At 70.4% G+C, this 57,671-nt stretch carries 45 protein-coding genes and 8 pseudogenes (1 of these 53 cut by a window edge); 20 read left to right on the forward strand and 33 right to left on the reverse strand.

Going from position 1 to position 57,671, the window contains the following annotated elements:
- The 3 genes and pseudogenes from OG841_RS01105 to OG841_RS01115 all read left to right on the forward strand — a co-directional run.
- Positions 1-125, forward strand: the final stretch of a protein-coding gene (locus OG841_RS01105) for a TetR/AcrR family transcriptional regulator (RefSeq protein WP_328643258.1). It extends 484 nt beyond the left edge of the window; the window shows 125 of its 609 coding nt (coding positions 485-609); the start codon falls outside the window, past its left edge; the stop codon is at positions 123-125.
- A 182-nt stretch (positions 126-307) separates the two neighbouring features.
- Positions 308-915 (forward strand): annotated as a pseudogene (locus tag OG841_RS01110) (transposase); the annotation flags it as partial.
- Positions 916-1,141: 226 nt separating this feature from the next.
- Positions 1,142-2,317: a PP2C family protein-serine/threonine phosphatase gene (locus tag OG841_RS01115; protein ID WP_328643256.1), complete on the forward strand. Its 1,176-nt coding sequence runs from the start codon at positions 1,142-1,144 to the stop codon at positions 2,315-2,317.
- Positions 2,318-2,328: 11 nt separating this feature from the next.
- Here OG841_RS01115 and OG841_RS01120 read toward each other — a convergent pair whose 3' ends face one another.
- Entirely contained in the window at positions 2,329-2,604 is a 276-nt protein-coding gene (locus OG841_RS01120; protein ID WP_328643255.1) for a hypothetical protein, read from the reverse strand.
- A gap of 90 nt (positions 2,605-2,694) precedes the next feature.
- Positions 2,695-3,315, reverse strand: a complete 621-nt coding sequence (locus tag OG841_RS01125) for a hypothetical protein (RefSeq protein ID WP_371562636.1) — start codon at positions 3,313-3,315, stop codon at positions 2,695-2,697.
- Positions 3,316-3,958: 643 nt separating this feature from the next.
- Between OG841_RS01125 and OG841_RS01130 the strand changes: the two are divergent.
- The 4 genes and pseudogenes from OG841_RS01130 to OG841_RS01145 all read left to right on the forward strand — a co-directional run.
- A pseudogene (locus OG841_RS01130) lies at positions 3,959-4,504 on the forward strand (serine hydrolase domain-containing protein); the annotation flags it as partial.
- Positions 4,505-4,637: 133 nt separating this feature from the next.
- On the forward strand, positions 4,638-4,784 hold the full coding sequence (locus tag OG841_RS01135) for a hypothetical protein (protein ID WP_371562639.1): 147 nt from the start codon (positions 4,638-4,640) through the stop codon (positions 4,782-4,784).
- A gap of 575 nt (positions 4,785-5,359) precedes the next feature.
- Positions 5,360-6,250 carry an NAD-dependent protein deacetylase gene (locus OG841_RS01140; RefSeq protein ID WP_328643252.1) on the forward strand — a complete coding sequence of 297 codons (891 nt, stop codon included), beginning with the start codon at positions 5,360-5,362 and terminating at the stop codon, positions 6,248-6,250.
- A gap of 624 nt (positions 6,251-6,874) precedes the next feature.
- A complete protein-coding gene (locus tag OG841_RS01145) occupies positions 6,875-7,522 on the forward strand; it encodes a hypothetical protein (protein WP_371562642.1) in 648 nt (215 codons plus the stop codon).
- Between the two features lie 377 nt (positions 7,523-7,899).
- Here OG841_RS01145 and OG841_RS01150 read toward each other — a convergent pair whose 3' ends face one another.
- From OG841_RS01150 to OG841_RS01185, 8 genes are all read right to left on the reverse strand, one after another.
- Positions 7,900-10,161: a M4 family metallopeptidase gene (locus OG841_RS01150; protein WP_442759704.1), complete on the reverse strand. Its 2,262-nt coding sequence runs from the start codon at positions 10,159-10,161 to the stop codon at positions 7,900-7,902.
- Positions 10,162-11,146: 985 nt separating this feature from the next.
- On the reverse strand, positions 11,147-11,524 hold the full coding sequence (locus tag OG841_RS01155; protein ID WP_328643249.1) for a toxin Doc: 378 nt from the start codon (positions 11,522-11,524) through the stop codon (positions 11,147-11,149).
- Complete coding sequence (locus tag OG841_RS01160) at positions 11,524-11,763, reverse strand: hypothetical protein (protein ID WP_280860177.1); 240 nt, start codon at positions 11,761-11,763, stop codon at positions 11,524-11,526. Before OG841_RS01160 ends, OG841_RS01155 begins: the two co-directional genes overlap by 1 nt.
- Before the next feature lie 361 nt (positions 11,764-12,124).
- On the reverse strand, positions 12,125-13,897 hold the full coding sequence (locus OG841_RS01165; RefSeq protein ID WP_328643248.1) for an RICIN domain-containing protein: 1,773 nt from the start codon (positions 13,895-13,897) through the stop codon (positions 12,125-12,127).
- Between the two features lie 52 nt (positions 13,898-13,949).
- Positions 13,950-14,771 carry a carbohydrate ABC transporter permease gene (locus OG841_RS01170; RefSeq protein ID WP_328643247.1) on the reverse strand — a complete coding sequence of 274 codons (822 nt, stop codon included), beginning with the start codon at positions 14,769-14,771 and terminating at the stop codon, positions 13,950-13,952.
- Positions 14,768-15,751 carry a carbohydrate ABC transporter permease gene (locus OG841_RS01175; protein WP_328643246.1) on the reverse strand — a complete coding sequence of 328 codons (984 nt, stop codon included), beginning with the start codon at positions 15,749-15,751 and terminating at the stop codon, positions 14,768-14,770. Before OG841_RS01175 ends, OG841_RS01170 begins: the two co-directional genes overlap by 4 nt.
- An 8-nt stretch (positions 15,752-15,759) precedes the next feature.
- Positions 15,760-17,007 (reverse strand): sugar ABC transporter substrate-binding protein, encoded by a 1,248-nt coding sequence (locus tag OG841_RS01180; RefSeq protein WP_328643245.1) that lies wholly within the window; start codon positions 17,005-17,007, stop codon positions 15,760-15,762.
- Between the two features lie 43 nt (positions 17,008-17,050).
- Complete coding sequence (locus OG841_RS01185) at positions 17,051-19,024, reverse strand: glycoside hydrolase family 127 protein (RefSeq protein ID WP_365115777.1); 1,974 nt, start codon at positions 19,022-19,024, stop codon at positions 17,051-17,053.
- Positions 19,025-19,304: 280 nt separating this feature from the next.
- On the opposite strand from OG841_RS01185, the gene OG841_RS01190 reads away from it, so the two are divergent.
- On the forward strand, positions 19,305-20,327 hold the full coding sequence (locus OG841_RS01190; RefSeq protein WP_328643243.1) for a LacI family DNA-binding transcriptional regulator: 1,023 nt from the start codon (positions 19,305-19,307) through the stop codon (positions 20,325-20,327).
- A 265-nt stretch (positions 20,328-20,592) separates the two neighbouring features.
- Here the strand turns inward: OG841_RS01190 and OG841_RS01195 are convergent, their stop codons facing one another.
- The gene (locus OG841_RS01195; protein ID WP_371562654.1) at positions 20,593-20,889 is read right to left on the reverse strand and encodes a hypothetical protein; all 297 of its coding nucleotides are present in this window, start codon (positions 20,887-20,889) and stop codon (positions 20,593-20,595) included.
- A 252-nt stretch (positions 20,890-21,141) separates the two neighbouring features.
- Here OG841_RS01195 and OG841_RS01200 point away from each other — a divergent pair, with 252 nt between their 5' ends.
- Entirely contained in the window at positions 21,142-21,891 is a 750-nt protein-coding gene (locus OG841_RS01200; RefSeq protein ID WP_365115780.1) for a GNAT family N-acetyltransferase, read from the forward strand.
- 312 nt (positions 21,892-22,203) lie between these two features.
- Here OG841_RS01200 and OG841_RS01205 read toward each other — a convergent pair whose 3' ends face one another.
- The 5 genes and pseudogenes from OG841_RS01205 to OG841_RS01225 all read right to left on the reverse strand — a co-directional run.
- Complete coding sequence (locus tag OG841_RS01205; protein ID WP_365115782.1) at positions 22,204-23,409, reverse strand: globin domain-containing protein; 1,206 nt, start codon at positions 23,407-23,409, stop codon at positions 22,204-22,206.
- A 464-nt stretch (positions 23,410-23,873) separates the two neighbouring features.
- On the reverse strand, positions 23,874-24,866 hold the full coding sequence (locus tag OG841_RS01210; protein WP_365115784.1) for an Acg family FMN-binding oxidoreductase: 993 nt from the start codon (positions 24,864-24,866) through the stop codon (positions 23,874-23,876).
- 442 nt (positions 24,867-25,308) lie between these two features.
- Entirely contained in the window at positions 25,309-26,322 is a 1,014-nt protein-coding gene (locus OG841_RS01215) for a 2-hydroxyacid dehydrogenase (protein ID WP_365115786.1), read from the reverse strand.
- 79 nt (positions 26,323-26,401) lie between these two features.
- The gene (locus OG841_RS01220; RefSeq protein WP_365115788.1) at positions 26,402-26,941 is read right to left on the reverse strand and encodes a DUF1003 domain-containing protein; all 540 of its coding nucleotides are present in this window, start codon (positions 26,939-26,941) and stop codon (positions 26,402-26,404) included.
- A 239-nt stretch (positions 26,942-27,180) separates the two neighbouring features.
- A pseudogene (locus OG841_RS01225) lies at positions 27,181-27,326 on the reverse strand (LuxR C-terminal-related transcriptional regulator); the annotation flags it as partial.
- 309 nt (positions 27,327-27,635) lie between these two features.
- Here OG841_RS01225 and OG841_RS01230 point away from each other — a divergent pair.
- Entirely contained in the window at positions 27,636-28,349 is a 714-nt protein-coding gene (locus tag OG841_RS01230; protein ID WP_328643236.1) for a CBS domain-containing protein, read from the forward strand.
- A gap of 343 nt (positions 28,350-28,692) precedes the next feature.
- Here OG841_RS01230 and OG841_RS01235 read toward each other — a convergent pair whose 3' ends face one another.
- Both OG841_RS01235 and OG841_RS01240 read right to left on the reverse strand, forming a co-directional pair.
- Positions 28,693-29,145 (reverse strand): Rv1733c family protein, encoded by a 453-nt coding sequence (locus tag OG841_RS01235; protein ID WP_365115790.1) that lies wholly within the window; start codon positions 29,143-29,145, stop codon positions 28,693-28,695.
- A 160-nt stretch (positions 29,146-29,305) separates the two neighbouring features.
- Positions 29,306-30,532 (reverse strand): amidohydrolase family protein, encoded by a 1,227-nt coding sequence (locus OG841_RS01240; RefSeq protein ID WP_371562661.1) that lies wholly within the window; start codon positions 30,530-30,532, stop codon positions 29,306-29,308.
- Between the two features lie 110 nt (positions 30,533-30,642).
- Here OG841_RS01240 and OG841_RS01245 point away from each other — a divergent pair, with 110 nt between their 5' ends.
- Entirely contained in the window at positions 30,643-31,134 is a 492-nt protein-coding gene (locus OG841_RS01245) for a MarR family winged helix-turn-helix transcriptional regulator (RefSeq protein ID WP_328643233.1), read from the forward strand.
- Between the two features lie 418 nt (positions 31,135-31,552).
- On the opposite strand, the pseudogene OG841_RS01250 reads toward OG841_RS01245, so the two are convergent.
- A pseudogene (locus OG841_RS01250) lies at positions 31,553-31,693 on the reverse strand (zinc-dependent alcohol dehydrogenase); the annotation flags it as partial.
- Between the two features lie 478 nt (positions 31,694-32,171).
- On the opposite strand from OG841_RS01250, the gene OG841_RS01255 reads away from it, so the two are divergent.
- Together OG841_RS01255 and OG841_RS01260 are read left to right on the forward strand one after the other, a co-directional pair.
- Positions 32,172-32,864, forward strand: coding sequence for a response regulator transcription factor (locus OG841_RS01255; RefSeq protein ID WP_328643232.1), 693 nt, complete (start codon positions 32,172-32,174; stop codon positions 32,862-32,864).
- Between the two features lie 126 nt (positions 32,865-32,990).
- A pseudogene (locus tag OG841_RS01260) lies at positions 32,991-33,830 on the forward strand (type I glyceraldehyde-3-phosphate dehydrogenase); the annotation flags it as partial.
- A gap of 10 nt (positions 33,831-33,840) precedes the next feature.
- Here the strand turns inward: OG841_RS01260 and OG841_RS01265 are convergent.
- Positions 33,841-35,079, reverse strand: a complete 1,239-nt coding sequence (locus tag OG841_RS01265) for an IS110 family transposase (protein WP_328638283.1) — start codon at positions 35,077-35,079, stop codon at positions 33,841-33,843.
- A 397-nt stretch (positions 35,080-35,476) separates the two neighbouring features.
- Here OG841_RS01265 and OG841_RS01270 point away from each other — a divergent pair.
- The 3 genes and pseudogenes from OG841_RS01270 to OG841_RS01280 form a co-directional block, all read left to right on the forward strand.
- Positions 35,477-35,677: pseudogene (locus OG841_RS01270) on the forward strand (type I glyceraldehyde-3-phosphate dehydrogenase); the annotation flags it as partial.
- 218 nt (positions 35,678-35,895) lie between these two features.
- On the forward strand, positions 35,896-38,565 hold the full coding sequence (gene adhE, locus OG841_RS01275) for a bifunctional acetaldehyde-CoA/alcohol dehydrogenase (RefSeq protein ID WP_371562668.1): 2,670 nt from the start codon (positions 35,896-35,898) through the stop codon (positions 38,563-38,565).
- 171 nt (positions 38,566-38,736) lie between these two features.
- Positions 38,737-39,402, forward strand: a complete 666-nt coding sequence (locus tag OG841_RS01280; RefSeq protein WP_328643229.1) for a DUF4389 domain-containing protein — start codon at positions 38,737-38,739, stop codon at positions 39,400-39,402.
- Between the two features lie 190 nt (positions 39,403-39,592).
- Here the strand turns inward: OG841_RS01280 and pflA are convergent, their stop codons facing one another.
- The 8 genes and pseudogenes from pflA to OG841_RS01320 form a co-directional block, all read right to left on the reverse strand.
- A complete protein-coding gene (gene pflA / locus OG841_RS01285; RefSeq protein ID WP_328643228.1) occupies positions 39,593-40,339 on the reverse strand; it encodes a pyruvate formate-lyase-activating protein in 747 nt (248 codons plus the stop codon).
- Positions 40,336-42,597, reverse strand: a complete 2,262-nt coding sequence (gene pflB / locus OG841_RS01290) for a formate C-acetyltransferase (RefSeq protein ID WP_371562673.1) — start codon at positions 42,595-42,597, stop codon at positions 40,336-40,338. Before pflB ends, pflA begins: the two co-directional genes overlap by 4 nt.
- Before the next feature lie 197 nt (positions 42,598-42,794).
- Positions 42,795-43,155, reverse strand: a pseudogene (locus OG841_RS01295) (hypothetical protein); the annotation flags it as partial.
- A gap of 146 nt (positions 43,156-43,301) precedes the next feature.
- Complete coding sequence (locus OG841_RS01300; protein ID WP_328643226.1) at positions 43,302-44,132, reverse strand: universal stress protein; 831 nt, start codon at positions 44,130-44,132, stop codon at positions 43,302-43,304.
- Between the two features lie 153 nt (positions 44,133-44,285).
- Positions 44,286-44,726: a pyridoxamine 5'-phosphate oxidase family protein gene (locus OG841_RS01305; RefSeq protein WP_328643225.1), complete on the reverse strand. Its 441-nt coding sequence runs from the start codon at positions 44,724-44,726 to the stop codon at positions 44,286-44,288.
- A 624-nt stretch (positions 44,727-45,350) separates the two neighbouring features.
- Positions 45,351-46,274, reverse strand: coding sequence for a carbamate kinase (locus OG841_RS01310; RefSeq protein WP_365115800.1), 924 nt, complete (start codon positions 46,272-46,274; stop codon positions 45,351-45,353).
- Positions 46,275-46,439: 165 nt separating this feature from the next.
- Positions 46,440-47,348: a universal stress protein gene (locus OG841_RS01315; protein ID WP_365115802.1), complete on the reverse strand. Its 909-nt coding sequence runs from the start codon at positions 47,346-47,348 to the stop codon at positions 46,440-46,442.
- Between the two features lie 160 nt (positions 47,349-47,508).
- The gene (locus tag OG841_RS01320) at positions 47,509-47,709 is read right to left on the reverse strand and encodes a hypothetical protein (RefSeq protein WP_328643222.1); all 201 of its coding nucleotides are present in this window, start codon (positions 47,707-47,709) and stop codon (positions 47,509-47,511) included.
- 193 nt (positions 47,710-47,902) lie between these two features.
- Between OG841_RS01320 and OG841_RS01325 the strand changes: the two genes are divergently transcribed.
- Together OG841_RS01325 and OG841_RS01330 are read left to right on the forward strand one after the other, a co-directional pair.
- Positions 47,903-48,367, forward strand: a complete 465-nt coding sequence (locus OG841_RS01325; RefSeq protein ID WP_328643221.1) for a Crp/Fnr family transcriptional regulator — start codon at positions 47,903-47,905, stop codon at positions 48,365-48,367.
- 38 nt (positions 48,368-48,405) lie between these two features.
- Positions 48,406-49,062: a CBS domain-containing protein gene (locus OG841_RS01330; RefSeq protein ID WP_365115806.1), complete on the forward strand. Its 657-nt coding sequence runs from the start codon at positions 48,406-48,408 to the stop codon at positions 49,060-49,062.
- A gap of 380 nt (positions 49,063-49,442) precedes the next feature.
- On the opposite strand, the gene OG841_RS01335 is transcribed toward OG841_RS01330, so the two are convergent.
- From OG841_RS01335 to OG841_RS01345, 3 genes are read right to left on the reverse strand one after another with little or no spacing between them, the layout of a single operon-like run.
- A complete protein-coding gene (locus tag OG841_RS01335) occupies positions 49,443-49,940 on the reverse strand; it encodes a flavodoxin domain-containing protein (RefSeq protein ID WP_328643219.1) in 498 nt (165 codons plus the stop codon).
- A gap of 16 nt (positions 49,941-49,956) precedes the next feature.
- Positions 49,957-50,688 (reverse strand): CBS domain-containing protein, encoded by a 732-nt coding sequence (locus OG841_RS01340; RefSeq protein ID WP_328643218.1) that lies wholly within the window; start codon positions 50,686-50,688, stop codon positions 49,957-49,959.
- 13 nt (positions 50,689-50,701) lie between these two features.
- Positions 50,702-53,404 carry a bifunctional acetate--CoA ligase family protein/GNAT family N-acetyltransferase gene (locus tag OG841_RS01345; protein WP_371562683.1) on the reverse strand — a complete coding sequence of 901 codons (2,703 nt, stop codon included), beginning with the start codon at positions 53,402-53,404 and terminating at the stop codon, positions 50,702-50,704.
- 121 nt (positions 53,405-53,525) lie between these two features.
- On the opposite strand from OG841_RS01345, the pseudogene OG841_RS01350 reads away from it, so the two are divergent.
- A pseudogene (locus tag OG841_RS01350) lies at positions 53,526-53,636 on the forward strand (polyphosphate kinase 2); the annotation flags it as partial.
- Positions 53,637-53,650: 14 nt separating this feature from the next.
- Here OG841_RS01350 and OG841_RS01355 read toward each other — a convergent pair.
- Both OG841_RS01355 and OG841_RS01360 read right to left on the reverse strand, forming a co-directional pair.
- Positions 53,651-54,547 carry a universal stress protein gene (locus OG841_RS01355; protein WP_328643216.1) on the reverse strand — a complete coding sequence of 299 codons (897 nt, stop codon included), beginning with the start codon at positions 54,545-54,547 and terminating at the stop codon, positions 53,651-53,653.
- Between the two features lie 25 nt (positions 54,548-54,572).
- Positions 54,573-55,478: a universal stress protein gene (locus tag OG841_RS01360; RefSeq protein WP_371562686.1), complete on the reverse strand. Its 906-nt coding sequence runs from the start codon at positions 55,476-55,478 to the stop codon at positions 54,573-54,575.
- A 193-nt stretch (positions 55,479-55,671) separates the two neighbouring features.
- Here OG841_RS01360 and OG841_RS01365 point away from each other — a divergent pair, with 193 nt between their 5' ends.
- A complete protein-coding gene (locus OG841_RS01365) occupies positions 55,672-57,384 on the forward strand; it encodes a SulP family inorganic anion transporter (protein ID WP_371562689.1) in 1,713 nt (570 codons plus the stop codon).
- Positions 57,385-57,671 lie beyond the last annotated feature (287 nt).

Here is a 57,671-nt window from a genome sequence, read left to right on the forward strand (position 1 = left end):
TCACGTCAATGATCCACGGCTTCTTGCTCGGTATTTCGACACAGGTATGTGACGGCACATCAGCACGGCACCTGCACGCCGCGGCAGACGCCGTGCTCGCGAACTGGGACACACGGGGACGCTGACGCTCACGCGCATCACACGTCGACATCGGTCCACGCACAGCCCCCGGAACCGCACGACTTCAGGTGACATGAATCGCGTGCACAACCGGCGGCGCACCTGGCCGCCCCGGCCCGCCGGCTGCCGGGCAACCCGTCGATCACCCGGCCAACGATGCGAGACGAGCCACTAGCCTCGCGCTTTCATGAAGCGGGCTGTCCGACAGGCGGTCAGGCCTATCGGGTCCCACCCCCGTGTCCGTATCCGGGAAGACGGCCGGGCCGTGGTCTCGCAGGCCGGTTCGGTCCTGCTGATCGAAACTGTCCGCAAGACCGGCCTTGACCAGGCCATATCCGCAGCCCTGACCCCGTGGCGGAAGCCGCGGGCCATCCACGACCCCGGCAAGATACTCGTGGACCTCGCGCTGGCGGTCGCGCTGGGCGGGGACTGCCTCGCCGATATCACCCTGCTGCGGTCTGAGCCTGCCGTGTTCGGGCCGGTCGCCTCCGACCCCACGGTCTCCCGGCTGATCGACACCCTTGCCACCTCGGGCGAGAAGGCGCTGACCGCCATCCGCGCCGCACGTTCCGAAGTCCGCCGACGAGTCTGCGAGTTGGCCGGCAACCAGGCTCCGGACACCGGCGGACAAGTGACCGTGGACTTGGACGGGGTTCTGGTCGTCGCGCACTCGGACAAGCAGAACGCGGTCCCGACCTGGAAGAAGTCCTACGGTCATCACCCGCTCATGGGATTCGTCGACCACGGTCCGGGAGGGACCGGTGAACCCGTCGCCGCCTGCTGAGACCCGGGAACGAAGATGGGGCTGTTGACGTGTCCGTGTCGTTGTCTGGGTCATGTGCTTCCTCGGTCCGCCGCTGCGTGGCGCCACCGTCTTGGCTCAGCGTGACGGATCGCGGATTGACGTACTCCGTGGCGGCTCCGATGCTGGTAGGTGGGGGTGGTGGAAGGGGCTGCGGCCGTGCATCGTGGGCAGAGTGGTCTTCCTCGGGTGTTGACGGCGGCGGAGACGGCGGCGCCGGTGGACGCTGTTGACGTGGTCGCGGAGGACCTGCGGCGGCGTTTCAGGGCAACGGAGGTGTCTTTCCTCATTGTGGATCTGACGGGGAAGGCAGTGGCGCGGCTGTCCACCGTCCCCGCGGACGATGGCCGGGAGGCGGAGCGGATCCCCCTGTTCGGCAGTGTCTACGAGGAAGTGGTGCGTACCCAGATGCTGCATCACGAGGCGACCGTCCACGGACACCGGGTGATCATGCCGGTCACCAACCGGGGGGATGCGATCGGGCTGCTGGAACTGCTCCTGCCGACCGACCCCCGCGACGACGTCCTTGACGCGGTCGGGGAAGCCGCCCACCTCCTGGCCTACATCGTGATCGCCAACGGGCGCTTCACCGACCTCTACACCTGGGGCAAACGCTCCGTACCCCCCACCCTGGCGGCAGAGATCCAGTACCAGCTGCTGCCCCCGTCGCTGTCGTGCGAGGCGGCGCAGTTCACGCTCAGCGGGAGCCTGGAGCCCTCCGAAGGCCTCAGCGGTGACACCTTCGACTACGCCTTGGACCGCGACACCCTGCATGTGTCGGTGACCGACCCCATGGGCCACGACATTGCTGCCGCCCTGGCCGCCACGGTCCTGGTGAGCGCCCTGCGCGGCGCCCGCCGCGCAGGGGCGGGCCTGGCCGAGCAGGCCCGCCGGGCCGATCACGCACTGATCGCCCACGGCCAGGGTCACGCCACCGGGCAGCTGCTGCGCGTCCATCTCCGTACCGGTCAGGCCCAGCTCGTCAATGCCGGCCATCCCTGGCCACTGCGCATGCGCGAAGGGACTGCGGAGGTGATCACCTGCGAGGTGGACCATCCCTTCGGACTGTCCGAGTTCACACCCCACCCCTACCGTGTGCAGGACCTCGACCTGCGTCCTGGTGACCGCCTGCTCCTCATCACCGACGGCATGCTCGAACGTCACGGCGAGAAGGTCGACCTGGCCGCCCTGCTGGAGGACACCCGCCGCCTTCACCCGCGGGAGGCCGCAATGGCGCTGACATCCGCCGTTCGGGCTGCCGCCGACGGCCGGCTCGAAGACGATGCCACCGTAATGTGCCTGGACTGGCACGGCCCTCAGGAAACCCAGCGGCACGTCAGCTCCGGCGCGGACACAAGGCAAGCCTCGGCCGTCCGCACCCCGCAGCAGCCATGACCAGGGCGTTCTCAGAAGGGGCTGTGATGCATTCGTGCCGTCGGCCCCGCTGTGTTCGTTGAACAGGTGACGCGCCGTGACCGTTCGACGACCGCTTCATTCCAGTCCTGCTCGTCGGCGAAGTCCTTGCCGAGCCCGGCCATCGCGGCCGGATGGCAGATCGCGTCCACGACGCCCTGTGCGTCGGTGGCGGCCGCCGCGGCGCGGACGTCCGCGTGCCGCCAGTCCGGCTCCTCGGGACCGGCGGTGCGGTGGGCTGCGGGCAGCAGCGTGTCGAGGACGCTCACCTCGTGGCCGGTACCGCTGACGGCGGTCTCGATGTGCGAGCCGATGACACGCGGCCGTAGACCGTTCGGCGCGGGTACGTCAGCGGTTCGTCAGCGGTTCGTCAGCGTTTGGGATCGTGCCCTGTCGTCTCCGCTCGAGAACGTCGCAGCCGTCAACAGCGCGAAGGCGAGGGCGAAGGCGAGCATGGTGAGCACACCCCGCGGCCAGAAGATGTGGCTGTCGACGAACGACCAGCAGGCGGCGAGCAGCACCACGGCACCCGGTAGCATCCGTGCTCCGTGCCGCCGATACAGCACCGCGCACGTCGCGAGACAGGCCACGGCGAGCGCGTACACCCCCACGCGACCCAGTTGGTCGCCGGTCGCGAACAGCCGGCCGGCCGCCCCGTGGATTCCGTGGTCCACCACCGTGCCCGCGGAGATCCCCGCGACGGCGTCGAGTCCGGAGTAGTACGCCGCGTAACCGAGGGATCCGGCCCAGGCGAGCACCGTCAGAGCTCCCTCGGCGTCGCGGCGCGGCCTGCCCCACAACGGGACCACCAGACCGAGCACCAGAAAGGGGAACACCGGCAGGAGCGCGACGTGCAGCCCGGCCCAGTCGCCCGCCGTCGCCGGCGTCAGGTGCCGGGGATGAACGAGACCGGCGACAGCCAGCAGCAGTGGGGCCGCCGTCACCAGCGCCGTCGTACGCAGAACTCGCGAGGATCGCATCCCGTCACCGTAGGAGGCTGCGCCGGCTCCGCCGTGCCCCTGCGCGGAACGCGTAAGACATCCGTAACACCGGAGAAGCCCTCCACACCGGCGATCGGCAGGTCCACCCCGAACTGCGGCAGATCATGCACCACCTCGGCGTAGGGGTGTACGGCCACGGCAACGACCGCCGGAGCGTGTCCGCCCACGCGGTCCGCAGTACGAGCATGTTCCCCGGGCCGTGCTCGGCGCGGATTTCGGCGACGCCCTTGGCGGTGCGGGCGACCGGCGGTACTCCGTGGTCCGGTCACCAGGGTGTCGCATCACTCCTCCTCCCGCACCGCACCCTCCTCGCACCGACCAAGTCGGCCCGGACGACGGTGCTGCGGCAGCGCCCGGCACCCTTCACGGATCCGCGCAGCGCCGCTCCCCAGGACGGGTCCTGCTGTCTTGAAAGCCCGGGGCGACGAGCGGGCACCCGCAGCTACGCTCACCGCGTGATGCATCGGTGGAAAGGACACGTAGGCCGCCAACCCCTGTGGGGGGCCGTCGAGTTCACACTCGCCTGGCATGTGGTCCTGGTGCTTGCTCGCCAAGGTGATCCTTCCACCCATGGCCCCGTCCTGGTTCCCCGGCCTGGGCGCCACCGTGGTCAACGCGGTCGAAGGTCAGCGGGCACCGCCTCGCCGACTTCTTCGAGAAGCGGGCGTTGCGCCCCGCCCACCTCTCCCACACGCTGCTCCCGAACCGTTCCGAATTTCCTCAGCCGCACCCGCGCGGCTACACCAACCAGACCCTGACCGGTGAGGTCGCCGACAGCACGGACTGGAAGCCCAGTTGGGCCTGGGCGGCCGGAGGGATGATCTCCGACCTGCACGACCTGCACCGCTGGGCGAGGGTCGTGGCCACCGGCACACTGCTGCGGCCCCAGACCCAGGCGCAGCGGCTCAAAACGCTTCCCACCGGCCACCCGGGCACGAGCTACGGCCTCGGCATCTTCGACAGCGGTGGCTGGATCGGGCACAACGGCTCCATCCCCGGCTACCAGACCGTGACCGTATACCTGCCCTCGCAGAGGGCCACCCTGGTACTGATGATCAACACCGACATCACGTACCAGGGCCAGGAGCCGTCCTCCCTGCTCGCGCGGGCGATCACTGAGATCGTGACGCCGGACAACGTCTACGACCGGGCAGCCCCCACGCAGTAGACCGGCTCAGCACTCCGGCCGTACACCGTGAGCTTCGTGTCCGGGATCCAGTCCGACCGGCCGTGTCGCGGGTACGGTCGGCGCGAGAGCGATCGCCGAGATCGGTATCGACACCGCGCGACTGCACGGGGACATGACCAGCGGGTCCGTCCGTGGCGCCTACCCCGAGCAGGACCAGGACGAGAGGTGCCCGATCATCGGCTACGGACATCCCAAGGACCGGCGATTCGACCTGCAGCGGGACGCCGATGGGGCGCGGCCGAACGGGGCGGGCCGGTGACCGACAAGCCGCTGGAACGGGCGGCATCGAACCGGGTCCGTCTGCTCTGGTGGGGCCTCGGGGGCGGATGTGTGCTGGTGCTCGACCTGCTGGTGAACTACTGGTCACGAGGGCACCGGGGTGGTCTCGGGGGTCTTCTGGCCCGTAGCCCCCTGCGCAGCGCCGGCGGGTGGAAGGCGTGCGGGCCGGATGTCAGGTGTTCCGGGAGCCCTGGGTGCTTCGGGCCCCGAGGGGATCACGCTTGAGGGAGAGTTACAGGGGAACCACTGTCACGAGGGCGGCAAGCAGTACTACTACTCCTACGTCGACAGGGACGGCGTACGGCGTGAGTGCAAGAGCTCGGCCGGAGGTGCCGAGTGGGCCGAGATCACGTACGACCCGGTGAAGCCCGATACCGCCCCGGGATGGCTCGTGGCCGGTGCGGTACTCATCCTGCTGACGGGCTCCGTGCTGCCGCCCGGCGTCGCGTTCGCGGTGGCGCGCCGGCCATCTGATCTTCTGCCGGGAGCCCGCAGCGTGCCCTCCGGACTCTCCGCTGTGGGGTCAGGCGGGACCGGTTTCGTACCCTTGCACGCATGCGGACGCGCCCCACACTTCACTGGACCCCTCCCCCGGACCTGCCGCCGGGCACCTCCGACCTCCGGCCGGTGGTCGATGCGCTGAGCGCCGGCAGGGTGCTGGTGCTCAGTGGGGCTGGCGTGTCCACGGAGTCGGGCATCCCCGCCTATCGGGGCGAAGGCGGCAGTCTGAGTCGGCACACGCCGATGACGTACCAGGACTTCACCGCCGGGGCGCAGGCACGGCGAAGATACTGGGCTCGCAGCCATCTCGGGTGGCGTACCTTCGGCCGCGCCCGTCCCAATGCCGGGCACCAGGCCGTCGCCGCGTTCGCTCAGCACGGTCTTCTCTCGGGAGTGATCACCCAGAACGTCGACGGTTTGCATCAGGCCGCCGGCACCGAGGAGGTCGTGGAGCTGCATGGGAGCCTGGCAAGAGTGCGGTGCCTGGCCTGCGACGCCATCACCTCACGCCAGGACCTCTCCGTACGGTTGGAAGAGGCCAATGCGGCCTTCGAGCCGGTGGCCGCCGGAATCAACCCCGACGGTGACGCCGACCTGTCCGACGAACAGGTCGCCGGCTTTCGCGTCCTGCCTTGCGTGGACTGTGGCGGCATCCTGAAGCCCGATGTGGTGTTTTTCGGCGAGACCGTGCCCGCGCAACGGATCGAGTACTGCCGCCAGTTGGTTCGTGAGGCGAGCACGCTGCTGGTCCTGGGCTCCTCGCTCACGGTGATGTCCGGACTCAGGTTCGTCCGCCAAGCCGCTCAGGCGGGCAAGCGTGTCCTCATCATCAACCGCGATCCCACGCGCGGTGACCAGCTCGCCCATACCCGCGTCAGCCTCCCGCTGGGAACCACCCTGCGCTCTGTCGCGGATGCTCTGGACCTTCCCCTCGACGGCGTATAGCCCGGCCCCGGGGGGGCTCGGTCACCGGGTTTCCGCGGCAGGACTCGGGGCGGCGCATCTCGTGACGTTGGCCAGAACTTGATTTGCCTGTCATGACCACGGCCTGTGATGATCATTACTTGCCCGCGGCCAAGACACGAGTCGCCAAGTCCGGCGACCGCCGGCCCCGCCGCAGCTGCGGATGGCACCCGGCGTGCAAACGGCAACACAAATCCGATCACCTCCAGCACCAACACATGGACCTGCGTACCTCCTCCGCCGGCCTGGGCACTTGGTCGTGCGCGTCATCGGGGGTCGGGGCGAACTCCTGGTCGGTGTGCTTCATCACGGACGAGACGGTCGCCGATGTCGCGGGCCGTCGGGTCGCCCGGCGGCTTGCTCGGCTGAGAGTCGGTGAGACAGTCCACCAGCCCGAGCGCTGCGTGAGACGCATCTGACCGCTGGGACGAGGCCATCGTGCGCTGCTCCTGTTGAACTGCCCGTTCACCAGGGAGACTTGCTCGATGGCTTGTCTTGGTTCAGGAGCGCACTGGTGAGAGCGGATGCAATCCCGGGCAACCACGCTCCGGTTCACGAATCCTGACCGGGTGCACCACTCGGCGGGGCACGGTTTAGCGTCTTGGGATGAGCAGCTTCAACACGCACCGGAGACGGGTCTACGACGAGAGCTTGCCGACTCGCTTCCGGCATACGAATTTGCGGTCGTGCCTCGTCCACTTCGCCCCGTACGGCTTCCGGGCCACGTATCACCATCTCTGCCTCAGCGCGGGGATCCCCAAGGATCTGGAAAAGGATCCGAGCTCGCTCATCCGCGCCGTCGAGGAGTTGCGCCACGCCCGACAGCTCTGGCTCGCTGACGAGCGCGCCTATGCCAACAGTCGCCGAGCGGACAAAGCGCGTGGCTTTCGGCAGGTGAAACGAGACGAGTTCTGGCGAGGCTGGCAGCGTGGGTGGGGGAACATTGCCTACTGTCCCGAGCCGACGTTTCATCCCCACGAGCCGCTGCCGGCGGTGGTCGAACGGGTGCTCCGCTCCTCAGTGCCGCCGGATGAAGCTCCTGCGCTCACGTGCCGTGTCTGCGGAAACCGGGGCAACACCTTCGCCTGGTACGACGGCGCCTACCGGATCCATCAGCTGTGCAGGGAATGCGGGATCAGTCTCGCGGTGCAACGGGCCGACGGGCCCGACCCGCGGTTGGCGGCCGACCATGCCCGGCGGTGGAAGGAGATCTGGAGGCTGCGCGACGAATCTCCGCGCAGCCACCCCAGCTGAGTTTCCGGCCGTGGGTCGGCATCACGTCGGGGTTCGCGGCCCTCGACGACACGGGCGGTGGGAGAGGGTTGTGCCGGTGGTGACGGCGTCGATGTCCTGCGGAGGACCGGCGAAGCAACGGAGCGGCCAGGTCGCAGCGTTCGGTCTGCCGGATGCATTCACCCGACACGTGACCGCGGGTGACGAACCAGGTCGGTGAAGGCGCGGACACGGTCGCAGGCGTTGGTGATGCCCGGGCAGGCCAGGCCGACTTGCTCCGGAGCATCGGTTACTCGCGGTGGGAGGTTCTCCCGTGGTCACATGATCGACCCAGTGATCTTGCGGGGAGCCGCCCGGGTCCCGAGGGGCCCGGGCGGCGGGGTGCCGGTGGCGCCGGGTCAGGGTGTCAGCTGCCAGCGGGCGATGTATCCGACGTCGATGGACGCCCGGTCCTGAACGCGCAGCTTCCATGTGCCGTTGAGGGGTTGCGTGGAGGCGTCGACCGTGAAGGTCTGGTCGACGTTGTCGGCGGAGCCTCCGCTGCGGTTGAGCAGGGAGTAGACGGTGCCGTCGGGGCCGACGAGGTCGACGGTCAGGTCACCGCGGTAGGTGTGGACGATGTTGACGTAGACCTGGGTGGTCGCGGAGGCGTTGCCGTCGCGGCCTGTGATGGTCACAGGGGACTCCACGGCGGCCCCGTTGTCGGGGATGTCCACGCGGGAGGCGTTGGCGTAGACGTAGGCGATCTGCCAGCTGAAGGTGACCGTGGCGGTCGCGCCCGTGCTGTCGGTCACCTTGATCGTGACGTCGCCGGTGCCGAGCGTGGTCGGGGTGCCGCTGATCAGACCGTTCGGGCTGATGGTCAGACCGTCCGGCAGGCCGGTGGCCTCGTAGGTCAGCGAGGCTGCGGTGTTGGTGGTGTAGGCGTCCAACTGCAGGCTGACGACCTGGTTGACGCCGCTGATCTGGTCTGCCACCGGCGCGAGGTTGACGCCGAGGGCGATGCGGTTGCCGACGTTGATCGCGGCCCAGGAGTCGGCGACGGCGAGGTAGGTCGGGCTGTAGGTGCCGAACAGGTCGGCGGCGGCCGCCAGGGTGGCGGTGCGGGCGCCCGCATAGTTCGTTGTCGAGGTCATGTACGTCGTCAGCGCCCGGTACCAGATCGCGGCCGCGTTCTCGATGCCGATGCCGCTGACGGCCCGACCGTCGTAGGTCGGGCTGTCGTACGAGACACCGTTGACGGTCTTGGCGCCGCTGCCCTCGGAGAGCAGGTAGAAGAAGTGGTTGGCCGGCCCCGAGGAGTAGTGGACGTCGACATCGCCCAGGGTGGAGCTCCAACTGTCGCGGGAGGAGCCGTCCTTGGAGGGCTTGTCCATGTAACGCAGGGGGGTGCCGTCGCCGTTGATGTCGATCTTCTCGCCGACGAGGTAGTCACCGGGGTCGGCTGCGAGGTTCGCGTGGAACTCGACGGCCGCCGCGAAGATGTCGGAGGTCGCCTCGTTCAGGCCGCCGGACTCGCCCGAGTAGACCAGGCCCGCGGTGGCGGCGGTGACGCCGTGGCTCATCTCGTGGGCGGCCACGTCGAGCGCCGTCAGCGGGTGGGTGTTGCCCGAGCCGTCGCCGTAGGTCATGCAGAAGCAGGAGTCCTGCCAGAAGGCGTTGACGTAGTTGCTGCCGTAGTGAGCGCGGCTGTAGGCGGCGACCCCGTCGTTGCGGATGCCGTTGCGGCCGTAGGCCTCCTTGTAGAAGTCCCAGGTGGCCGCGGCACCGAAGGCCACGTCGACACCCGCGGTCTGGCGGTTGGACGGCAGACCGTCGCCCCAGACATCGTTGTCGTCCGTGAACAGGGTGCCGGTGCCCGAGGTGCCCTGGCCCAGGTCGTACGTCCGGTGCCCGGCGCGGTCGGGGTCTGCGAGCTGGTACGTCGACCCGGACGGGGTGGTGCCGAGCGGGACCGTGCCCACGTACTGGCCGGTGCCGGTGCCGGTGTGTACCTTCTCGGCAGCCAGGAGTTCCTTGCCGGTGGCGGCGTCGGTGACGACCTGGAGCTCGCTGGGCGTGCCGTCCTTCTGGACACCTCCCACGACGGTTTCCCAGGCCAGCACGGGCTTGCCGGTTCCGGCCCAGACGACCAGGCGGGAGGCGTCGGCCACCTTGGCGCCCCTGACCTGATCCTGTTTCGAGGCGGTGAGGGCCTTTGCGGCGGCGCCTGCGGTCGTGACCTTGGGGGTGAGCGAGGGCACCGACAGCGGCGCCGCGTTGGCCTTGGTGACGGTCGTACGGCCGCTGTCGTCGTGGACGACCAAGTCGCCGCCCAGGACGGGCAGCCCGGCGTAGGTGCGCTCGTAACGGGTGTGCGTGGTGCCGTCGGCATCCCTGATGACGTCCTTGACGACGAGCTTCTCCTTGGCGCCGAGGCCGATGCGCCGCGCGGTGCCGGCCGCCTCGGACTGGGCGCTCCTGATCAGGGCGGTGCGGCGGGCGGGCGACAGCGGGGTCTGGGCGGCGTCGGCCCGAGGTGTGGCGGCGATCTTCGCGCGTGCGGGGTGCGCCGGTGCCGCGGTGGCGGAGTCCGGGGCGGACAGGGCGAGCAGCGGGCCCACGGCCGCCAGAGCGAGGGCGGTGAGGCGTCTGGGGCGCACGTGGGCGTTCTGTCGCAAGGGCAAGGGGGTTCTCCTTCGGTACGACGGCCGACCCGTGGTGGGGGCCGTGGACGAGACGGATCGGCGGGGTGGGCCGGTCCGGAGCGCTGCACGGCATGCGGGTGGAAGGAGGTGGGGGGTGGAGGAAACGCGGGCGGGCCGCGTGGTGAACCTGTAAGGGAGCTGTGAATTCCCGGAGCAGAGTGACACCGCACACGTGTCTTTGTCATGCAAGCCTCAAGCCAACGGCTTGAATTGATCACGCAGGTCAGGCAAACCGGTACACGCGGCGCCGGTTTTCGGCCTCCCCCGATCGTTGTGCTGCCACCCCCGCGCCCTCTACCGGCTGCCCCCAACGGACACTCGCGCCAGACCGAACTCGCCCGGTTGACCTTGCTTGATCCTCAGGCGGAGCTCCTGATCAGCTGGGACCAGACTTCTCGAGTCATCGGTGAGCCGCTGTCGCGGTCGAGCTGCGTGCGGTGCCGGCCTGTCGCCGAAGTCGTACCGAACGCACCGAGACCCATCCCGGTGGGCAAGCACAGCAGGGCCGGTTGATCGTCTCGGAGGTCGGCCTCACGCGGCAGACGCAGGCGTTCGTCATGGGTGCGCCGGGGTCCCCCAGTGCCGGCTACCGAGCGGCAGGTCGCCTGCGAATCGCAGGAGAGGATGTCGCGCTTGGCGTCGCGGGTGACCGCAGATGCAGCCGAGGAAGCGGCCGGCCTCGCGGAGGGCCTTCGGCGGAGTCGAGAGCACCGAAGATCAGCGTGCGGAGACGGGAGGCGTGGACGTGGACCAGGACGGAGAGGCGCGTTCCAGGGTCGTTGCGTTAAAGCCACGCGGTGATCCGGCCCACGCCACTTGCACGTCTTCTGTCTCGTGACGAAGTACCGCTCATGCGTGGTCGAGGCGACGGCAGCTGATGATCCATTGGAGAACCGCATGCGGACCCACTGACAGTGACCCACGAGGATCGCGTCCGTGGCAGTCGCCGGTCGACCTCTCAGATCTTCCAGGAGCGGATCCGCTCGGCGACTTCGGGGACCCGCAGGCGTGTGTCGCGGATCTTTCGTACGAGGTCGGACAGGGCACCGTAGGGCGGGTCGATGCCCTCGCCGGACTGGTCCATGTACTGGGCCGCGACGAACGCGGCGTAGAGGCTGTTGCGGTGCGGGAGCGGCTCCAGGCGCACGATGGTGTGCATGAGCGCGGCCGCGCGCCAGGCGGCGTCCGGGTCGGCTGCCTGAAGGGTGGGGAGTTTGGTCTTGTGCCGGGCCACGGCGGCAACCAGGGCGGAGTAGTCGGCGACGGACATGTCCTCGGAGCCGAGGGCGGTCTCCTGGACGTCGAGGAGCCAGGAGACGTCGATGTGCAGGTGCATCAGGCGGCAGCGGCCCCGCCGGGGCGCTCGGCAGGGGGGATTTCGTCGGGGAAGGCGTCGTCGAACTCGTCGCGCAGCCGGTCGGCCCAGGCGCTCGCGCCCGTGATGAACTGCTTGCGCTGCATCTCGCGGACGCCGAGGTCGTGCAGGTACTGCTTGAGGCTCTTGCCCTCGGCGGCCGCGGCGGCACGGACGCCTTCGAGCTCTTCCTCGGTGAACGGCACGTTCAGGGATGGCATACACCAGATGGTACCTAGTAGGTACCGCGCGTGTGAACCGTCAGCGGAACCGCGTACGACACGCCCGCGACTTTGCGCTGGGGCAGCGCGGAGAGGTGCCCATCAGACACCTCCCCCTTCGGGTGAGTGATCGCCTTCTCACCCGGCGCCCGCCGGTACCGGTCGTCTCGTGGCGCCGGCCTGTCGGATGGCGTCCAGCGCTGCGGCTGTGCGGCCCGGCAGGACCACTGCGATCGGTGCGGGCATCGGACCGTCCAGGCCCATCACCCGGACGCGAGGGCTGACCCGGTCACGGATCTCCGGGCCCACGCGTCTGTGTCCCCGGCCGCCGACATCGGCCGGGGACACAGACGTCCGTGGGTCAGCGCGCGGTCAGTTTCCAGAGGTGGTCCGCGGTGCCGTTGTCGGTCCACTGGAGGACTTGGGCGCCGGAGGACGTGTTCATGTCCTGCACGCCGAGGAGCAGGCCGCTGTTGTAGTTGGCGATCTTGTAGTAGCCGTCGCGGGCCGGGATGAGCTGCCAGAGGTGGTCGGCAGTGCCGTTGTCACTCCAGATCAGGGCGGTGCCGCCGTCGGCGGTGCTCATGGTGTTGATGCCGAGCACGAGGCCGCTCTTCTGGTTGACGATCTTGTAGAGGCCGGAGCCGGCGGCCACCAGGGTCCAGTTCTGGTCGGTGCCGGTGGTGGATGTGGCCTGGACCACCGAGGTGCCCTGGGCGGTGCCCGCATTCAGGGTGTCCAGGGCGAGGCCGCTGTTCCGGTTGGTGATCTGGTAGCGCCCGGCCAGTGAGGTGTTGGTGCCGCTGGGGGTGACGACCACGTGGTAGCCGTCGGTGGCGTTCATCGTCACCGGTATGGTGATGGAGCCGCCGGACACCGTGTAGTCGGCGTCCGAGATGGTGATCGGGCCGGGGGACGCCGTGGTGCGGCCGGTGCCCGGGCTGTACTCCACCTTGACGTGGACCGTGCTGCCGAAGGCCGACAGGGACGACAGGCCGTTGACCGTCACCGCGCAGGAGCCGGTGCAGCCGCCGGCGACGACGCTGATCTGGTTGCCCGCGCTGTTGCGGGAGGCGATGCCGTCGATGCCGGTCTGTGCGGGGGGCGTGGTGACGAGCATGTTCCCCGACATGTCGCCGTACCACTTGTACGTCCAGTACGAGCCGTTCGGCGAGCCGCCGGTGTCGGTCAGGGTGTCGCCGAGAGTGCCGTAGTGGTTCCAGAAGGCGAGTTCGGCGTCCCGGACTCCGGCCCGCTCGAACTTGGCGGCGTAGCCGATGAGGGCGCCGGAGTTGCCCATCTCGGCGGGCGTGCCGTACTCCTCGATGGAGATCGGCCGCGGGCTGATGCCGAGGCTCGACTCCAGCGACCGGTACGCGGAGACGTGCGCGGCGATGTCCTTGCTGCCCTGGAGTTCGTGCCAGGCGATGACGTCGGGGACGCTGCCGCTCGCCTTGGCGTCGGTGAGGAACGAGCTCATCCAGGACTGGTTCCACGCCGAGTAGCTCGGGCCCTGGATCGGGGTCGTCGTGTCCTTGGCGCGGACCTCCTTGAACGTGCGTGCCCAACCCGCGTTGAACGCGCCCGCGTTGGTGGTGTCCCAGGTCCAGTCGGGTTCGTTCCAGAGCTCGTAGGCGCTGATGTTGGTGGCGCCGGAGGACTGCACCGAGGCGACCTGCTTGTCGACGGCGGACAGCCAGTCGGCCCAACTCACCCACTTGTAGGGGAAGTTCGGATACCAGTCCGGCATGCGAACGACCACCTTGGCGCCGGCGCGGGCCGCCTTGGGCGCTACGACGAGTGCGTCGCCGGCGGGCTTCGGCTCGCCGTTGGGCAGCTGGCTGCCGCCCGGGGCCATCTGCACGAAGGTGTTCGGCTTCAGCGCCTGGACCACGCTGTCGGCGGGGGTGGTCCCGTCGGCGAGGCCGTAGAGGCTGCCGGTGGCGACGTGGGTGACCGGGCGCAGGGTCTGGTTGGCGTTGACGACCAGGGTGGTGGCGGCGGTGGGGACCGCCTCGGCGGACGGCATGCTGAAGGCGAGTGCCGTGACGGTCAGTGCGGCGGCGCCGAGGGCGGCGGTCACGCGACCGGGCGTGGGGGGTCTTGTGCGGCTCATGACAGGGGTGCGGCTCATGACAGGGGTTCTCCTCAAACGGAGGGGGATGGGGTTGGAGGTCGTGCGCGGCTCAGTCCTTCACCGCGCCCGCGGTCACACCCGCGGCCACGTAGCGCTGCGCGAGGACCAGCAGGACCGCTGCGGGGACGGACGCGACGACGGCGGTGGCCATGATCGCGTTCCACTCCTGGTTGTTGTTGCCGATGTACTTGTAGATGCCGAGGGTGATCGGCCTCCAGTCGCCGCCGCCGTCCAGGGTGTTGGCGAAGACGAAGTCGGACCAGGCCCACAGGAAGCTGAAGAGCGAGACGGTGACCAGGGCGTTGCGGCTCACCGGTAGGACGATCGACCAGAAGGTGCGGAAGGTCCCGGCGCCGTCGATGCGGGACGCGGCGATGAGCTCGCCGGGGATGCCCGACATGAAGGCGGTGAAGATCATGACGCCGAAGGGCACGGCGATGGTGGAGTCCGCGACGATCAGGCCCCACCAGGAGTTGAGCAGCCCGAGATCGAGGAAGATGCCGTAGAAGCCCATCGCCATGACGATGCCGGGGATCATCTGGGCGACCAGCAACACCAGGCCGAGCGTGCCGCCGCCGAACGGGCGGAGTTTCGCCAGCGCGTAGCCGGCCGGGGCGGCGAGTACGAGGGTGAGGGCGACGGTGCCGAGGCCGATGAGCAGGCTGGTGCCGAGGTAGGGCATCTGATCGTCGAGGACGGCCCGGTAGCCCTCGAAGGTGGGGTGCAGCGGGAACAGGTCGGGCGGGGTTTTGCGCATGTCCTGCTGCGGGGTGAGGGACACGTTGAGCATCCAGTACACCGGGAACAGCATCAGGGCCGTCAGCAGGAGCCCGATGAGGGTGTAACGGCGGGAGCCGGTAAGGGGCTTCACGTCTCCTGCCTCCTCTGGCCGGACTGGACGCGGATGTACAGCAGGCCGAACACGAGGGCGATGAGGATGAGGATGTTGCCGACCGCCGCCCCCGGCCCGAACTTGGGCAGCAAGGAGCCGAAGCCCAGTTGGTACGACCAGGTCGCCAGGGTGGAGGAGGCGTCGCCGGGTCCGCCCTTGGTCATGATCCAGATCAGGTCGAACACCTTGAGGGTGTAGACGAGTCCGAGGAGCAGGGTGATCGCCGACACCGGCCGCAGCAGCGGGAAGGTGATCCGGCGGAACTGCTGCCAGGCACTTGCCCCGTCGAGGGACGCGGCCTCGTACAGCTCGCCGGGGATGTTCTGCAGCCCGCTGTAGAGGATGACCAGGTTGAACGGGATGCCGATCCAGATGTTGGCGATGATCACCGAGGTGAGCGCCCAGTCCGGCGAGGTGAGCCAGCCCACCGGGTCCACGCCGAAGAAGTGGAGGAAGTAGTTCACCACGCCCGACTCGCTGTTGAGCATCCACGACCACGAGGATGCCGACACGATCAGCGGCAGCAGCCACGGGATGAGGAACAGGGCGCGGAGGGTCGGGGCCAGGCGGAAGTGCCGGTTGAAGAAGACCGCGAGGCCGAGGCCGATGGCGTACTGGAAGGCGATCGACACGAAGGTGAAGATCATGGTGTGGCGCATCGCCGGGCCGAACGTCGGGTCGTCGAGCACCTTCTGGAAGTTGTCCCAGCCGGAGAACGGCGCGTCCCCCGACACGAACGACCGGACGGTGTAGTCGCGCAGGCTCAGGTCGAGGTTGCGGTAGAGGGGGTAGACGTAGAACGCGGCGAGGTAGACGAGCAGCGGGGCGACGAAGGCGAGGGCGGTCAGCCGGCTCCGGCGCCGCTGCCGACGGAGCGGCAGGGAGTGGGTGCCACCCGTACCGCTCGCCTTCGACACGGCCCCGGCCCGCCGCGGGCGGTCGACTCGGGCGATGGCCATGGCGAGTCCTAGCCCTTCTCGGCGCTCGACTGGGCCGTGTCCAGGGCGTCCTTGGGGCTCTTGCCGCCGGAGAGGGCCGACTGGACGGCGGTCCACATCGGCTGCGAGATGGTCGGGTACTTCGAGCCCAGACCGCCGCTGGTGCGGCCGCGGGCCGCGGCGACCGCGCTCACCCACGGTTCGAGCTTCGGATTGGCCGCCACCTGCTTGGCCTGCACGGCGGCCGTCGGGGCGATGTACGTCAGGGTCGTGTCCGTGGCCAGCAGGTTCGTGTCGTTGGTGAGACACTCGACGATCTTCTTGGTGACGTCGTAACGGGCGCTGTCCTTCTGCACGGGCACGGTGACGAACTCGCCACCGGTGGGCACCGGCGCCGAACCGCCGTTCTGCGCGGGGACGTTGATGACGCCGTAGTCGAAGCCGGCCTTGTCGGCGTTGCCGAGCTGCCAGGTGCCGTTCTCGCCGAAGGCGTAGTCGCCGGTGGCGAACTCCTGCCAGCTGGTGGTCTGCGTGTTCTGCAGGACGTCCTTGGGGGCCAGTCCGTCGTCCACCCACTGCTTCCACAAGGCGAGGGCGGCAACTCCCTTGTCGGAGTCGAGCCTTGTCAGATCGCCGCCCGCGCCCCAGAACCACGGCAGGAACTGGAAGCTGCCCTCCTCCGTGTTGATCGCGGAGAAGGTGATGCCCTTCTTGCCGGCCGCCTTGACCTTCTGCAGGGCCGCGGTGAGGGACTTCCAGTCCTTGATGGAGGCCGGGTCGACGCCCGCCGCCGTCAGGACCTTCTTGTTGTAGTAGAGGGCGAGCGTGTTGGCGCCGATCGGGACGCCGTAGGAGGCGTCGTCGATGGTGCCCGCGCCGATGATGTTCTTCTGGATCGACTTGGTGTCGAGGCCGAGGTCGCTCGTCTTGTTGAGGATTCCCGCCTCGACGAGCGTGGAGACGACCGGGTTGTCCACCAGCATCACGTCGGGCGCGTTGCCCTGCTGGGACGCGAGCAGCGCCTTGTTGCCGAGGTCGGTGGTGTCGTACGCGGTGCGCTTGACGCTCACCCCGGCCTTCGTCCCGCAGTCGCTGACGAGCTTGCCCCACGGGGAGGAGGCGTCGAACTGCGGGTACGGGTCCCAGAAGGTGTACGTGCCTCCGGACGCGTCGGTGGAGCCCGACCCGTCGTCGGAGCCGCCTGAGCAGGCGGTGAGGGAGGCGAGGGTTCCGACGGCGGCGAGCGCGGCCAGGAGCGTGCGGCGGTTGGGTATCACGGGGTGACCTCGTTGTCGTGGAAGAGGGGAAGGCAAGGGGGCTTCAGGAGGTGGGCAGCCAGACGCGCATGCTGCCGTCCTCGCGGTTGGCCCAGGCGTAGTAGGGGACGGCGGTCAACTCGACGGGTTCGCCGTCCTGTTGCAGTGAATCGGGCGACTCGTCTACTGGGGCGTACGGCCACCAGCCCGCGTCCGGGACGTGCCGCCGGCTGCCCGCCACCACCACCGTGGTGACGCCGCCGAGCAGGTCCGGGCAGTGCTTCACGGCCAGTGGGCGGGTGGTGTCGACCACGATGTCGTCCAGGCCGCCGCCGGGGTGGTCGACCCCTTCCAGGCAGTAGACGAGGGGTCCGCGTTCGATGGCCACGCAGCCGCGTACGGCGTCCACGCGGGGGTCGGCGGCGGTGAGGCGCGGCTCCAGGGAGAGTTCGAGGACGACCTGGTCTCCGGGCGACCAGGTCCGCTCCAGGCGCAGCCAGCCGTCGGCCACGGGAGCCTCGTACGTGTCCTGCCCGCACCGCACCCGAAACTCCCGGCACCACTGCGGGATACGCAAGGAGAGCGTCCAGGGCTCTGCCGGGGTCTCCTCGACGGTGAGGGCGATCGTGCCGTGCCAGGGGTAGTCGGTCTCGGCCCTGATGACGGCCAGGTCGCTCGCGTAGCGCCCGGAGGCGTACTGGTGGATCTGCAGGCCGTTGTCGTCGCTGCTGGCCAGGTAGTGCTCCAGGCTCGCCAGAAGGCGCATGACGTTGGGCGGGCAGCAGGCGCAGCGGAACCAGCGGGTGCGGCGGGCCGACTGGTCCCCGCCGGGGTCGGTGTGGCCGTCGCGGACCTGGAGCGGATTGACGTACAGCCAGCGCTCGCCGTCCAGCGACACCCCGGCCAGGAAGCCGTTGAACAGGGTGCGTTCGATCAGGTCGGAGTAGCGGGCCTCACCGGTGAGCAGGGCCATCCGCCAGCTCCACTGGATCGAGGCGATGGCGGCACAGGTCTCGCAGTAGGCGCGTTCGTTGGGCAGTTCGTACGGGTCGCCGAAGTCCTCCTCCTCGTGATGGGCGCCGAGGCCGCCGGTGAGATGGGTCTTGGTGGTGGTCATGGCGCGCCACAACCGCTCGGCGGCGGTGCGCAGTTCGGCGTCGCCGGTCTCGGTGGCCAGGTCGGCTGCGGCGGCCAGCAGATACAGCTGTCGTACGGCGTGACCCTCGACGTTCGTCGCCTCGCGCAGCGGGACCCGGTCCTGGCAGTAGGCCGCACCGCCGAGCAGCCCGTGGCCGTAGCGGTCGACGAAGTAGGCGGCCAGGTCGAGGTAACGGCGCTCGCCGGTCTCCCGGTACAGCTCGACCAGGGCGGTCTCGACCTCGGGGTGGCCGTCGATGCCGTCGATGGGCTTGCCGCTGCCGGGCGGCCCGAAGACGGAGTCGATGTGGTCCGCGAACTTCCTTGCCACGTCGAGGAGTTCGCCACTTCCGGTGGCCCGGTGGTGGGCCACTGCCGCCTGGATGAGGTGGCCCGCGCAGTACAGCTCATGGCCCCAGCGCAGGTCCTGGTAGCGCTCGCCGCCCTTGACCAGCTGGAACCAGGTGTTGAGGTAGCCGTCGGGCTGCTGGGCGCCGGCGACCAGGGCGACGATCCGGCTGACCTCGGCGGCGAGGTCGTCGTCCGGGGCCAGGTCTCCGTCCGAGGCCGGGTCCCCGTCCGGGACCAGGTCTTCGCCCCGCGCCTGGGCGAGCTGCCAGGCGGCTGCCTCCAGCCACTTGTAGACGTCCGTGTCCACGAAGGGATAGGCGCCCTGGAACTCGCCCGCGGCCGTGCCGGCCGCCAGCCTCAGGTTGTGCAGGTTTCCGGCGGCCTCCAGCAGTGCCGGTCCCTGCGGGATGGAGACATGTGCGTTGCTCGCACGGCGAGCCTGCCAGAACCCCGTATCGATGCCGACAGCGGCGGGGCGCAGTGCGGCCCGGCTGTCCGGGCCGAGTCGGACCGGTCCCGTCGCGGGCAGGGCGGAGCGTGTGCGGGGCATGGCTCTCCGGTGGTGAGTGGCGGGACAAGACCGGCGTACGGCCGTGACGGGCGCCGTTCGCCAAGGCCCGCTCCCCGTGCACGAGGAGCGTCGAAGGCGGGTGACCGACTATCTGGAACCCATTTGAGCAATCGTTTTCTCATCGAGAATGTAGAGGGCAGACCACCTGACAGGTCAAGGGTCGCGCCAGGTGTTTGTTCAACTTTTCCCCGGACTGGCGCAACGCCGCCGCACCTGTCACGATGTCGGGCGTCTGACTCACCCAGGAAAAGGTTTGCCCGTGACTCCTGCTGCTCCAGACTCTCCTCCGGCCGGGCGGGCCCGGCTCGCCGACGTCGCCGCCCTCGCCGGCGTCAGCGTCGGAACGGCGTCCAAGGCGCTCAACGGCGCCGGACGCATGCGGCCCGAGACCCGGCAACGAGTGCTGGACGCGGTCGCGCAGCTCGGATTCAGTCCCAACCAGCACGCCCAGAGCCTGCACAGCGGCCGCAGCTGGACGGTCGGCCTCATGACCACGGACGGCATCGGCCGCTTCAGTACCCCGGTGCTGCTGGGCGCCGAGGACGCGCTCGGGGCGGGGAAGATCTCCGTCCTGCTGTGCGACACCCGGGGCGACGCCATCCGGGAGCAGCACCATCTGCAGAACCTCATGGACCGCCGGGTGGACGGCATCATCGTCACCGGCCGCCGCACCGATCCCCGGCCGCCGCTGCCCGGCGTGGAGGGCATCCCGGTCGTCTACGCCCTGTCCCCCTCCACCAACCCGACCGACACCTCTGTCGTCACCGACGACCGCGGCGGCGCACGCCTGGCAGTCGAGCATCTCGTGGCCACCGGACGTACCCGGATCGCTCACGTCACCGGCCCGCAGCACCACGCCGCCGCCCGCGAGCGGGCCCGGCACGCCGTGGAACAACTGCAGGCCGCCGCGCTGGAACCCTCCACCGGGCGAATCCATCACGGCGAGTGGAGCGAGGCGTGGGGCCGCCGGGCCACCGAGGCGGTGCTGCGCACAGCGCCGGACACGGACGCGTTCTTCTGCGGCAACGACCAGATCGCCCGGGGCGTGACGGACGCCCTGCGTGAGCGCGGGGTGGCGGTGCCGAGCGACATGGCCGTCGTCGGCTACGACAACTGGGACACCATGGCCCTGGCCAGTCGCCCGCCCCTCACCACCATTGACATGAACCTCTCCGAGATCGGCCGTATCGCGGCCCTGGAACTGTTGCGGGCCATCGACACCGAGCCCCGGCCGGGCGCGCACACCGTGCCGTGCCGGCTGGTCGTGCGCGAATCCAGCTGAATGCGGACGCCGGCCCGCGCGGATCCCCGGTTCCGCGTGGGGGCGGCCCGGCACCTAGCCGCCCTCCCGTCCCGGGCACCGCATGCACCCCAACCGGCTGTCCCGGCCGCGGCAACCGGGGGCACCGACGGGCCGACGACATGCAGGCGCGAGCGCCGTCCTTCCTGAGCACGTTCATCCGTACGCGCCTGAGCACATCAGCGTGTACGCCGACAGGCCGCCGAGTTGGACGGCACCTACCGGAGTTGTTGCCTGTTCTGTTGGGTCATGAGGGTTCTGCACATTTATCGTCCAGATCGTCCAGGTCGTCGTAGAAGAGGGGGTTGAACCAGGCGCGGGACGACCTGGGGAGGGCGAGGAGCAGGAGACCGGGCACCACCCCAAAGAAAGCAGTCGCCACAAACCGGGCCCCGCTGTTGCCCTGCCACAGGCCGAGGACCGTGGCGCCAGGGAAAAGAGCAAAGAGCACCGCGAACAGTGCCCGCGGCTCGCCCGCGCCGATCGCAACCACGATCCCGAATATGCCAGGGACGAGGGCGAACAGCCCCACCCAGGCGATCATGGCGATGACCGGAGGTGGCGGCTTCCGTTTCCGCGAGGCTGTGTGAGAAGGCGGCATGATGAGCAATATGTGCTCCGGCCCTGGGCCGGTCGAGATCTTCAAGAGACCGTCACAGCCAGACGTCATCCGGGAAGTGACACCCCTTGGGTTTGTGCGTCGCTCGCCGCCCCGGTGACTCACAGGTCGAACCTCGTGTCTGCCCGGGCGTGGAAATCAGATGACCGCGGCTGCCCTCGTCTTCGACAATGACGCATGCTGATTGACCACTGGCCCCTGGTGGGACTGCGTCTGCGTACCCAGCGCCTGGAGCTGCGAATGCCCAGCGAGGATGAGCTTGCCGAGTTGGGCGAGCTTGCGGCAGAAGGCATCCACGAGCCGGACCGCATGCCCTTCCTCGTGCCCTGGACCGATCTGCCTCCAGCGGACCGGGCGCGCTCGGTGGTGCAGCACCACTGGTTGCGCAGGGGGAACTGGTCACCTGAGAACTGGGCCCTGAACCTCGTTGTCTTTGAAAATGACCAGGTCGTCGGCTTGCAGACCCTCGCAGCCCGGGACTTTGCCAAGCTGCGGGAGGTGAGCACCGCCTCCTGGCTCGGGGCACGGTTCCAGCGGCAAGGGATCGGTACCGAGATGCGTGCCGCAGTGCTGCACCTGGCCTTCGTCGGCCTGAACGCACTCGAGGCGATGTCGGGCGCCTTCGAGGACAACGCCTCCTCGTTCACCGTATCCATGAAACACGGTTACGAACTCGACGGTGTCGAGCGGCATGTGGTGCGTGGCCAGCCTGCGATTATGCGGCGGCTGAGGCTGACGCGAGCCCGCTGGGAGATGCACCAGCACGTCCCGGTCTCGATCGTCGGGCTGTCGTCCTGTCTGCCGATGTTCGGTCGTTCGGACGACAGCCGCGCGGGCCTCCAGGAGGCGGCCTCGTCACCCGGTTGCACGACCCCGACAAGCACCAGCTCCTCTCCGCCGGCACCGGGCGGTGCCGTCCCTGCGTGACAGGCGGTGTCGAAATCCAGGCTCTGGCTCTCGTGGCCGATGATCACGGCGTACACGAGGTCGAGTGCGGGCGTGGCGACGCCGGTGAGGACGAGGATCAGCGCGTCGGAACGGGTGGCCTTGGCCATGGCCCGGAGCGAGCCGACCTCGACCATCCGGATCGCCGTGACCAGCACGAGGGAGGCAACGGTTCAGCTCCGGGTGGCCCAGCGCCGCCAAGGCCTGCCTGATCGGCAGGGGTGCCGCGGTTCTGGGCGCCTGCGACTACCGGTTCGGCACCGGCCCCGCCCCACCCTTCTGCGGTGCCTGTGCTCAGCCTTCCGCGTGGGCCAGCCACAGGTCGGGGCCGAAGACCTCGTAACGGATGTGGCGGGCGGGGATGCCGGCCTGCAGGAGTTGGGCCCGGACCGTGCGCATGAAGGGCAGTGAGCCGCACAGGTAGACGTCGGCGTCGGCGGGCAGGTCCAGTCCGTCGAGGTCCATCAGACCGGTGCGGGCGCCGGGTTCGGCGGCGGCGTCCTGTTCGTACCAGAACTCGGCCCGGGCGTCGGGCAGTCCGCCGACGAGGCAGCGGGTGTCCGCGCGCAGGGCGTGGTCGGCCGGGGAGCGGTCGGCGTGCAGCACCGTGACCGGGCGGGCGGCTCCGGTCGCCCCGAGGTGTTCGAGCATGCCGACCATCGGGGTGCAGCCGATGCCGGCGGAGACCAGCAGCAGCGGGCTGTCGGCGTCGTCGAGGACCACGTCGCCGAACGGGGCGGACAGGGTGAGTTGGTCGCCGGCCCGGACGGTGCGGTGCAGCTGGTTGGACACCTCGCCCTCAGGGGCGTCGGCCACGCTCGCGACCCGTTTGACGGTGATACGGCGCAGCTGGTCGCCGGGGGCGCCGGAGAGGCTGTACTGGCGCACCTGGTGTATGCCGTCGGGCATCTTCACGCGGACGCTGACGTACTGGCCGGCCCTGCCGGAAGGGATCGGGCCGTCGTCGGCCGGGCGCAGCAGGAAGGACACTATGTCGGGGGTTTCCTCCCGCCGCTCGACGACCGTCCACTGCCGCCACGGATTGCGGGGATCGACCTGGGCCTCCTGGTACAGGCGGGCCTCCCGGGCGATGAGCGCGCCGGCCATCAGCCAGTACACCTCGTCCCAGGCGGCGGCGACCTCCGGCGTGACCGCCTCGCCGAGCACGTCGGCAATGGCCCCGAACAGGTACTTGTGGACGATCGTGTACTGGTCCTCGGTGACACCCAGTGCGGCGTGCTTGTGGGCGATCCGCGACAGCAGCGCGTCCGGGCGGGCGTCGGGGTCGGCGAGCAGTGCCTGTGCGAAGCCTGCGATGGACCCGGCCAGAGCACGGCGCTGTTGTCCGCCGGCCTGGTTGCCGCGGTTGAACAGCCCGTCCAGCAGCTCTGGTTGCTCGGCGAACATCGTGTCGTAGAACCGCGCCGTGATCTCGTCCAGGGCTCCGCCGACGGCGGGCAGGGTGGCACGGACGACGGTGGCCGACTCGGGCGAAAGCATGGGTCTCCTCAGCAGATGGGGTGTGCAAGGGGATTGGTGCTCACCATCGTGGCTTGATCCATGTACGGGGCCGAGGGCCGAATGGCCTTCTCTTTAAGGCCGATCGGCTCGTGTGGATGCGGACGCCCCCACCAACGGACGCGTCGGCGGCAACAGGGCCCCGGCCACCTCTCGGTCCGAACGGGCCACGGAGTCGAGCCCGGTTTCCGTGCGGGTCACCGGCGACCGGATGCGCCAAACACGTCAAGGACAACCGACAGCAACGTGGGGCCGGCACGTCCCTCATCGCGTCCCCGCGCGCCGTGCCGGAAGTGCGTGAAAGACGCCGATCGCAAACGCCCTCGTCCCGTCGCGAAGAGGAAACCGTCCCACAACTGCACCGTGCCGCTGAGCGAACACTCACAGTCGCGCTCTCACAGCTGCCAGCGATCGCAAGGCCCGGTCAGACGGAAGCGGTCTCGCCGTTACACGATGTCCAGAACATCAGCGACCGGGCGGCGGGGCGTGGCCGGACCCCGCGGGCCGTAGCCGAGACGCAGCACCATCTGCACCTGCCCCGCGCCCGATCCCGGATCGCGGACCAGCAGGCGCAGCTCGGGGGTCTCCAACGCGTGGGAGGTCAGGGAGGTGGCCAGGTCGGCCAGGGTTGCCTCCAGGAGCACCCGTTCCAGTGCCTGCCCGGCCCGCAGCCAGTCGGCGGGTCCGTCGCCGCGGGTGTTCAGCAGGGCCAGGTGCGGGGTGTACTCGAAGGTGGTGGTGCCGCGGTCGGCCACCGGCCGGCGCCCGGCGAAGTCCCGCACCGGGGCCTTGCCGTCCCACTTGCGCGGCCCGAAGGCGTACTCGGGGACACCGTCGACGGCGCTGTCCGCCTCCGGGCCGAGCCGGGTCCAGCGGACGAGGTCCTCGCGGGCGCCGGAGTCCGTGACATCGCGGCTCTCCGCGTCGCGGACCAGGTCGAGCACCGTCTCGGCATGCCAGGGGCCGGGGAAGAGCAGAGCGGCCGACTCGCGTGCCGCGGCATCCTGCAGCGTGGTCCGGATGTCCTCGGGGATGTCCTTCTCCGCGAAGGGGTGGCGGCTGGTGTGGCGCTGCCGGATCACCGCATGCAGCCGGGCCAGCTCGTCGTCCGGCGCGCGCCCGGCCTGCCCGGTCAGATGGACGGCGGCGAGCAGGAGCGGGTCCTGCGCCTCGGGCAGCAGCCGGACGTCGGGGGTGAGGCCCGCGTGCGCGGCGGAGACGCGCAGGTTGAACAGTGCCGCCCCGCAGCCGATGTGCAGCGCCCGGTTGCCGTGATCGGAGCGTGGCATGGCCCGCTCGAGGTCGGCGTACAGCAGCAGGAGACGTTCACCGGACAGGAAGCGGAAGCGCCATGGCTGAGCGTTGTGCATGGACGGCGCCGCGGTGGCTTCGGCGACCAGCGTGGTCACCGTCTTCTCATCGAGCTGTCGCAATGCCATGACATCCTCCTCGCGCGCGCCGGCCGGGACGTGGATCCCACTGACGAGGTATTCCACTGACGCTAGGCGGACACGCCACACGGCTGTGGCGGTCAGCCCGCACCTGGCCGTCTCATCCCAGTGTCCGCCTCATGGGACCTGCCGGGCGTGCGAAACCCCGAATGCCGCCCATGCGTCTGCGCGACGCCCCCGGTACCTGGAGTGATCATTCGGTCTCAGGCTCGGGGGGATTTCGGAGGGAGCACGCTGGGCTACGGCCAGACGCCTGCCCACCGGGCTCTGCACCGTGGGCAGGTGAGCAGACTGCTCTCAGGGCGCGCCGCGCCCCGAGGCCGGGGGTGGGTGCGGACGCAGGGCCCGTGGTCGGGTTGCCATCCGCGTCGGGTACGGAAGTCTCCCCGATTCCGAACGGCCCGAGCCGTGCACGCACGGGTCCGGCGCCTCAAGCGGCGGGCGACCGGACGAGCGTGTTGTCACCGCTGCGGCCGGCGACGTAGTCCGCGACATTGGCCACCGTCGTCTCGGCGATCTGGCCGACGGCGTCCCGGGTGAAGTACGCCTGGTGCGAGGTGACCAGGACGTTGTTGAAGGTCATCAGCCGCGCGAGGCGCTCGTCGGTCATCACTTCCAGGGACTTGTCGAGGAAGAACACGCCGGCCTCCTCCTCGTACACGTCCAGGCCGACGCCGCTGAGCCGTCCCGCGCGCAGGGTTTCCAGCAGGGCGCCGGTGTCCACGAGGCCGCCGCGGCTGGAGTTGACCAGGAGCGCGTCGTCCTTCATCAGCCCCAGGGCACGCGCGTCGACGAGGTGGTGGGTGTCCGGCAACAACGGCACGTGCAGGCTGACCAGGTCCGCCTCGGCGAACAGCCGCTCCCGTTCGACGTACTGCATGCCCAGGGCCAGGCAGTCCGGGTTCTCGGCGACGTCCCAGCCCAGCAGCCGCATCCCGAAGCCGTGGGCGATCCGTGCGAACGCGGTCCCGATCTTGCCGGTGCCCACCACACCGGCCGTCCGGCCGTGCAGGTCGCGGCCCATCAGCCCGTCGAGCCGGAAGTCGAACTCCCGTGTGCGATGCGCGGCGCGCACGATCCGCCGGTCGACGGCGAGCGCCAGCGCCCAGGCGAACTCGGCGACCGAGTAGGGCGAGTAGGACGACACCCGGGCCACCGTCAGGCCGAGTTGCCCGGCCGTCGACAGGTCGATGTTGTTGTAGCCGGTGGCCCGTTGGGCGATCATCTTCGTGCCGCCCGTGGCCAGGGCGCGCAGGACCTCGGCGTCGAGGGTGTCGTTGACGCTGGTGAGCACGATCTCGTGCCCGGACGCGGTGGGGGCGGTGTCCCGGTCGAGGAAAAGTCCCAGACAGCGCAGTTCATGCCGGCCCGCGAACTCACGTGTGAATGCGCTGTGCAGCAGCGGTTCCTCATCCGCCAGGACGCCGTACGCAATGGCCTCCACGTGCTTTCTCCTTCTGTGGTGCTGCGGCCCCGGACGACACCGGGCTGCCCCGGTCTCGTGGTCCGGTGGTGAGCGGGATTCAGAGGTCTTGGGGGTCGACCGGCGTCCCACGCTGCTCGAAGTCCATCTCTGCCTTGCTCTGCGCGATGATCTCCTGCACGTGCTGCTCGATCTGCTGAGGGTCGAGGCCCAGTGCCTTTCCTATGTGAACCGACCACACCTCGGAGCGCAGGTTGGTCTCGAAGTCCAGATCGGCGCGTACGTTCTCGCGTGCCGCCTGCCGGTTCTGGCTGACCATGACGAACGTCGACAGGAAAATCGCTTCCAAGCTGACGATCATGGTGAGCAGCCCGTAGGGATACGGGTCGAAGATCGCTGCCTTCCCGAGCAGGCCCTCGTTCAGCACGATCCAACCTATGAACCAGAGAGCGTGCAGGTAGACGAACCGCATCGTTCCCGCGAACGAGGTGATCGCGTCGGCGACACGGTCCTGCGAGGTGCGCATCCGTGCCAGCCGGACCCGCTCGTGGGGAACGCGGACAGCAGCGCTCCCGGGACGGCTCCGGCCCGCGGAAGCGGGGCTGCGCTCATCGGCGGAGCCCGGCTGCACGCCCTCCATCCGTCGTCCTTTCGATCGGTGCCCGGTGGTGATCGGGGTCCGCTCCCAGCGTGACAGCACGGAAGCATGTCATGTGGGGCCGCATGGGGACGGCATCGGGGAGGTTCGGCCCAGCCGCCTCCCGCGAAGAGCACCGGTCGGTTCCCTTCGCGCCGGAGCCGATCCTGGGCCTGGGTCTGGGCCTGGGTCTGGGCCTGGGCCTGGGTCTGGGCCTGGGTCTGGGTCTGGGCCTGGGTCTGGGTCTGGGCCTGGGCAGCCATCACCGCGGCCTGGATGCCGCGCTCCGCGCCGAGCTTGGTCGGCACCGGGAGATGTGGTTCTCGACCGTGTTCTCCACGAGGAAAAGCCGCCGGCCGATCCGGCGGTTGGTGAGTCCTTCGCCGATCCGTCCCGTCCACGGCCAGGGCGATGAACTCCCTTCCATCGGCCTCGATGTTCCGGGGCAGTTCGGTCCTCGGCCCAGGGACGCTCGGCCCTGCCCCCACCTCCGTCGGGGAGGGAAGCTGAAGGAAACAGCACCAGGGGCCGGCCACACGGGACGGTCTGGCACGACGGCATCGACCAGTACGGCCGAGCAAGCCCGTGCGCTCCGGCCCGGTGCCCATCGCGGAGCGACGCGGCTCGACGCCGATCCGGCGCAGCGCTCGGCCGCACTCCGCCGGGGAGACGACGGACAGCGAAGAAAGTGGGCGTGATGACGCACATCGTTGGTGACGTGATGACCCGCGAGGTCATCGAAGCCCGCCGGGAAACGCCGTTGAAGGATCTGGCACAGCTGCTGGACCGGCACCGGATCAGCGGGCTGCCCGTGGTCGACCACGACGACAAGGTCCTGGGCGTGATCTCCGAGACCGACCTGATCCGTCGCCAGGCGGCCCAGTCCGCCGACCGTCCTGTACGTCGGTTCCGCGTGCCGGCGTTGCGACGCTCCGCCCGCCGCGCGGCCGCCGTCACCCGGGCCACCACCGCGGAGGACCTGATGACATCCCCCGCCATCACGGTGCACCCCGAACAGCGCGTGGCGGACGCCGCGCGCGTGATGGAACGCCACGGCGTCGAACGCCTCCCGGTCGTGGACGAGGAGGACCGGCTGATCGGCATCGCCACCCGCCGGGACCTGCTGCGCGTCTTCCTGCGCACCGACGAGGAGATCCGCCGGGAAATCATCGCCGAGGTGTTCACCCGCGCCATGCGCCTGCCGCCCGACACCGTGACCGCCTCGGTTCGGGACGGCATGGTCACGCTGGAAGGGCGCCTGGAGCGCCTCAGCGACATTCCGTTGGCAATCCAGCTGACGTACCGGATCGACGGTGTGGTCGGCGTCGTCAACAGCCTGACGGGCGGCGTCGACGACGGCCGGGCCCCGACTCCGCCGGGGCCGGGCAGGAACAGCCATCACGTCGGCTGAAACCCTCTGCCGCAGGGGCCCGGATCGGGGAGTCGTCTTTCGAAGGCTGATCGGTACCGGTACGCGCGATCGTCCACCACGGAGTTACCGTCCGCCCGCACCAACGCACGGGCAGACCGCGCCGCGGCCGGCTGATCCCCGCCCGCATGCGAAGGACGGGCGGCTCCGGAGGTGTCGGTGCCGCGACGTCCGGGGCCGCCCGTCACCCGGCCGGTTCAGCTGGAGCAGCCCGGACGGACACGCGCGCCTGCGTGCACGCCCGGGCACCAAGGTTGCCCGGGCGTGCCGCGATGTTGGCCGACCGGGCGACGAAGAGGCGCGCCCGCTCACCCGGCCGGTGGTTTCACGCGTGCCGGTGGCCCCGGTGCGAGTTGAACGCGGCCCAGTCGCGGTCCCACCGCGCGCTGCGCCGCACTTCCAGCCGTACCAGGGCGACCCACCAGGCACCCAGCACCAGCACGCCCGCACCGGCCCCGGCTGCCGCCCCGAACGCGGCAGCCCGGGATCCGGCCTCAGCGGGGGTGGGCGGGGCGGGATGGATGCGGCCCGCGTCGTCGAGCCACACCGTGGCGGGAGAGCCCGCCCGGCTGCCCGCTGCCACCGACGCCGTGCCGGACCTGGAGGTGCCGCTGGGCGTGGTCCACCGCACGATCGCGCTGACCCGGTCGTCGGTCGCCAGGTCGGAGAACCGTACCGACGGCTGCGCGGGGGCGTCCCCGACAAGGTGCGCCGTGGTCCGATGCAGGCCTCGTCCCTCATCGAGAGCGGAGTGCTCAGCGACGGCAGCCGTCGCCACACCCAGCGCCGGTGGGACATGAAGACCTCTGTCGTGGCCGTTTCAGCTGATCGGACTCCCCACCGACGGGAAACGGGGGCTCACAAGAGTGCGGCAGTGGCCGCCGACGTGATGGTCGACGGCCACGGGAAAGGGGCGAGAAGGTGTGAGGGGGCGCCTGTCAGACCGCCAAGCGAGTCCCGCGGCGCCAGATGGCGCGGGTGTTGAGGGTGTCGGAGATGGTGGTGGTCGGGTCACCGTCGACGAGGATCAGGTCGGCCCGCAGGCCCTCGGCGATGCGTCCGCGGTCATCCAGGCTGAAGCGGCGGGCGGTGGTGGCGGTGGCTGTGCGCAGGGCCTGGGCGGGGGTGAGGCCGGCGCGGACCAGGTATTGCAGTTCGTGGTGGACGCTGGCGCCATGGGCGAGTCCGCCCAGAAAGGGCAGAGGAAACGAAACGTCGGTGCCCGCGAGCAGGTCCACACCCGCGTCGCTGAGTGCCTTGACGGTGGCCAGGACGTCTTCGATCTTGCCCTGTGGGTAGTGGCCGAAGCTGGAGCGCAGCGCCTTGTCCCAGTCGGCGTCAAGGCGTGCGGCGACGCGCGGGTCGTCGGCGAGCTCGCTGCCGGTGATGCCCATCATGGAGGCGTTCAGAACCACGCAGGGCACGACGAAGACCCCTGCGTCCTTGATCAGATTGATGGTTTCGTCGGTATGGGGTTGGTCCATGAAGAGGTGGGCGAGACCGTCGATACCGGCCTCGATGGCCATGCGGGTGGCGTCCACGGTCAGAGTGTGGGCGATGGTGAGCATGCCGCGCCGCTTGGCCTCGGCCACCCCGGCGTTCAAGGTGGCCTGGTCGAGCATCGGCAGGCCCGGATGCCCCTCGACACTGCCGTCGTCGACCATGAACTTGATGTAGTCCGAGCCGCGGTCTATCAGCTGCGGGATGAACGCGACCGCTTCCTCGGGGGTGGTGGAGAACGGCATGAGCGGGGGCGCTCCGGTGGGCTCGGCGCCTGCGGGCGGGCCGGGGCGGAAGCCTTCGGGGAACAGCTCGCTGGGGTGGCCGCCCGGCGGGGTGATGCCGAAACCGGAGGAGCGCACGTCGGCGACGGTGTCATCGCCGCTGATGTGCGCGCGGTTGTCCGCCGTGTTGGTGCCCTGCATCTCCAGCTCGGTGGTCACCCCGAACCGCAGCGCCAGCGCCAGTGCGTCCCGGCCGGTGTGGACGTGGGCATCGATCAGGCCCGGCAGCAGCGTGGCCCCGCTGCCGTCGACGATCTCCGCCCCTTCGGGGACGTCGCCGCCTATGCGGGCGATCCGCCCGGAGTCGACGAGCACAGTGAGGGCACCTCGGGTCTTCTCACCGTCGAAGACCCGGGCACCGGTGATAGCGGTCACGGACATGGCTTGCCTCAATCCTGGAGTACGGCCCCCTTCTCAATATATACCTAGTGCTATGGATATGCCGACAGGGATACGTATGCATCTCGACCAGAGCTCTCTAGAATGACCGCATGAGCAGCTCCCCGCCGGACCCAGGAACCGACAGAACCCTTCTCGACCTGGTCGGACCTGCACTGTCACGGCTGCGGCGGCGTACCTCCGGCGGACGCGGAGATCTCACCCGCAACCTTGTCCTGAACGTGGTCGCGGACGCACCCGGAGAGATGACGGTCGGCGGAATCGCCGCCGAGATGGGCGTCACCCAGCCCGTCGCCAGCCGCACCATCGCCGCCTGCATCGCTGACGGGCTGATGCGGCGGACCGCATCCCAAGCGGACGGACGGCGCACCGTTGTGGAACTCACGGACGCCGGCGAGGCCGAGCGCCATCGCTTCGCCTCCGAACAACGCGAGACCTTCGAGCACATCACCGCGGCATGGGATCCGACCGACCGCACCCAATTCGCCCAATTCCTGATCCGCTACAGCCAGGACGCCAGCGCCTGGTCCACCCGCCAACACCGCCATGGCAGGGACAGCGCGAACACCCGCTCGGAAGACTGAAACAAGGTGACACACACGGAGGCGGCTTGGACCCCGGCCCGCTTCTCGGGGAGCCCTCCCAGAGCCGGCCCGGCACGCCGTTGTCGTCCCGACGGCCCCTCCGCCCCTGTCACACCCGCCGATGACAGAAGCCGTCGGCCCTGTCCGAGAAGAGCGTTCGACCTCCGCCTCGCCGCCCTCCGCCGGGGCTGGAGCCCCCGAGGTGAAGTTGCTGCCGGCCCCGCACGGACACGGCCTGTTGGCCACCGTCCGCGGTGACCGGTCCGCTCGCCGCGGACGATCCGCCCTGAGAGTGCTGCCGGGGCCGGGTCTTCCCGCGGGCGCTGAACCCGGCCGGCGGCTCGTGGGAGCGGGTCACATCTCGAAGACGATGCGGGCCTTGATCTGTCCGTCGAGGACTTCGGCGATGGAGTCGTTGACGGTGTGCGGGGGCCGGGTCTCGGCACAGCCCGGACGCCTCCACGCGGATGCGGACCTGGCGGCCGGGGCCGGGCTCCGGATCCGGCCGTTCCTCGATCACCAGCGGCTGGCCGAAGGACCGGACGACTGCTGCCTTCATCACATGCTCCTCAAGGGCCGACTGTGCGGTGCGGTGCGAATGCGGCGTCGACTCCGTCCCCGCATGGACGGCAGGTCCTGGACGTCCTCGGCGAGCGGGCCGATCGGCCCCGAGCACCTCGGAGACGGCCCTCTTGAGCCGGGCAGAGCACGCCGACGCGGGCTGCATCCTGCGGATCCGACCCCATCGAGCACGGCAGCGCGGGCCGGGAACGCGGGACAGCGCACGACGTCGCCGACCACCACACCGCGCCCCAGCCTCCCGGCGGTCGGTGCGACGTCGGAGGCGTGCCCCGGGCCGACCACGCGCACGACCGTGGCACGGTCCCCGGAAGGCGGGAGGGGGAGGTCAGTAGGGCCGACCGGCCCTGGCCCTTTGGCCCCGGATCGCGCAGGATCTGCCATAGGCAAGGACCGGTTACACCCTGTGGGCGACAGCCCGGCGCAGGATTCGGACAGCGCAGAACAAGGAGCATCCCATGGCGGACGGCGCGCAGCCCAGCCCCGACAACCCGATCCGGGTCTTCCTGCTGGATGACCACGAGGTGGTACGGCGCGGGGTGCACGACCTGCTGAACGACGAGCCGGACATCACCGTCGTCGGCGAGGCCGCCACTGTCGAGCAGGCCCTGATCCGCGTGCCCGCGCTGCGCCCGCAGGTGGCGGTGCTCGACGTCCGCCTGCCCGACGGCGACGGCGTGACCGTGTGCCGGGAGCTGCGCTCGCAGATGCCGGAGCTGGCCTGCCTGATGCTGACCTCGTTCGACGACGAGGAAGCCCTGCTGGACTCGATCATGGCGGGGGCGTCCGGCTACGTACTGAAACAGATCAAGGGCTCGGACCTCGTCTCGGCCGTCCGCACGGTCGCCGCCGGCCAGTCCCTGCTCGACCCCAGCGCCACCGCCAAACTGATGGCCCGGCTGCGCCAGGGCCAGGAGCCGGAACCCGAGCCCGACGCCCTCCCCGGTCTGACGGACCGGGAGCGGGAGATCCTGGCCCTGATCGGTGAGGGACTGACCAACCGCCAGATCGGCCAGCAGCTCTTCCTCGCGGAGAAGACGGTGAAGAACCACATCAGCCGGCTGCTGGCCAAGCTCGGCGTGGAGCGGCGCATCCAGGCCGCGGTCATCGCCACCCAGGCCCAGGACCGGGCCAAGCACCAAGGGCGCTGAAGCCGCGCGGCGAGCCGGTGGGCCGAACGTCCCCCGGCTCGCCCCCGTCCGGCCCAAGCACGATCCCGTCCCCGGCCAGCAGGCTGGCAGCGACACGGAAGCGGATCGATCGGGAGGACGACGGACATGAGCGTGCGCGTGGGAATCAACGGCTTCGGCCGCATCGGGCGCAACTACCTGCGGCTCGTGCTGGAGCGCGCCGAGACAGCGGCCGGCACTCCGGTCGAGGTGGTGGCGGTCAACGACCTCACCTCACCGGCGGCGCTCGCCCATCTGCTGGAGTACGACTCGACGTACGGCAGGCTGCACCGCACCGTCGAGCACGACGACACCTCGATCACGGTCGACGGCCACCGCATCGCCGTGACCGCCGAACGCGACCCCGCCGCGCTGGACTGGGCCGGGCTCGGCGTGGACGTCGTCATCGAGTCCACCGGACGCTTCCGCAGCCGTGAGGACGCCGGGCTGCATCTGAAGGGCGGCGCCCGCAAGGTGCTGCTGTCCGTGCCGGGCAAGGGAGTTGACGCCACCATCGTCATGGGCGTCAACGAGGGCACCTACGCCCCGGACAGCGACCACGTCGTCTCGAACGCCTCATGCACCACCAACTGCGTGGCACCGATGGTGAAGGTCCTCGACGACGCGTTCGGCATCGACAAGGGCCTGATGACCACCATCCACGGCTACACCAACGACCAGGTCGTCCTGGACGGCCCGCACAAGGACCTGCGGCGTGGCCGCACCGCCGCGGTGAACATCATCCCGACCAGCACCGGAGCGGCCCGTGCCGTGGGCCTGGTCCTGCCGGAGCTGGCCGGCACCCTCGACGGCCTCGCGGTCCGCGTCCCCGTCGAGGACGGTTCCCTGACCGACCTGACCCTCGTACTCGACCGGGAGGTGACCGTCGACGAGATCAACGCCGCCTTCCGGGCGGCCGCCGACGGGCCGCTGAAAGACATCTCACGTGCCTAAGAAGTCAAGCCGCTACGGCCAGATCCGCCGAGGAGGAGGTGAAGGCATGCTGTTCGTCGAAGTGCTGCCGGGTCTGCAGGCAGTGGTAGAGCTGGCCGATCATGCGGTTGAACAGGTGCCGCTGGGCCTGGGCATGCCAGTCTCCGCGGTCGCGCCGTCGCCGGTAGTGGGCAGCTGCTCCGGGCGAGGCCGTGAGCGCGGCGAAGGCCCACTGATGGCCGGCGTTGGTCAGGCGGTTGTTCTTGATGTAGCGGCGTCCGACGAAGCGTTTCTTGCCCGAGGCACGGGTGATGGGGGCCGATCCTGCGTATGCCTTCAGTGCCCGGGCATCGGCGAACCGCGCGCGGTCGTCACCGATCTCGGCGAGCACCCGGGCGCCGAGCTGGATGCCCATGCCGGGGAAGCTGAGCAGGATTTCAGCGTCCGGGTGCCGACGAAAAGACGCCTCCACCGCCTCGGTGAGGTCCTCGACGGCCTTGCAGGCCGCATCCAACTGTGTGAGCAGCGCGAGCAGTTGTCGACCCATGGCCTCCTCGACGAGCGTGGGCTGGTGGGCCTGCTCGAACCGCAAGGCGGTCTTGAGGCGTTCGGCTTCGGCGTCGATGCCGCGGCTGCGGCCGGCCCGTTTGAGCGCGGCCCGCAGCTGCGGCAGGGTCATCCGGGCCGCCGTGCTCGGGGTCGGCGCCACGGCGAGCACCGCGCGGGCCTCGGGCCGGGTCAGGCCGCCTTGCTTGCCGAGGAAGGCGTCCAGGGCGACGGGGTAGTACTCGCGCAGCAGCGAGCGGATCTGGTTGGCGATCTGCTGGCGGGCCCAGACGGCGTCCTGCTGGGCGCGGGCCAGGACGGTGATGGCGCGGGCGAGGTCGCTGTCGTCGGGCAGTGGCCGGTGGGCGTGCATGTCGGTGCGCAGGATGTTGGCCAGGACCAGGGCGTCGCCGGGGTCGGACTTCTTGCGCGAGACGCCGTGACGGTCGCGGTAGCGGGCGGCGGCCAGCGGGTTGATGGCGAAGATCTTCCGCCGGCCGGTGCGCAGGACGGCCACGAGCAGGCCACTGGAGGTCTCGATGGCCACTGGTATCGGCGTCTCGGGGCTGTCGCCGTGCTCGGCGAGCAGGTCCAGCAGCAGCCGGTAGCCGGCGAGGTCGTCGCTGATGCGGCGCTTGGCCACCAGCTGGCCGTCTTGATCTACCAGGGCCACATCGTGGTGCGACTCGGCCCAGTCGATCCCGCAGAACACGCTCAAGCCGTTCCCCTCTCATCGTGCGTTTGCGCAGGTGACAAGCCTGTGCGGGCCACGCGGCGACCTAATCCCAGGACTCGACGGTCCGCCATCTCACCAGCCGTTCGCGACACCAGCGCACCGCGCGGGCCCCGGTCTCGATCAGAGCTCGAACGGCTCGCGGAGTACGCGGGGGTCACCGTGCGGAGGGCTTGCACCACGACGATCAACGTTCGGCACAGGCCGGTGGGTTTCGCAGCGGCCCGAAGACACCGGGCGCCACCGGTCTTTCAGAAGGTCTCAGAGGACCAGGAACCCAGAGGGGTCAGCCCGGTGCCCACGAGGCCGCCGCAAACCGCACCACATCAACAGTCCGGGCCGCCCCTGACGGAGCCAACCGGAACCGCTTACTCAAGGATTAGGAATCCTGCGGGTGTCCGACGCCCCGATCGTCTCCCGCGACGTCGTCGGTGACCCCGCCTCCTGCGTCTTCGACGCCCCGCTCACCCAGGCCCACGGGAACCTGGTCAAGGTGTTCGGCTGGTACGACAACGAGTGGGGCTACACCAACCGGCTCCTGGACCTCACCGAGTACGTCGTCGCCCGGCTCCCCCTGGGCTGACCGACGAGGCAGCGGTGCTCATGAGAAACGGCCAGATGGTCGCCCCGTCGCGCTGAATGGGTGCCGGTCGGAACCCCGGCGGGGACCTTCGGCGCCTGAGCGGCGGGGCCGCCAGGAGCGACATTGGTGAGGCGAGCGGTGCCGGTCCCCCACGTCACCGCTGCCGTACGAGCGCTGGAGCCCCGGCTCAGACCCACCGACCAAGGAGGCGCATTTCCATGGCCCGCAAGGACGACCGCAACCGGACCGCCGCCCCGCAGGACTCCCCGGGCGGACCCTCCGACAGCGAGATCGCCGTGGACCGGCTGGTCACCCACGCGCTGAAGGCACTCGCCGACTACGGGGCCCTCGACCAGGAACAGGTCGACCACATCGTCAAGAAGGCGTCGGTCGCCGCACTGGACCAGCACACCTCGCTGGCCCTGCTCGCGGTGGAGGAGACCGGCCGCGGCGTCTTCGAGGACAAGGCCGCGAAGAACATGTTCGCGTGCGAGCACGTCACGCACAGCATGGGGAGCATGAAGACCGTGGGCGTCATCGCCCGCGACGACATCGACGACATGATCGAGATCGCCGAACCGGTCGGCGTGCTGTGCGCGATCACCCCCGTCACCAACCCGACCTCCACCACGATCTTCAAGGCGCTGATGGCGCTGAAGACCCGCAACCCCGTGGTCTTCGCCTTCCACCCCTCCGCCCAGCGGTGCAGCGCCGAGGCCGCCCGCATCGTGCGCGACGCGGCCATCGCCGCCGGCGCCCCCGAGCACTGCGTCCAGTGGATCGACACGCCGTCGGTCGAGGCGACGCACACCCTCATGCACCACCCCGGTGTCTCGCTCATTCTCGCCACCGGCGGCAACGCCATGGTCAAGGCCGCCTACTCGGCCGGCAAGCCCGCCCTCGGCGTGGGCGCGGGCAACGTCCCGGCGTACGTCCACAAGAGCGCCAAGCTGCGCCGGGCCGTCAACGACCTCGTGCTGTCCAAGTCCTTCGACAACGGCATGATCTGCGCTTCCGAACAGGCCGTCATCCTCGACACGGAGGTCTACGACGCCGCGCTCGCCGAATTCCGCACGCTGCACGCCCACGTGGCGACCGCCGGGGAGAAGGAGAAGCTGGAGGCGTTCCTGTTCCCGGTGCGTGTGGCGGGCGCGGGCTGCGAACCCAAGGTCAACGCCGCGGCCGTCGGACAAAGTCCCCAGTGGATCGCCGAGCACGCCGGCTTCACCGTTCCCGAAAGCACCTCGCTCATCCTGGTCGAGGCCGAAGGGGTCGGCCCGGACGAGCCGCTGACCCGGGAGAAGCTCTGCCCTGTGCTCACCGTCCTGCGCGCCCGCTCCGAGAGCCACGGCTTCGATCTGGCCGCCGACATGGTCGCCTTCCACGGCCAGGGCCACAGCTCCGTCATCCACTGCGAGGATCCCGCGCTGGCGGAGGCGTACGGCAAGCGGATGAAGACCGTGCGCGTCATCGTCAACTCGCCCTCCTCGCAGGGCGCCATCGGCGGCGTGTACAACAGTCTTCTCCCCTCGCTGACCCTGGGCTGCGGCTCGTGGGGCAGCACCTCGGTGTCCAACAACGTCTCCGCCGCCCAGCTGCTGAACGTCAAGCGGGTCACCACCCGGCGCAACAACCTGCAGTGGTTCAAAGTCCCGCCGAAGATCTACTTCGAACCGCAGGCCATCCGCTACCTCGCCTCCATGCCCGACGTCCACCGCGTCACGATCGTCACCGACGCGACCATGACCCGCCTCGGCTTCGTCGACCGCATCGACCGCGTCCTCAAGCGCCGTCCCGAGCCCGTGACCCTGCAGATCATCGACAACGTCGAACCGGAACCCAGCATCGACTCCGTGCAGCACGGTGCCCGCCTCATGCGGGAATTCCGCCCGGACACGATCATCGCGCTGGGCGGCGGCTCCCCGATGGACGCCGCGAAGGTGATGTGGCTGCTCTACGAGCACCCGGACATCGACTTCGCCGACATGCGGCACAAGTTCTCCGACATCCGCAAGCGCGCCTTCCGCTTCCCGACGCTGGGCGCCCAGGCCCGCCTGGTCTGCGTGCCCACCACCTCCGGCACCGGCGCCGAGGTCACCCCCTTCGCGGTCATCTCCGACCCGGCCACCGGCAAGAAGTACCCGCTGGCCGACTACGCGCTCACCCCGAGCGTGGCCATCGTCGACCCGCTGCTGACCGCCGACCTGCCCACGGCCCTGGCCGCCGACAGCGGCTTCGACGCCCTCACCCACGCCATCGAGGCGTATGTGTCCGTCTACGCCAATGACTTCACCGACGGTCTCGCGCTGCACGCCATCCGGCTGGTCTTCGACCACCTCGAAGCGGCGGTGAACGACCGCGCGGGCTCGGCTCAGGCCCGGGAGAAGATGCACAACGCAGGCACCATCGCCGGCATGGCCTTCGGCAACGCCTTCCTCGGCATCGTGCACGCCATGTCCCACACGCTGGGCGCCACCTTCCACATCGCCCACGGCCGTACCAACGCCGTCCTGCTGCCGCACGTCATCCGCTACAACGGGTCCGTCCCCACCAAGCTCACGGGCTGGCCCAAGTACGAGAGCTACCGCGCCCCCGAACGCTTCCAGGACATCGCCCGCACCCTCGGCCTGCCCGCCGCCCACCCGCAGGAGGGCGTCGAGTCGCTGGCCGGGGCGGTGGAACGCCTGCGCGCCGCCGTGCGCATCGAGCCCACGTTCCAGTCCCTCGGCGCCGACGAGCGGACGTTTCTCGCCGCCCTGCCCCAGCAGGCCCTCAACGCCTACGAGGACCAGTGCGCGCCCGCCAACCCGCGCATGCCGATGCTCGACGACATGCAGGACATCATGCGGGCGGCCTACTTCGGACCGGCCGAGGCTACCGACGAGTAGGCCCGATCGGACGCCATCGGCATCCGCACCGGGCGGGTGCCGATCCGCCCGGTGCGGCCCCTTCCGGACGGGCAGGACGCCCTCACGTGGGCAATGCTCCCCGTCAGCTGCCACGCTGGTCATGGGCCCGACTCAGCGGCCGTCACTCCGGGCCCGGAGGAGTTGATCGCCATGACAACCCTGGCAGGAACACCAGAGCGCCCGGTCCGGGTGAGTGCGGTGCTGGATGCGCAGCTGTCCCGGTGGCTGTGGCTGGTGAAATGGGTCCTGGCCATCCCCCACTACGTGGTGCTGTGCTTCCTCTGGATCGCCTTCACCGTGGTGAGCGTGATCGCGTTCTTCGCCATCCTGTTCACCGAGCGCTACCCACGCCCCCTGTTCGACTTCAACGTCGGGGTCCTGCGCTGGAGCTGGCGCGTCGCCTACTACTCGTACGGCGCCCTCGGCACGGACCGCTACCCGCCCTTCAGCCTGGGCGAGGAACCCGGCTACCCGGCCCGGCTGGACATCGAGTACCCCGAACGCCTCTCCCGCGGCCTGGTGCTCGTGAAGTGGTGGCTGCTGGCCATCCCCCACTACATCGTCATCGGCTTCTTCCTCGGCGGCCGGCACCTCGGCTGGTGGGAGGGCGGGCTGATCAGCGTCCTGGTGGTGATCGCCGCCGTGGCCCTGGCCTTCACCGGGAAGTACCCCCGAGGCTTGTTCGATCTGATCCTCGGCCTCCACAGGTGGGTGCTGCGGGTCGCCGCCTACGTCGCCCTGATGACGGACTCGTATCCACCGTTCCGGCTCGACATGGGAGGCACGGAACCGCATGAACCGGAGGTGCTGCCGTGATCACCGGGATCGCTGGTGCCGGGGTGCTCGCAGGCAACAGTCGGTGGCCCGCCACAGCTTTGGCCCGGGCCGCACGTGGGCTCCTTGTACTGAGCATGAGCACATCCGGGCTCTGAGTCTCCCCGAGCCAAAACGACCCGGCGACGACCAGTCACCCGGACTGTCGCGACACGGTGAGCCACTCGGCGCGTCAGAAGGCCCGCAGGCCGTGTTCCCGGAACTGCTCGCGCACCCGTTCCGTCAGGTCCGGATCCGGCGTGGGTGTGTCGCGCAGCGGGAAGGGAAGGCCCAGCCCGTCGTACTTGTGGGCGCCGAGCTTGTGGAACGGCAGGACGTCCACCCGGTCGACGTTGCCCAGTCCGGCGAGGAACCCGCCGAGGCCGTCGACGGCCGCCGGATCGTCGGTCCAGCCGGGCACGAGGACGTAGCGAATCCACATCGGGACGCCGAGCCGGTCCAGGCGGGTGGCGAAGTCGAGGGTCGGGGAAAGGTCGCCGCCGGTCAGCCTCCGGTAGGTCCGGACGTCGAAGGACTTGATGTCCAGCAGGACCAGGTCGGTGTCGGCGAGGAGTTCGTCGGTGGCGCGGGCGCCGAGGAATCCGGAGGTGTCCAGGGCCGTGTGCAGACCGAGCTCCTTGCAGCGGCGGAAGACCAACGCCGTGAACGCGGGCTGCAGCAGGGCCTCGCCGCCGGTGAGTGTCACTCCCCCGCCGGCGGCGGTGATGAAGGGCCGGTACCTCTCGATCTCGGCCATCACCTCGTCGACGGTGGTCCGTTTCCCGTCGCGCATGTGCCAGGTGTCGGGGTTGGCGCAGTACAGGCAGCGCAGCGGGCAGCCGCTGAGGAACAGCACGAACCGGGTCCCGGGACCGTCCACTCCCGTGGACAAATCCCAGGAGTGGATCCGGCCCGTCACCGGTGTGACCGTGGTGCTCACAGCGAGCGGTGGAAGGTACGGCTGATCACGTCGAGCTGCTGCTCGCGGGTCAGGCGGACGAAGTTGACGGCGTAGCCGGAGACACGGATCGTCAGCTCCGGGTACTTCTCCGGGTGGGCCATGGCGTCCTCCAGCGTCGCTCTGTCCAGGACGTTGACGTTCATGTGGAAGCCGCCCGAGGCCGTGTAGGCGTCGAGGATGCCGACCAGGTGGCCCGGCCGCTCGTCGGGGTTGTGCCCCAGCCCCTCCGGGGTGATCGTCGTGGTCAGCGAGATGCCGTCGCGGGCCTCCTCGTACGGCAGCTTCGCCACCGACAGCGCGGACGCGGCCACTCCGTGCCGGTCGCGGCCGTTCATCGGGTTGGCGCCGGGCGCGAAGGGCTGTCCGGCACGCCGGCCGTCGGGGGTGTTGCCCGTGTGCTTGCCGTACACCACGTTCGAGGTGATCGTCAGCACCGACTGGGTATGCTCGGCGTTGCGGTAGGTGGGGTGCTTGCGCACCTTCGCCATGAAGGACTTCACGAGGCCGACGGCGATGGAGTCGACCCGGTCGTCGTTGTTGCCGTACGCCGGGAACCCGCCCTCGATCTCGTAGTCGACGGCCAGGCCCGTGTCGTCCCGGATCACCTTCACCCGGCCGTACTTGACGGCGGAGAGGCTGTCGGCGGCCACCGACAGTCCGGCGATCCCACAGGCCATGTAGCGGTACACCGGGTGGTTGTGCAGTGCCATCTCGATGCGCTCGTAGGCGTACTTGTCGTGCATGTAGTGGATGACGTTGAGGGTGTTGACGTACGTGGCCGCCAGCCAGTCCAGCATGCGGTCGTACGCGGCCGACAGCTCCCCGTACTCCAGGTACTCTCCGGCCGGCGCGGGCGCCTCGGGCGCGATCTGCTCGCCGGTCATCTCGTCCCGGCCGCCGTTGATCGCGTAGAGCAGTGCCTTGGCGAGGTTGACGCGGGCACCGAAGAACTGCATCTGCCGGCCCACCGTCATCGCCGAGACGCAGCAGGCGATCGCGGTGTCGTCGCCGGTGCGCGGGCGCATCAGGTCGTCGGACTCGTACTGCACGGCACTGGTGTCGATCGACACCCGGGCGCAGAACTCCTTGAACCCGGACGGCAGTTGGGGCGACCACAGCACGGTCAGGTTGGGTTCGGGTGCCGGGCCGAGGTTGTAGAGCGTCTGGAGGAAGCGGAAGGAGGTGCGGGTGACCAACGTGCGCCCGTCACCTCCCATGCCGCCGATGGACTCGGTCACCCAGGTCGGGTCGCCGGAGAAGAGCGCGTCGTACTCGGGCGTGCGCAGGAACCGTACGATCCGCAGCTTGATCACGAAGTCGTCGATCAGCTCCTGGGCGCGGGTCTCGTCGAGGGTCCCCTCGTCCAGGTCCCGCTGCAGGTAGACGTCCAGGAACGTGGAGGTGCGCCCCAGCGACATCGCCGCGCCGTTCTGCTCCTTCACCGCCGCCAGGAAGCCGAGGTAGAGCCACTGCACGGCCTCGTGTGCGGTGACGGCCGGGCGGGAGACGTCACAACCGTACGAGGCCGCCATCTCCGTCAGTTCGCCCAATGCCCGGATCTGCTCCGCCAGTTCCTCACGGTCGCGGATGACGTCCGGGCTGGAGACCCGCGCGTCCAGCAGGGCGCGCTCGGCCCGCTTGGACTCGATGAGCCGGTCGGTGCCGTACAGCGCGACGCGCCGGTAGTCGCCGATGATCCGGCCGCGGCCGTAGGCGTCCGGCAGGCCGGTGATGATCCCGGCCTTGCGGGCGGCGCGCATTTCGGGCGTGTAGGCGTCGAAGACACCGTCGTTGTGGGTCTTGCGGTAGGTGCCGAAGACGCGGGTGACGAAGGGGTCGGCCCGGTAGCCGTACGCCTTCAGACTGTTCTCGACCATCCGCAGCCCGCCGTTGGGCATGATGGCCCGCCGCAGCGGGGCATCGGTCTGGAGGCCGACGATCAGCTCGCTGCCGCGGTCGATGTAGCCCGGCCGGTGCGAGGTGATGGTGGACGGGTTGTCCGGGTCGACGTCGAGGACTCCCTTGCGCCGCTCCTCGGGGAACAGACGAGCGACCTTGTGCCAGACGGCCAGCGTGCGTTCGGTCGGACCGACCAGGAACGCCGAGTCGCCTTCGTACGGCGTGTAGTTGGCCTGGATGAAGTCGCGTACGTCGACGCGGTCGCGCCAGCGCAAGCCGGCGAAGCCTCGCCATGCCTCGGTTGCCGCCCGGGCTCCAGTGGTCACCGTTGCCGTCATCGCCGGTCTCTCCCTCGCTCTGCACGTGGAACTTCTTCGCTTTTGATGCTCGTCGCTCGCGATGCCTACGAGGAGGGCCTGTCGGCGTACCTGGGGCTCGCCATCGGTCCCTCGTCTGTTGGGCCGTTGGGCCGTTGGGCCCGGTCGGGCCCCGGCATCGCCCGGCTGCCGCAAACGAGCGACCGGGGCGCGCGGCCTCAGAGCAGGCAGCGGTTGCGGCTGACGAACGGCAGCCGCGCCCACGCCTTGCCCAGTCCCCAGGTGGCTCCGGCGCCCGCGACCGCCAGGGCGATCAGGACGATGGCGTAGATGAGGTGGTAGTCAGTCGGCGAACGGGTTGGTCGACATGCTCGCCGAGCCGTCGGACAGGTGCTTGGACGGCGGCCATTCGGCGATCCACATGAGCGCCACCATGGCGGTACCGGTGACCGCGGCGAGCCGCAGCGCGATGCCGGAGACGAGGGCGAGGCCGATGCCGAGCAGTCCGAGCAGTCCGTGCATGAACAGCCAGTCCGCCCAGGCGGCCCCGGACCAGTCGTGAAAGGTGGACTCCATCGGGCGATCTCCATCACCCGGAAGGGAGTTCGCGCATCAGGATCCTGCCATTGGCGTACGGGGTGGCGCCCAGGCGGCGGAGGCGGCTTCCCTCGGCGGATACCCGAAAGAGGCCGACCGGGCCGTCCGCCGTGCCGCTGTGCTTGTCTTCAGGCCGTCGGCACCAGCACCACAGGGCAGTGGGAGTGGTGCAAAAGGACATGACCGACCGGGCCGAGTGGTGGACCGGGCAGGCCCGCACGCCGGTGCGTGCCGATGACCACGACGCCGGCCTCGCGGGTAGCCGCCAGCAGGGCGTGGGCCGGGCCGGTGCGGACCGTGCGGCTGTCGACCTCGACCCCGGGGTACTCCTCCCGCAGCCGGGCGATACCGAAGCACGGCACGGCTTCTTCCGCACGGTCGCTTTGGGCCTGGCGTTGCCGGCCAGGACTCGTCGCGGCCACCGGCGAGGCCAGTTCCGGTGTGGCGTGCCGGTGTGTCGCGCAGTGCACGACACGCAGCCGGGCCCCACGCCGGGACGCCTCCTGGAAGGCGTAAGCAGCAGCGGCCTCATCGGCGCCGCTCTCCAGGCCGAGCAGCACCTCGCGCCCCTCGTCGCGAGGGTGATCCCCGCGGGCGACCAGCAGCGGACCGTGCACGTGCGCGACCAGGCGCCGGCTCACGGAGCCGGCCAGCAGGCCGGAGACACCGCCGAACCCCCGGGTGCCCACGACGGTGAGGGCCGCGCCCCCGCTTTCCCGTGCCAGCTCCCGCACGGCGCCGCCCTCCACGGCCCTGGCCTCCACCGGCAGACCGGGATGACGCTCGTGGACTCGCGAGGCGGCCGATGCCAGGACCGGCCCCGCCTCGTCCCGGTCGGCCACGGCGTACACGATGCGCAACGCGGCGCCGCGGCGCACCGCCTCCTCGGCGGCCCGGTCCAAGGCCCGTACGGCGACCAGTGAACCGTCCACTCCAACAACCACATGACGCTCAGGCATTGTCCTGTTCCCTTCTGCTCCAAGGAGATGCTCGTCGTCCGCGGACACGGCGGGCAGAGGCCGACGGAACCCGGCGGAGCACCGTACGGCCTCACCTCGCGGGGCCGTACGGCCCCGGCCGACGACAAACAACAGGAAGAAGGAGGAGGACCTTCAGGCGGGGAGATCCACCCCGTACAGGGTCCGTCCACCGACGAGCTCCCGTCCGGTGACCAGTTCGGGCTCGATGCGGACGAGGACCGCCTGCGGCGCGGCCACCCAGGAGACCGGGCCGGTGCGGGCCAGGCGTTCACGCTCGGCCGGGTCGGTCACCACTGTGGCCGTGCCCGTGACGACGACGCTCCAGCCGGAGTGGCGAGCCGCATCGACGTCGTCGGCCTCGAAGGCGACCACCGCGCCGTCGATCGCGCGGACCAGGTCCGAGGCTGCGGAGGTACGCAGGAGGATCGCGTCGTCGCCGTCCAGGGTGAAGTTGACCGGCAGCACGGCGGGCAAGGCGCGGCGCGTGTAGACGATGCGGCCGATGGGCGCCTTGGCCATCAGCCGCAGGCACTCCTGCCGCCCGAGTTCGCGGTAACCGTCATTGGGGTCCATCAGCCAGCCCGTCTCTCACCTGCTACAGCGGCATTGCGTTGTTCCACCCTGCGCCGGAGCAGGCCCGAGGATGAGGGGCCATGGGTCCCGGCCGAGACGGAGAACGGCCCGCGCAAACCACGGTCGAAGGGCCGCACGGCTGGTCTGTCCGCAGTCTTCGGGAATGCTCGGCACCTTCGCTACGCCTGGCGCGCCCGGCAGGAGCAGTCGGGTGGGGCAGATCGGCCCTACCCGCGCCGTACCGTGCGGCCCCAGGTCCGCGCCTCACCACACGGAACGCACCGCCGGTGAAACCACCGTCGTGGAGCTGCGCGGAGCGCCGACTCCCACGGAAGCGGCCGTCGAAGCCGGCGCCCTGGCCACCGCAGCCGCGCACACCTTCGCCGGCCTCGCCTCCGGCGGGAGCCCTCGCGCGGTGGAGACCGGACCGGCGGCGCATCGATCAGTCGGAAACTCAGACAGGCCGTCCGAGCACACGGGCGCTTCCGCCTCCCCAGGTCCGCCTCCGCCGCGATGTGCGCCACCGCGCCCCGATCGCTGTGAAGTCGGGGGAAGAACCGTTCCGGCGCCCCGCCCCTTCGCGCCGGGCCACACGGCCGTCGGGCTCGAAGCGTCTGGCGGCTCTCAGCCGACGGTCAGGTCGGAGCGAACGAGGGTCCCGGACCGCCCGTGGACGATCTCGTACGCGGCGTCGAGGGCACCAATAGCGGCCAGACCGCCTGTGCGTTCGACGAACCGGGCGGCGGCCTCCGTCTTGGGGCCCATCGAGTCCTCGGGGAAGCCGCCGCGCCGCAGATCGTCGGGGGTGACGTCGAGGACGGGCTGCTGGTGCCCGGTGCCGTAGTCGGCGTAGACGTTCGGCACGTCGGTGAGGATCAGCAGGAAGTCGGCCTTGAGTTCCTCGGCGAGCAGGGCGGCCGTGAGGTCCTTGTCCACGACCGCCTCGACACCGGTCAGCGCGCCGGTGTCGTGGTCGGCGGTGACGGGAACGCCCCCGCCGCCGGCGCAGATGACCAGCACGCCGCAGGTGAGCAGGTCATGGATGGTCTCGGCCTCCACGATCCCCTCGGGCGCAGGTGAGGCGACGACCTGACGCCACCCGGTGGCGTCCTTGGCGAGGTGCCAGCCGCGCCTTCGCGCGAGAGAGTGGGCGACGTCCCGGGGATACACGGGGCCCACGCGCTTCGTGGGCCGCGCGAACGCCGGATCGTCGCCCCGTACCAGGGTGTGGGTGACGAGTGCGGCGATCTTGCGTCCGGGAAGCGTGTCGTGCAGGGCCCGGACCAGCAGCGAGCCGATCAGGCCCTCGGCCTGGGCGCCGAGCAGGTCGAGCGGGAAGGGGGCGGTCAGGACCGGGTCGGCCGCGCTCTCCATGGCGAGCAGGCCGATCTGCGGCTCGTTGCCATGAGTGATGACGATCTCGTGTTCGAGGGCGAGGGCGGCGACGGCGGTGGTCACCCGGTCGACGTTCGCCTGCTGTACGGCCGCGTCGGGGCGATCACCCCGGCGCAGCAGGGCGTTGCCGCCGAGGGCGATGACGATACGCACGGTTCAGTCCTCCAGTGTGACGACCAGCACGGCCTTGATGGTGTGCAACCCGTTGTCGGTGAACTCCTGCCCGTCGAGGTCGCAGGTGTCGAGCGTGTCGAGCAGGTACCGGTCGGGGCGGTGCGGTGGTCGGGCGGCGCCGATCGGAGCACCGTGGGAACCGGGTCAGGCGTGCGGTACGACGGCGACGGGGCAGCCGACGTGGTGCAGTGCCGCGTGCGTCACGGGACCGATGTGCGTGCCGAGGTGACCGTCCCGGATGCGGCGCCCCACGACGACGAGGGAAGCACCGGACGACGCGCGCACCAGCGCGGCGGCCGCCCTGCCTTCGGAGACGGTCTCGGTCACGGAGATCTCGGGGAACTTCTCGCACCACGGACGCAGCGTCGCGACGACGGCGCGTTCCTGTGCCGCCAGTAGCTCCGGCCCCGCCCCCGTCACCGCGGGCAGGTCGGCTCCGTCGGCCGACGGAACGCTGAAGGCGTGGAGCACACGCAGTGCGGCGCCGTAGCGCCCGGCGACCTCGAAGGCGAACTCGATCAGCTCGTCGCAGGGGCGCCGGGTGTCCAGCCCCAGGACGACATCGCGGTACGGGGTTCCGGGAATCTCCTCCGGCGAGACACCGTCGGACGCCGGAAGGTGTTCGTCGGCGGCGGCCTCGCCCGCCCGGACGAGCACCACGGGGCGCACCGACCTGGCCACGACCCGCTGGGACACGGATCCGACCAGGAAGCCCGCGACACCGCCGAGCCCGCGGGAGCCCAGCACCAGCGGCTCCGTCTCCTCGGGCGCGGCGAGCAGGGCGTCGACTGCGGAGCCGGACACCAACTGCTCGACGATCCGCAGCCCTGGGTGTGCGGCCCGGACGCTGCCGGCCGCTCCGTCCAGGGTCTGCTGGGCCCACCCGCGCTGGCTCGTGCCCAGGGGTACGGAGGCGGCCGGGCGGGGATGCCAGGTCCACGCGTGCACCAGCCTCAACGCGGCTCCGCGACGCAGGGCTTCCCGGGCCGCCCAGTGTGCGGCCGCGAGGCTCTCGGTGGAACCGTCGACTCCTGCGGTGACGTGCTGAAGCATGCTGTCTGCCTCCTCCGTTTGAGCCTGTCTGCTCTTCTGGGTCGAGCGTTGTCCAGGAACGGCCTTGTGAGCAGGGGCCGTCCAGGCCCTGCACGGACCCTTTCGGCCCCACTCCAGCCCGGGTTCCCGGCGCGAGGGCTCCGCTCCGCACTTCTGTGGCTCAGTGCCGGACCAGGCTCCGGACGGGTCGGCGGGATGCCTCGGTCATCCGCGTGGCCGTCGACCGGGTCCGGGTGCGGCGCCGCTGTGCCCGGAGCGCCAGCGCGTCGAGCGCGGCGCTGAGCACGAAGGTGATCGCCATGGAGATCACCAGGAGGACGGCGAACAGCCTCCAGAACTCCGGGGTCAGTGACGTACCCACAAGGAGCACCCCCTTCCAACAGGTTGTCTCTCGTCTTCATCGAACCGCCCGGACCGTTTCCGGCCCAGGGGTCCAAGGGCTCTCGCTGGGTACCGGGCGGCCCGGCGATGGGGCCGCGTGGCCCATGGCTCGGACGCAGGCACGGGATCACGCTGGACATGGCAGGTTCGTACGCCCTGAGTGGAGGCACGTCATGAACGCTCCCGCCTCGGCCGGCATGCTGCAGGCACTGCCCGCCCAGCACCGTCATCGGTTGATGCGTTTCGCCCGGGAGGTGTCGTTCCCGCAGGGCGCCCGCCTCTTCGAGGAAGGCGGCAGGGCGGATCGGTTCTGGATCATCCGTACGGGCACCGTCGCCCTGGACATGCACGTGCCCGGCCGCCGCGCGGCCGTCATCGAGACCCTCGACCACAACCAACTCCTCGGCTGGTCCTGGCTGTTCGCCCCGCACAGCTGGCATCTGGGTGCCGAGGCGACCAGCCCGGTGCGCGCCTACGAGTTCGACGCCACCGCGGTCCGCTCGATGTGCCGGGACGACCCCGCGCTCGGCGCGAGCGTCGCCCAGTGGGTGGGGGACGTCCTCGCCCACCGCCTGCGCTCGTCCCGCACCCGGCTGCTGGACCTGTACGCCCCCTACGGCAGCGGCAGCCTCCTGTGAACGCGCCGCATCGAAGTGACAGCGCCGAAGGAGGCGTCATGCACGGCAGCCCGCACATCGTCAGCGACGTCATGACCCAGACCGTCGCCGCCATCGGCCGGGGCGCCTCCTTCAAGGAGATCGTGCGGATGATGCACGACTGGAAGGTCAGCGCCCTGCCCGTCCTGGAGGGCGAGGGCCGCGTCGTCGGGGTGGTGTCCGAGGCCGACCTGCTGCCCAAGGAGGAGTTCCGCGACAGCGACCCCGACCGGTACACCCAGCTGCGCCGCCTGTCCGACCTCGCGAAGGCCGGCGCGGTGACCGCGGGAGAGCTGATGACCTCGCCGGCCCTCACCGTCCACGCGAACGCGACGCTCGCTCAGGCCGCACGGACCATGGCGCACGCGAAGGTCAAGAGGCTGCCGGTCGTCGACGACCTGGGCATGCTGCAGGGCGTCGTCAGCCGCGCCGACCTGCTGAAGGTGTTCCTCCGCGAGGACGAGGACATCGCGGAGGAGGTCCGTCGCGAGGTGGTGTCGTACCTCTTCCCCACGCCTGCGTCCTCCGCAGGCGTCTCGGTACGGGACGGTGTCGTGACCCTCAGCGGCCGGATCCGGGATGCGTCCCTGGTGCCCGTGGCAGCACGGCTGATCCGGGCGGTCGAGGGGGTCGTGGACGTGGAGTTCGACGTCTCCGAGCACGGCCGTTCACGGTGAGGCGTCCTCGCTACGACGTGACGGGACAGGGGCCGACTCAGAGAACAGCATCGCGGCGCGGTGCTGACGGCGTCGCGCACGTCCTCACCCAGCGCGCACACCGTACGGCGCCCCCGCTCCCTCCATCGATCCGTCGGCATCCAGGCGGAACGCGGCCGATTGGGCCGCGCACGAGCCACGGCTGCGCGGTCTTCCGCTTCGCATCGTCGCCGGCCCACCGCACGACGTGAGCGAGCGGCTCGTTCGCCTTCGCCAGTGCCCGGATCCGAGGCTCACGCCTGCATGGTGTCCACGCCTGGTCGCATCGCGCCGGCGCCGCTCCACTCAGGCCCCGGTGCCGGGCACCGGGGCCTGAGTGGAGCGGATGATTCCGGCCCGCCCTATGGGGGCGTCAGCTCGTCGGCGACATGTGCCGCCCACGTCTCGATCGCGGTGAAGTCGCGGAAGTCCCCGCCCTTTCCATTGCGGAGGATCATCCGTGCGACCCAACCCTTCGCGCCCTCCTCCAGGCACCCCCCGAAGGTGACGTGATCCCTGGCGTCGAGCTCGACCATGGCCTTCTTCACTCCGGGCACGGGCGGGATCTCCCGTTCCGAGGCCGAGGCGTCGAGCGGGCCGCTGCTGAACAGCCACAGCGGGCGTTCGGCCAAGTCGTGGCGGTGCCGGCGGAGGAACCGGCGCGCGTCCTTCTGCCAGCGCCCGGCGTACAGTCCGCCGCCGACCACCACCGCGTCGTACGCCGTCACAGTCGGGACGGCCTGGGCCGGAAGGGCCTCGACCGTCAGCCCGCTCTTGCGCAGGACGTCGGCTATGGTTTCGGCGATCTGCGCGGTCGATCCGTTCGTGGTTCCGTAGGTGACCAACACGGTGCCGGTCATGGCGGTACGCCTCCTCTCACATCTTGCGCAGCCAGTCGTCGGCCACGCCGTGCAGCGCCTGCTCCTGGGGGTGCAGGCGCGCGTCGTCCAGTCGGTAGGTGAGCTTGTCGACCACGCCGACCACGCCGTCGATCCGCGCGATCATCGACAGGGCGATCACCGTCTCGCTCTTGCGTTCCATGTGGCCGGTGAGCGTGACGACGCCCTGCACAACGGACACGTCGATGCTGCGGGGCGGAAGCCACAGGGTGCGTCCCAGTACGTCCTCGATCACCTCGTCGCGGATGTCCCCGTCAGGCCGGAGGAACACCTGGAGCAGGTCACGGCGGGTGACGATGCCGACCAGCCGGTCCGCCTCGTCGAGCACCGGCAGACGTTCCACCTGATGCCGGGCCATGGTGCGGGCGGCCTCGACGACGGTGTCGTCGGCGTGGGCGGTGACGGGCGGCTCGGACATGAGCCGGCCGGCGGTGCGGGCGTGCGCCTTCGCTGCCTGCCGCCGGGCAGTGCGTGTCAGCCCGGAGAACGCGAGGCGACGATGCGGTTCGTGCGGTCCAGGGGTGGCCGCCTGGCGCGCCACCAGGTCCGTTTCGGAGATGACGCCGATGACCTTGTCTTCGTCGTCGACCACCGGCAGCCCGCTGATCCGGTGGGCCGCGAGCAGCCTGGCGACCTCCTTCAACGGAGTGCCGTATGTGGCGCGGACGACCTCCGTGGTCATCACGGAGCCGACCTTGTTGTGCCTCATGTCCGTTCCTTCCTCAGCGGAGCCGGCGCAGATAGGGGTCCTGGGACCTGCACGGCACCAGGCGGATCCGTGCGTCCAGCACGGTGACACCGCCCGGTGTCGCGAGGACCGGGTTGAAGTCGGTCTCGGCGAGCTGTGGCAGGTCCGCCGCCATGCGGGACAACCGCAGCAGCAACTGCTCCAGCTCCCCGAGGTCGACGGCGCCGCTGCCGTGCGCGCCGAAGAGAAGCGGGGCGCAGCGCGGGGAGGTGATCAGGTCGTGCACGTCGTGGTCGGTGAGCGGGGCGAGCCGGGCGGCGTGGTCGGCGAGTACCTCGGTGGCCGTACCGCCGAGGCCGAACAGCACGAGCGGGCCGAAGACCTCGTCCTGGACGACGCCGGCGAACAGCTCGGTGCCGCGGGCGGCGAGCGGCTGCAGCACGACACCGGTCGTCTGCCCGGCGAAGCGGGTCTCCAAGTCCCGGTAGGCTGCGCGGACTTGGGAGTCGCCGCGCAGATCGAGGTGGACGGCGCGCTGCTGGCTCTTGTGCACCAGGCCGGGCCAGTGGGCCTTCATGACCACCCGGCCGTCGAAGCCGCGCAGCCGGTCCGCGGCCAGGACCGCGTCGTCCTCGGTCTCGGCCCAGGCCCACGGGATCTGCGGGATGCCGTAGCAGGACAGGAGGTCGGCGCAGGTGCGCGGGTCCAGCCAGCCGCCGTCGGGGTGCGCGGCGAGGTAGGTCTCGACGACGGTGCGGGCTCGTTCCGTCTCGACGCCGTCGAGGTCGGGCACGGTCCCGGCGGGGCGGGCGAGCCAGGCCGCGCGGTGAGCTGCGTGGGCCAACGCCCGTGCCGCCGCCTGGGGTTCGGCGTACGACGGGATGGTGCCGTCTTCCGCGGCGGGCAACAGCTCGACGGGCAGGCCCTGTTCGAGCCGTACCGCGACGATCGGCTTCGTCCTTCGGCCGGGGGCGCGGGTGAGGGCCCGGACGAGGTCGTCGCCGGTCGCCGCGGCGACGGCCGTGGGGACCAGGGCCACGAGGACGGCGTCGACGCCGCCGTACCGCATCATCCGCTCCAGACAGTCGGTGAGCTGTTCCTCCGTGACGGCGGCGGTGGCGTCGACCGGGTTGCCCACCGCAGCGCCGTCCGGCAGTGCGGCGAGCAGGTCGTCGATCAGTTCCGGTGTGGGAGCTGGGAGCGACAGACCGGCTTCGGCGCAGGCGTCGGCCGCGAGGACACCGGCGCCGCCCGCGTTGGTGATGATCGCCACGCGGCTGCCCGCCGGCAGGGGCTGTGAGTGCAACAGCGCGGCGGTCTCCAGGAGTTCGCCGATCGACCGGGTGGCGGTGATGCCGGCCTGGGTGAAGAGCGCGCCGCGGGTCATGGTGCTGGTGGCGGCGGCTGCCGTGTGCGAGGCGGCGGCGCGGCGGCCCGCGTCGGTACGCCCGGCGTCGATGGTCAGCAGTGGCATGCGGCGGGTCACGCGCCGAGCGGTACGGGAGAAGGCGCGCGGGTTCCCGAAGGACTCCAGGTGCAGCAGGGCCAGACCGGTGCGGCCGTCGCTCTCCCACCACTGGAGCATGTCGTTGCCGCTGACGTCGAACTTGTCGCCCAGGGAGGCGAAGGAGGAGACGCCGATGCCCAGCCGGGACAGCCCGTCCAGCAGGGCGATGCCGACACCTCCGGACTGCACCGCGACGCCCGCGGTGCCGGGGCGCGGGTGTCCGGCGGCGAACGTGGCATCCAGGCTCAGCTGCGGGTCGGCGTTGGAAATACCGAGGCAGTTCGGGCCGACGAGGCGCATGCCGTACGAACGGCAGGCCGCCAGCAGTGCCTGCGCCTGGTCGGCGTGGAGGCCCGCGGTGACGACGAGGAGGGCGCGTACGCCCGCCTTCCCGCACTCCTCGGCGGTCTCCGGGATCGCGTCGGCGGGTACGGCGAGCACAGCGAGGTCAGGCGTTCTGGGCAGGGCGCTGACCGACGGGTAGGACGGCACGCCGAGAATCGCGTGCGCGGCGGGGTTCACCGCGAACAGGCGTCCGGTGTAGCCGCCCGCGTGCAGCTGGTGCAGGATCGCCCGGCCCACCGAACCCGGCTTGCGCCCGGCGCCTATGACGGCGACCGCCTTCGGCCGCAGCAGCGGTTCCAGGCTGGCGACGTCGGCGGCCCGGCCGCGTTCCTCCACGGCCGTGAGGTAGCTGTCGCTCTGGTCGAGGGCGATGGTGCAGCGCACCTCCGGGCCCTCGAAGCGGCGGGTGGTGCGCAGACCGAGGTCGGCGAAGAGCTTGAGCACCGCGTGATTCTCACTGAGCGCGTCGGCCGTGAAGGCCCTGATGCCCTCCGCACGGGCGGCCGAGACGAGGTGCTCGACGAGCAGGGTGCCGACGCCCCGGTGATGCAGCCCGTCGGCGACGGCGATGGACACTTCAGCCGCGTCCTTCTCGTCCCCGGTGTCCCCGGCTTCGTACTCGGCGAGGCCGACCACCCGGCCCTGCGTCTCGGCCAGCAGCGCCCGGTAGCCGCTGCGGGCCGGAGCACAGGCCCGGTCGGCGGCCAGGTGGGCGGACCGGTGGCTCACGGCGAAGAACCTCAGGCGCAGGTTCTCCGGCGACATCTCCTCGTACAGCCCCTCCAACTGGTCGTGGTCGCCCGCCACCACGGAACGGATGCACACGGTGGTGCCGTCCGCGAGCAGGGCGTGGACGGGGGGTCGGTCGGTCACATCGTGCGACATCGCGGGGCTCCTCCAAGCTCTTGTCATGTCGAGCATCCGGCGGATCGGGGGGTGGTCGCATGGGCTGTCCGGGGGCGACGTGAGGGCCGATAGGCCCCACATGTCGCCGGTCACGTAGCGCGAGATGCCGCCGCCGGTCCTCGAACCGCCGGCCAGGCCGTCAACGACCGGCTACGAGCGCCCGCCGCGCGATCTGCTGACCTACGTCCTCGTTCACGCGGCGAGTCTGTGAGCCTGTCACCGTCGTCACGCCGGCTGCGGTACGACGGCGACGGGGCAGGCGGAGTGGTGCAGCGCCGCGTGGGCGACCCGGCCGAGCTGGAGCCCGAAATGCCCCTCGCGGCGCCGGGCACCGACGACCAGCAGGTCGGCCTCGTGCGAGGCGGCCAGGAGCACCCGGCGGGCATGACCCTCGACGGTACGCCGGCGCACATCGATGTCCGCCGGGACATCCCGCAACGCCGCTTCCAGTTCCTCGGCCGCCCGCTCCTCGTGCAGGCGGGCGGGTTCGCCGGACATGAGCGGGTGGTCGGTGGACTCCTGCGCGGGGCACCGCCACGCGCGCACGGCCTCCAGGGGCACCCCGCGCCGCCGTGCCTCCTCGACGGCGAACCTGACGGCTTCCGACTCCTTCACGTCCTCGCCGACGCCCACGACGACGCGGCGGCGCACCGGGGGCGTCGCCCGGTTGTCGTGGCTGCCGCGCAGCACGATCACCGGACAGTCGGCATGGGCGGCAACGGCCAGGCTGACGGAGCCGAGCAGCATCTCGGCGATGCCGCTGCGGCCACGGGTGCCCACGACCAGCGCCGAGGCGTGCCGCCCCTCGCGCACCAGGGCGTATTCCGGCTCCTCGAACACCACGTCCGCGGTCACCCTCAGGTCAGGATGCCGGACACGTGCCCGCTCGGCGGCGGCGCCGGCAATGTCCTGGGCCAACGGCAGCGCGGTCGGCTTGCCGATGTCCCGGGCGAGTGCGGCACCCTCGTACCGCTCCCACAGGCAGGCGTACACCAGCCGCAGTGGCACCCCGCGCAGCACGGCTTCGTCCGCCGCCCAGTCGACGGCCCGCAGGCTCGGCTCGGAACCGTCCACGCCCACGACCAGGGGCCCGCCGAGGGCTCGTTCCACCGCTGCGTTCATGATCTTCACTCCTTCAAGGGTGCGTTCAGTCGTGCGCGACGACAGCGACGGGGGCGGTGGCGTGGTGCAGTACCGCGTGCGTGACAGATCCGATGTGGACGCCGATCGGGCTGTGGCGGATCCGGCGGCCGACGACGACCAGCGATGCGTCGCGGGAAGCGTCGATGACGCGCTCGGCAGGACTCCCGGACCGGGACTCCTCGACGACCTCGACGTCCGGGTACTTCTGCCGCCAGGGGCGCAGCACCTCGGTCAGCGCGGCGGCCTTCTGTCGGCCCAGTTCGGCGTTGAGCTCGGGGTCGGCGGGCAGGCCGTAGGCGGAGTAAGGCGGAAGGTTCCAGCCGTGCACGGCCCTCAGTGAGGTACCGCGGCGGGCGGCCTCCTCGAAGGCGAAAGCGAGCACCGCGTCATCGGGGTGGCCGGTGTCGAGTCCGAGCACCACGGGCCGGTACGCGGTCGCGGCGGACGGGATGCCCGCCGGATCCGCCTCGTGCTCGTCGGCGGCCTGTTCTCCGGCCCGCACCAGGACGACGGGGATCTCCGTGTCCGCGATCACGGCCATGCCCACGGATCCGACGAGGAATCCCCCGATCCCGCTCAGCCCGCGGGAGCCGAGGACCAGCAACTCGGCACCCTTCGCCGCCCGGGCCAACGCGTCCGCCGGCCTGCCGGGAATCTGCTCCATGTCCACGTGCACGCCGGGATGGCGCAGGCGCAGTCCTTCGGCCGTCTCACGCGGAATGCGCTCGCTCCAGTGCGCTTGCGTCTCGGCCCCCAGGAGCGGGGCCTGCGCCAGGGGCTCCGGGACGGGTTCCCAGACGTGCACCAGCCGCAGGGGCAGTCCGCGCAGCTTCGCCTCGCGGGCCGCCCACTCGGCGGCGGGCCGGCTCTCGGGCGAGCCGTCGAGGCCCACGGTGACGTTGCGGGACATGGTGTCCACCTCCTGGTCGGGGTTCTGGCTCCAGGGTGGCGACGAGGAGAGACGGGGTGCAGAGACCGCAGGTCCCGGGCCGGGGGCCGACAGGCCCCATCGGCCGATGGCGTTCGTGCCCTCACAGGGTCCGGCATCTCGTGGCCATCCAGGGCCCCGGAGAAACATGAGATCCTTCGGCCCGAGGAGGATCATGTCCCAGAGCTCGGTCGGCAGTGCTCGAATGTGGCGTCGGCTCCTGCCCGGGCTCGCTTCACTGCTCGGCTATCGGCGCTCGTGGCTGAAGGGCGACGTCCTGGCCGGAGTGACGGTGGCGGCGTATCTCGTGCCCCAAGTGATGGCATACGCGGGCGTGGCCGGCCTGCCGCCGGTCGCAGGACTGTGGGCGATCCTGCCCGCGCTCGCCCTGTACGCCCTGCTGGGCTCCTCCCGCCTTCTGTCGGTCGGCCCCGAGTCGACGACCGCGCTGATGACGGCGACCGTGGTGGGTCCGTTGGCCGCAGGAGATCCGGCGCGCTACGCGACGCTGGCGGCCACGCTCGCGATCGCGGTCGGTCTGTTGTGTGTCGGGGCGTGGGCGGCGCGGCTCGGTTTTGTCGCGGACCTGCTGTCCCGGCCGGTGCTGATCGGCTATCTGGCGGGCGTCGCACTGATCATGATCGTGGACCAGCTCCCCAAACTCACCGGTGTCCGGACGACAGGCTCGGCCTTCTTCCCTCAACTGTGGTCCTTTGCAGAGCACGTGTCGCGGCTGCACGTGGCCACGGTGTTGTTCGCCGTCGCGGCGCTCGGGGTCCTCTTCACGGTGGCCCACTTCTTCCGCACCGTCCCCGGTCCCCTGCTCGCCGTGGTGTTCGGCACGGCCGCCGTGTCCGTCTTCGACCTCGACGGCCGATACGGCATCAAGGTGATCGGCGACGTCCCCTCGGGCCTGCCCACGGTGGCTGTGCCGGACATGACCGAGTTGCCGCACCTGGTGCTCCCCGCCCTGGGCGTCCTCCTGGTCGGCTACACGGATTTCATCCTCACCGCGCGGGCCTTCACCAAGCACGAGGACGGGGACTCCAGGCTCGACCCCAACCAGGAGTTCCTCGCCCTGGGCGCCGCCAACCTCGGCGCGGGCACACTGCACGGCTTCCCGGTCAGCAGCAGTGCCAGCCGCACCGCGCTGGCCTCCTCGGCCGGCGGTCGCAGCCAGGCGTACTCGCTGGTGGCCGGCGCGGCCGTCCTGGCGGTCCTGCTTTTCCTGAGTCCCCTCCTGTCTCGCACACCAACGGCAGTCCTCGGCGCGCTCGTCGTCTACGCGGCGGTCCGCATGATCGACCTGGCGGGTTTCCGACGGCTGGCGTCCTTCCGCCGCCGGGAACTCCTCCTGGCGCTCGGCTGCCTGACAGGGGTGCTCGCCCTCGACATCCTGTACGGCGTGCTGGTCGCCGTCGGTCTGTCCGTGGCCGAACTGCTCACCCGGGTGGCCCGCCCGCACGACGCCGTCGAGGGCCTGGTGCCCGGCGTGGCCGGCATGCACGACATCGACGACTACGCGCAGGCCCGCACCATCCCCGGCCTGCTCGTCTACCGCTACGACTCCCCTCTCTTCTTCGCCAACGCCGAGGACTTCCGCCGCCGGGCCCTGGCCGCCGTCGACGAACAGACGGAACCGGTCCGCTGGTTCGTCCTCAACACCGAGGCCAATGTGGAGGTCGACATCACCGCTTTGGACGCGGTCGAGGAACTCCGCGGCGAGCTCGCGCACCGCGGCATCGTCTTCGCCCTCGCCCGCGTCAAGCAGGACCTGCTGGACGACCTGACGGCGTACGGCTTGGCGGACACCGTCGGCAGCGAGCGGATCTTCCCCACTCTGCCGACGGCCGTGACCGCGTACCGGGCGTGGAGCGGCGATCAGTAGGCGGCCCGGGGAGCCGTCCTCCACAGCGGGACGCTTGCAGGGCGCCTGATGCCGCGGCTTGCCCAGGTCGGTTCTGGCGGACCGGGCTGATGGACGCAGGCGTGGAGCCCGGCACGGTGTGGGCGGCAGTGGAGGGTCGTCGAGCGCCGTACCGAGACCCCGAACGTGGTGTCCTTCGTGCTGCGCCCGGCCGACGGCGATCCGGCGCCGCGGGCGGCCGGTACGTGAGCGTACGGGTCCTGAACGCCGACGGAGTCCGCCGGCTGCGGCAGTACAGACTGTCCTTC

This window comes from Streptomyces canus (assembly GCF_041435015.1).
GTDB classification, from domain to species: Bacteria; Actinomycetota; Actinomycetes; order Streptomycetales; family Streptomycetaceae; genus Streptomyces; species Streptomyces canus_G.

Coding starts and splice junctions, on each gene's coding strand:
- OG841_RS01125 (WP_371562636.1), bottom strand. CDS start 3,315: ATGCGATCCTCGCGAGTTCTGCGTACGACGGCGCTGGTGACGGCGGCC.
- OG841_RS01135 (WP_371562639.1), top strand. CDS start 4,638: ATGACCAGCGGGTCCGTCCGTGGCGCCTACCCCGAGCAGGACCAGGAC.
- OG841_RS01140 (WP_328643252.1), top strand. CDS start 5,360: ATGCGGACGCGCCCCACACTTCACTGGACCCCTCCCCCGGACCTGCCG.
- OG841_RS01145 (WP_371562642.1), top strand. CDS start 6,875: ATGAGCAGCTTCAACACGCACCGGAGACGGGTCTACGACGAGAGCTTG.
- OG841_RS01155 (WP_328643249.1), bottom strand. CDS start 11,524: ATGCACCTGCACATCGACGTCTCCTGGCTCCTCGACGTCCAGGAGACC.
- OG841_RS01160 (WP_280860177.1), bottom strand. CDS start 11,763: ATGCCATCCCTGAACGTGCCGTTCACCGAGGAAGAGCTCGAAGGCGTC.
- OG841_RS01165 (WP_328643248.1), bottom strand. CDS start 13,897: ATGAGCCGCACCCCTGTCATGAGCCGCACAAGACCCCCCACGCCCGGT.
- OG841_RS01175 (WP_328643246.1), bottom strand. CDS start 15,751: ATGGCCATCGCCCGAGTCGACCGCCCGCGGCGGGCCGGGGCCGTGTCG.
- OG841_RS01185 (WP_365115777.1), bottom strand. CDS start 19,024: ATGCCCCGCACACGCTCCGCCCTGCCCGCGACGGGACCGGTCCGACTC.
- OG841_RS01195 (WP_371562654.1), bottom strand. CDS start 20,889: ATGATCGCCTGGGTGGGGCTGTTCGCCCTCGTCCCTGGCATATTCGGG.
- OG841_RS01200 (WP_365115780.1), top strand. CDS start 21,142: ATGCTGATTGACCACTGGCCCCTGGTGGGACTGCGTCTGCGTACCCAG.
- OG841_RS01205 (WP_365115782.1), bottom strand. CDS start 23,409: ATGCTTTCGCCCGAGTCGGCCACCGTCGTCCGTGCCACCCTGCCCGCC.
- OG841_RS01210 (WP_365115784.1), bottom strand. CDS start 24,866: ATGGCATTGCGACAGCTCGATGAGAAGACGGTGACCACGCTGGTCGCC.
- OG841_RS01220 (WP_365115788.1), bottom strand. CDS start 26,941: ATGGAGGGCGTGCAGCCGGGCTCCGCCGATGAGCGCAGCCCCGCTTCC.
- OG841_RS01230 (WP_328643236.1), top strand. CDS start 27,636: ATGACGCACATCGTTGGTGACGTGATGACCCGCGAGGTCATCGAAGCC.
- OG841_RS01240 (WP_371562661.1), bottom strand. CDS start 30,532: ATGTCCGTGACCGCTATCACCGGTGCCCGGGTCTTCGACGGTGAGAAG.
- OG841_RS01245 (WP_328643233.1), top strand. CDS start 30,643: ATGAGCAGCTCCCCGCCGGACCCAGGAACCGACAGAACCCTTCTCGAC.
- OG841_RS01255 (WP_328643232.1), top strand. CDS start 32,172: ATGGCGGACGGCGCGCAGCCCAGCCCCGACAACCCGATCCGGGTCTTC.
- adhE (WP_371562668.1), top strand. CDS start 35,896: ATGGCCCGCAAGGACGACCGCAACCGGACCGCCGCCCCGCAGGACTCC.
- OG841_RS01280 (WP_328643229.1), top strand. CDS start 38,737: ATGACAACCCTGGCAGGAACACCAGAGCGCCCGGTCCGGGTGAGTGCG.
- pflB (WP_371562673.1), bottom strand. CDS start 42,597: ATGACGGCAACGGTGACCACTGGAGCCCGGGCGGCAACCGAGGCATGG.
- OG841_RS01300 (WP_328643226.1), bottom strand. CDS start 44,132: ATGCCTGAGCGTCATGTGGTTGTTGGAGTGGACGGTTCACTGGTCGCC.
- OG841_RS01305 (WP_328643225.1), bottom strand. CDS start 44,726: ATGGACCCCAATGACGGTTACCGCGAACTCGGGCGGCAGGAGTGCCTG.
- OG841_RS01315 (WP_365115802.1), bottom strand. CDS start 47,348: ATGCTTCAGCACGTCACCGCAGGAGTCGACGGTTCCACCGAGAGCCTC.
- OG841_RS01325 (WP_328643221.1), top strand. CDS start 47,903: ATGAACGCTCCCGCCTCGGCCGGCATGCTGCAGGCACTGCCCGCCCAG.
- OG841_RS01330 (WP_365115806.1), top strand. CDS start 48,406: ATGCACGGCAGCCCGCACATCGTCAGCGACGTCATGACCCAGACCGTC.
- OG841_RS01335 (WP_328643219.1), bottom strand. CDS start 49,940: ATGACCGGCACCGTGTTGGTCACCTACGGAACCACGAACGGATCGACC.
- OG841_RS01340 (WP_328643218.1), bottom strand. CDS start 50,688: ATGAGGCACAACAAGGTCGGCTCCGTGATGACCACGGAGGTCGTCCGC.
- OG841_RS01345 (WP_371562683.1), bottom strand. CDS start 53,404: ATGTCGCACGATGTGACCGACCGACCCCCCGTCCACGCCCTGCTCGCG.
- OG841_RS01355 (WP_328643216.1), bottom strand. CDS start 54,547: ATGAACGCAGCGGTGGAACGAGCCCTCGGCGGGCCCCTGGTCGTGGGC.
- OG841_RS01360 (WP_371562686.1), bottom strand. CDS start 55,478: ATGTCCCGCAACGTCACCGTGGGCCTCGACGGCTCGCCCGAGAGCCGG.
- OG841_RS01365 (WP_371562689.1), top strand. CDS start 55,672: ATGTCCCAGAGCTCGGTCGGCAGTGCTCGAATGTGGCGTCGGCTCCTG.